Source organism: Microbacterium sp. bgisy189, assembly GCF_057707225.1.
In genome coordinates this window covers 113387-158391 of sequence record NZ_JBYIPT010000007.1, presented here as the reverse complement: position 1 = coordinate 158391, position 45005 = coordinate 113387, and the positions used below count along the sequence as shown (strand labels likewise).

General features: G+C 66.3%; 45 protein-coding genes, 1 tRNA gene and 3 rRNA genes (1 of these 49 cut by a window edge). 15 read left to right on the top strand and 34 right to left on the bottom strand.

Going from position 1 to position 45005, the window contains the following annotated elements; translation table 11 throughout:
- Both AC3ENX_RS10690 and AC3ENX_RS10685 read left to right on the top strand, forming a co-directional pair.
- A partial coding sequence (locus AC3ENX_RS10690) for an integrase core domain-containing protein (RefSeq protein WP_434811864.1) occupies positions 1-273 on the top strand: 273 nt, incomplete at its 5' end.
- Positions 274-686: 413 nt separating this feature from the next.
- The gene (locus AC3ENX_RS10685; protein ID WP_434811863.1) at positions 687-935 is read left to right on the top strand and encodes a hypothetical protein; all 249 of its coding nucleotides are present in this window, start codon (positions 687-689) and stop codon (positions 933-935) included.
- Here AC3ENX_RS10685 and AC3ENX_RS10680 read toward each other — a convergent pair.
- Positions 932-2386, bottom strand: coding sequence for a hypothetical protein (locus AC3ENX_RS10680; RefSeq protein WP_434811862.1), 1455 nt, complete (start codon positions 2384-2386; stop codon positions 932-934). The two genes, AC3ENX_RS10685 and AC3ENX_RS10680, sit on opposite strands and share 4 nt — an antisense overlap.
- Positions 2387-2626, bottom strand: coding sequence for a helix-turn-helix domain-containing protein (locus tag AC3ENX_RS10675; RefSeq protein WP_434811861.1), 240 nt, complete (start codon positions 2624-2626; stop codon positions 2387-2389).
- A 43-nt stretch (positions 2627-2669) separates the two neighbouring features.
- Between AC3ENX_RS10675 and AC3ENX_RS10670 the strand changes: the two genes are divergently transcribed.
- The 4 genes from AC3ENX_RS10670 to AC3ENX_RS10655 all read left to right on the top strand — a co-directional run bounded on the left by AC3ENX_RS10670 (position 2670) and on the right by AC3ENX_RS10655 (position 6780).
- Positions 2670-4424: a DNA methyltransferase gene (locus tag AC3ENX_RS10670; protein WP_434811860.1), complete on the top strand. Its 1755-nt coding sequence runs from the start codon at positions 2670-2672 to the stop codon at positions 4422-4424.
- Positions 4405-4908, top strand: a complete 504-nt coding sequence (locus tag AC3ENX_RS10665; protein ID WP_434811859.1) for a DUF1643 domain-containing protein — start codon at positions 4405-4407, stop codon at positions 4906-4908. The genes AC3ENX_RS10670 and AC3ENX_RS10665 overlap by 20 nt, the downstream gene beginning before the upstream one ends.
- Before the next feature lie 115 nt (positions 4909-5023).
- On the top strand, positions 5024-5575 hold the full coding sequence (locus AC3ENX_RS10660; protein ID WP_434811858.1) for a DUF4365 domain-containing protein: 552 nt from the start codon (positions 5024-5026) through the stop codon (positions 5573-5575).
- Positions 5572-6780 carry a hypothetical protein gene (locus AC3ENX_RS10655; protein ID WP_488184912.1) on the top strand — a complete coding sequence of 403 codons (1209 nt, stop codon included), beginning with the start codon at positions 5572-5574 and terminating at the stop codon, positions 6778-6780. The genes AC3ENX_RS10660 and AC3ENX_RS10655 overlap by 4 nt, the downstream gene beginning before the upstream one ends.
- A gap of 65 nt (positions 6781-6845) precedes the next feature.
- Here AC3ENX_RS10655 and AC3ENX_RS10650 read toward each other — a convergent pair whose 3' ends face one another.
- From AC3ENX_RS10650 to AC3ENX_RS10615, 8 genes are all read right to left on the bottom strand, one after another.
- The gene (locus AC3ENX_RS10650; RefSeq protein ID WP_434811856.1) at positions 6846-7508 is read right to left on the bottom strand and encodes a hypothetical protein; all 663 of its coding nucleotides are present in this window, start codon (positions 7506-7508) and stop codon (positions 6846-6848) included.
- Complete coding sequence (locus tag AC3ENX_RS10645; RefSeq protein WP_434811855.1) at positions 7505-7996, bottom strand: hypothetical protein; 492 nt, start codon at positions 7994-7996, stop codon at positions 7505-7507. Before AC3ENX_RS10645 ends, AC3ENX_RS10650 begins: the two co-directional genes overlap by 4 nt.
- Positions 7993-8271 carry a hypothetical protein gene (locus tag AC3ENX_RS10640; protein ID WP_434811854.1) on the bottom strand — a complete coding sequence of 93 codons (279 nt, stop codon included), beginning with the start codon at positions 8269-8271 and terminating at the stop codon, positions 7993-7995. The genes AC3ENX_RS10645 and AC3ENX_RS10640 overlap by 4 nt, the downstream gene beginning before the upstream one ends.
- Entirely contained in the window at positions 8264-8635 is a 372-nt protein-coding gene (locus AC3ENX_RS10635) for a hypothetical protein (RefSeq protein WP_434811853.1), read from the bottom strand. The genes AC3ENX_RS10640 and AC3ENX_RS10635 overlap by 8 nt, the downstream gene beginning before the upstream one ends.
- Positions 8632-8988 (bottom strand): helix-turn-helix domain-containing protein, encoded by a 357-nt coding sequence (locus tag AC3ENX_RS10630; protein WP_434811852.1) that lies wholly within the window; start codon positions 8986-8988, stop codon positions 8632-8634. Before AC3ENX_RS10630 ends, AC3ENX_RS10635 begins: the two co-directional genes overlap by 4 nt.
- A complete protein-coding gene (locus AC3ENX_RS10625; RefSeq protein WP_434811851.1) occupies positions 8985-9122 on the bottom strand; it encodes a hypothetical protein in 138 nt (45 codons plus the stop codon). Before AC3ENX_RS10625 ends, AC3ENX_RS10630 begins: the two co-directional genes overlap by 4 nt.
- A 106-nt stretch (positions 9123-9228) precedes the next feature.
- On the bottom strand, positions 9229-9987 hold the full coding sequence (locus tag AC3ENX_RS10620; protein WP_434811850.1) for a helix-turn-helix domain-containing protein: 759 nt from the start codon (positions 9985-9987) through the stop codon (positions 9229-9231).
- Between the two features lie 44 nt (positions 9988-10031).
- Positions 10032-10274: a helix-turn-helix domain-containing protein gene (locus AC3ENX_RS10615; RefSeq protein ID WP_434811849.1), complete on the bottom strand. Its 243-nt coding sequence runs from the start codon at positions 10272-10274 to the stop codon at positions 10032-10034.
- 61 nt (positions 10275-10335) lie between these two features.
- Here AC3ENX_RS10615 and AC3ENX_RS10610 point away from each other — a divergent pair, with 61 nt between their 5' ends.
- Complete coding sequence (locus tag AC3ENX_RS10610) at positions 10336-11049, top strand: hypothetical protein (protein WP_434811848.1); 714 nt, start codon at positions 10336-10338, stop codon at positions 11047-11049.
- Positions 11050-11077: 28 nt separating this feature from the next.
- A complete protein-coding gene (locus AC3ENX_RS10605; protein WP_434811847.1) occupies positions 11078-12382 on the top strand; it encodes a site-specific integrase in 1305 nt (434 codons plus the stop codon).
- A gap of 18 nt (positions 12383-12400) precedes the next feature.
- Here the strand turns inward: AC3ENX_RS10605 and AC3ENX_RS10600 are convergent.
- Positions 12401-12474 (bottom strand) — tRNA-Pro (locus tag AC3ENX_RS10600).
- A gap of 111 nt (positions 12475-12585) precedes the next feature.
- On the opposite strand from AC3ENX_RS10600, the gene AC3ENX_RS10595 reads away from it, so the two are divergent.
- The 6 genes from AC3ENX_RS10595 to AC3ENX_RS10570 all read left to right on the top strand — a co-directional run bounded on the left by AC3ENX_RS10595 (position 12586) and on the right by AC3ENX_RS10570 (position 17005).
- Positions 12586-13161: a GNAT family N-acetyltransferase gene (locus AC3ENX_RS10595; protein WP_434811846.1), complete on the top strand. Its 576-nt coding sequence runs from the start codon at positions 12586-12588 to the stop codon at positions 13159-13161.
- Positions 13158-13667, top strand: coding sequence for an O-acetyl-ADP-ribose deacetylase (locus AC3ENX_RS10590; RefSeq protein ID WP_434811845.1), 510 nt, complete (start codon positions 13158-13160; stop codon positions 13665-13667). Before AC3ENX_RS10595 ends, AC3ENX_RS10590 begins: the two co-directional genes overlap by 4 nt.
- Before the next feature lie 73 nt (positions 13668-13740).
- Positions 13741-14448 (top strand): lysoplasmalogenase, encoded by a 708-nt coding sequence (locus AC3ENX_RS10585; RefSeq protein ID WP_434811844.1) that lies wholly within the window; start codon positions 13741-13743, stop codon positions 14446-14448.
- Complete coding sequence (locus AC3ENX_RS10580) at positions 14445-14804, top strand: RNA-binding S4 domain-containing protein (protein WP_434811843.1); 360 nt, start codon at positions 14445-14447, stop codon at positions 14802-14804. Before AC3ENX_RS10585 ends, AC3ENX_RS10580 begins: the two co-directional genes overlap by 4 nt.
- A gap of 84 nt (positions 14805-14888) precedes the next feature.
- The gene (locus AC3ENX_RS10575) at positions 14889-16595 is read left to right on the top strand and encodes a hypothetical protein (RefSeq protein ID WP_434811842.1); all 1707 of its coding nucleotides are present in this window, start codon (positions 14889-14891) and stop codon (positions 16593-16595) included.
- Between the two features lie 17 nt (positions 16596-16612).
- Positions 16613-17005 carry a hypothetical protein gene (locus AC3ENX_RS10570; protein ID WP_434811841.1) on the top strand — a complete coding sequence of 131 codons (393 nt, stop codon included), beginning with the start codon at positions 16613-16615 and terminating at the stop codon, positions 17003-17005.
- Positions 17006-17115: 110 nt separating this feature from the next.
- On the opposite strand, the gene AC3ENX_RS10565 is transcribed toward AC3ENX_RS10570, so the two are convergent.
- The 17 genes from AC3ENX_RS10565 to AC3ENX_RS10485 all read right to left on the bottom strand — a co-directional run bounded on the left by AC3ENX_RS10565 (position 17116) and on the right by AC3ENX_RS10485 (position 34647).
- Positions 17116-17526 carry a ribosomal maturation YjgA family protein gene (locus AC3ENX_RS10565; protein ID WP_434811840.1) on the bottom strand — a complete coding sequence of 137 codons (411 nt, stop codon included), beginning with the start codon at positions 17524-17526 and terminating at the stop codon, positions 17116-17118.
- Entirely contained in the window at positions 17523-18419 is an 897-nt protein-coding gene (locus AC3ENX_RS10560) for an NUDIX domain-containing protein (protein WP_434811839.1), read from the bottom strand. Before AC3ENX_RS10560 ends, AC3ENX_RS10565 begins: the two co-directional genes overlap by 4 nt.
- A gap of 34 nt (positions 18420-18453) precedes the next feature.
- Entirely contained in the window at positions 18454-19980 is a 1527-nt protein-coding gene (gene der / locus AC3ENX_RS10555; protein WP_434811838.1) for a ribosome biogenesis GTPase Der, read from the bottom strand.
- Positions 19977-20648, bottom strand: a complete 672-nt coding sequence (cmk, locus tag AC3ENX_RS10550) for a (d)CMP kinase (RefSeq protein WP_434811837.1) — start codon at positions 20646-20648, stop codon at positions 19977-19979. Before cmk ends, der begins: the two co-directional genes overlap by 4 nt.
- Positions 20641-21762 carry a prephenate dehydrogenase gene (locus tag AC3ENX_RS10545; RefSeq protein ID WP_434811836.1) on the bottom strand — a complete coding sequence of 374 codons (1122 nt, stop codon included), beginning with the start codon at positions 21760-21762 and terminating at the stop codon, positions 20641-20643. The genes cmk and AC3ENX_RS10545 overlap by 8 nt, the downstream gene beginning before the upstream one ends.
- Positions 21759-22562, bottom strand: a complete 804-nt coding sequence (locus AC3ENX_RS10540) for a pseudouridine synthase (protein ID WP_434811835.1) — start codon at positions 22560-22562, stop codon at positions 21759-21761. The genes AC3ENX_RS10545 and AC3ENX_RS10540 overlap by 4 nt, the downstream gene beginning before the upstream one ends.
- On the bottom strand, positions 22559-23167 hold the full coding sequence (gene scpB / locus AC3ENX_RS10535) for an SMC-Scp complex subunit ScpB (protein ID WP_434811834.1): 609 nt from the start codon (positions 23165-23167) through the stop codon (positions 22559-22561). Before scpB ends, AC3ENX_RS10540 begins: the two co-directional genes overlap by 4 nt.
- Entirely contained in the window at positions 23157-24008 is an 852-nt protein-coding gene (locus AC3ENX_RS10530; protein ID WP_434811833.1) for a segregation and condensation protein A, read from the bottom strand. Before AC3ENX_RS10530 ends, scpB begins: the two co-directional genes overlap by 11 nt.
- Positions 23992-24876 (bottom strand): ParA family protein, encoded by an 885-nt coding sequence (locus tag AC3ENX_RS10525; RefSeq protein ID WP_434811832.1) that lies wholly within the window; start codon positions 24874-24876, stop codon positions 23992-23994. Before AC3ENX_RS10525 ends, AC3ENX_RS10530 begins: the two co-directional genes overlap by 17 nt.
- 82 nt (positions 24877-24958) lie before the next feature.
- Positions 24959-25882 carry a site-specific tyrosine recombinase XerD gene (xerD, locus tag AC3ENX_RS10520; RefSeq protein ID WP_434811831.1) on the bottom strand — a complete coding sequence of 308 codons (924 nt, stop codon included), beginning with the start codon at positions 25880-25882 and terminating at the stop codon, positions 24959-24961.
- Positions 25879-26523, bottom strand: coding sequence for an NUDIX domain-containing protein (locus AC3ENX_RS10515; RefSeq protein ID WP_434811830.1), 645 nt, complete (start codon positions 26521-26523; stop codon positions 25879-25881). Before AC3ENX_RS10515 ends, xerD begins: the two co-directional genes overlap by 4 nt.
- On the bottom strand, positions 26516-28213 hold the full coding sequence (pyrG, locus tag AC3ENX_RS10510) for a CTP synthase (RefSeq protein ID WP_434811829.1): 1698 nt from the start codon (positions 28211-28213) through the stop codon (positions 26516-26518). Before pyrG ends, AC3ENX_RS10515 begins: the two co-directional genes overlap by 8 nt.
- Positions 28214-28273: 60 nt before the next feature.
- Positions 28274-31066 (bottom strand): DUF2207 domain-containing protein, encoded by a 2793-nt coding sequence (locus tag AC3ENX_RS10505; RefSeq protein WP_434811828.1) that lies wholly within the window; start codon positions 31064-31066, stop codon positions 28274-28276.
- Positions 31063-32754 (bottom strand): DNA repair protein RecN, encoded by a 1692-nt coding sequence (gene recN, locus AC3ENX_RS10500; protein ID WP_434811827.1) that lies wholly within the window; start codon positions 32752-32754, stop codon positions 31063-31065. The genes AC3ENX_RS10505 and recN overlap by 4 nt, the downstream gene beginning before the upstream one ends.
- Positions 32751-33683: an NAD kinase gene (locus tag AC3ENX_RS10495; protein WP_434811826.1), complete on the bottom strand. Its 933-nt coding sequence runs from the start codon at positions 33681-33683 to the stop codon at positions 32751-32753. The genes recN and AC3ENX_RS10495 overlap by 4 nt, the downstream gene beginning before the upstream one ends.
- Positions 33683-34492 (bottom strand): TlyA family RNA methyltransferase, encoded by an 810-nt coding sequence (locus tag AC3ENX_RS10490; RefSeq protein ID WP_434811825.1) that lies wholly within the window; start codon positions 34490-34492, stop codon positions 33683-33685. The genes AC3ENX_RS10495 and AC3ENX_RS10490 overlap by 1 nt, the downstream gene beginning before the upstream one ends.
- Positions 34489-34647 carry a hypothetical protein gene (locus tag AC3ENX_RS10485; protein ID WP_434811824.1) on the bottom strand — a complete coding sequence of 53 codons (159 nt, stop codon included), beginning with the start codon at positions 34645-34647 and terminating at the stop codon, positions 34489-34491. The genes AC3ENX_RS10490 and AC3ENX_RS10485 overlap by 4 nt, the downstream gene beginning before the upstream one ends.
- 104 nt (positions 34648-34751) lie before the next feature.
- Here AC3ENX_RS10485 and AC3ENX_RS10480 point away from each other — a divergent pair, with 104 nt between their 5' ends.
- On the top strand, positions 34752-35765 hold the full coding sequence (locus tag AC3ENX_RS10480; protein WP_434811823.1) for a peptidoglycan-binding protein: 1014 nt from the start codon (positions 34752-34754) through the stop codon (positions 35763-35765).
- 62 nt (positions 35766-35827) lie between these two features.
- On the opposite strand, the gene AC3ENX_RS10475 is transcribed toward AC3ENX_RS10480, so the two are convergent.
- From AC3ENX_RS10475 to tyrS, 6 genes are all read right to left on the bottom strand, one after another.
- Positions 35828-36862 (bottom strand): HAD-IIA family hydrolase, encoded by a 1035-nt coding sequence (locus AC3ENX_RS10475; RefSeq protein WP_434811822.1) that lies wholly within the window; start codon positions 36860-36862, stop codon positions 35828-35830.
- On the bottom strand, positions 36862-38160 hold the full coding sequence (locus AC3ENX_RS10470; protein WP_434811821.1) for a primosomal protein: 1299 nt from the start codon (positions 38158-38160) through the stop codon (positions 36862-36864). The genes AC3ENX_RS10475 and AC3ENX_RS10470 overlap by 1 nt, the downstream gene beginning before the upstream one ends.
- Positions 38161-38230: 70 nt before the next feature.
- Positions 38231-38347, bottom strand: a 5S ribosomal RNA gene (gene rrf / locus AC3ENX_RS10465).
- A gap of 102 nt (positions 38348-38449) precedes the next feature.
- Positions 38450-41553, bottom strand: a 23S ribosomal RNA gene (locus AC3ENX_RS10460).
- Between the two features lie 382 nt (positions 41554-41935).
- Positions 41936-43459, bottom strand: a 16S ribosomal RNA gene (locus AC3ENX_RS10455).
- Together the 16S, 23S and 5S rRNA genes form the textbook arrangement of a ribosomal RNA operon.
- Before the next feature lie 763 nt (positions 43460-44222).
- Positions 44223-45005: the 3' portion of a tyrosine--tRNA ligase gene (gene tyrS, locus AC3ENX_RS10450; protein ID WP_434811820.1), read on the bottom strand. 522 nt of this gene lie beyond the right edge of the window; 783 of the gene's 1305 nt are visible here — the last part of the coding sequence; its start codon lies off the right edge, out of view; its stop codon occupies positions 44223-44225.

Below are 45005 nucleotides of genomic sequence, written 5' to 3'. Positions count from 1 at the left end.
TACCGCTCCTACGCCTGGCGAGATGCCTGCTCCGAGCTCAGCATCCGCCACAAACGCACCCGCCCTTACCGACCCCAGACCAACGGGAAGATCGAGCGCTTCCACCGCACCCTCGCCGACGGATGGGCCTACGCGAAGCTCTACACTTCCGAGACCGAGCGGCGCGACGCCCTACCGGGCTGGATCCACTTCTACAATCAGCACAGGCGACACTCCGCGATCGGCGGGACACCGATCAGCAGACTCAACAACCTGCCTGGACATCACACCTAGGCGGACGCGCGCGACGACGTCTCTGTCGTCCGGATTCTTGCGGATCGGCTACTGGTTCCCCCACGCCACCTATCTTGGCGGACAGCAGAGACATCCGTTGATAACCGGAGTCCTTTAGGAGTCCTCCGCTGATTTGGAACATGCAGAAGGCCCGGAACCTCTGTTGAGATTCCGGGCCTCGTCCGGTCGGGATGACAGGATTTGAACCTGCGACCCCTTGACCCCCAGACATCGAGACGACATCTCGTCTCGTGTCGTCGAGTGTCGGGACGTAGTCGGGAGTTGACGTCTCTCGGCTACGCCCGACACTCTCGTGACGTCTCGTCGCGGGCCGTGATGTGCAGTGTGCACAACACGCTGCACAACGCCGCGACGTTGCCTGACGTACCGTTGCCACGCCCGAAGGGAGCAGCATGCTGACGTTTGACGAGTGTCGCACGATCGTCGATCACGAGTTCGGTGAGCCTGTTGCTGTCGACGGCTTCGAAGACCACGACGCATGTCTCGTGACCTTGCAGCGCGTCGCTGACGACGAAGCGCTCGGCCTCATCGAGATCGGCCGACCTTGGCTGGTCGTGCAGCGCGCGACCGGAGAGATCGAGCAGTGGCCACATCTCGAATATCTCGGCCTCGTCTCGAACATGCGATTGATTCGCCGCTAGAGCACAAGCGACTGCTGCTCAAGAATCTCCAGTCCGCCGTCTGTATCGTCCGCCCGCAGCCAATCAACGTCTCGCACCCAGAGCGCCCATAGCGCTGACTTCGTCGTGTGATCTGCGCCACCAAGATAGGGATCGACGTCTGCTCGCTCCAGATCGCCCAGGGCTCGGATAATGAGTGCCTTGTTGTCCCCAGCCGCGGACTGGGCGTGTGTAACCAGCGTCTGAATCTCTCCCCGTCTGGCCAGCAGATGCGCCGCAGACGCGACTCGCCTGAGATCCGTGCTCGTCAGCCAGGATTCAAGTTCCGCCTTCAGCCAGTTCGTCAGCGGGTTAGGCACGACAGCGCCCGCATGAAGCGCGACGAGGTCATCGTGGTCGTCAAGAAATGCGATGAGGCGGTCCGGCTGTCCCGCAGCGCCGAGGCCCAAGCCCCATGTCGCAGCCGAACGCAACTCCGAGGCAAGCGTCACGTCCGCGGCGATCTGCTCCAATGCCTCTGCTGCATCATTCGAGGCGAGTTCGGTGAGGACGAACACCGCTTCCATTGGCGCGCCTTCCTTCGCCCCCGAAAGTGCGTGCTGAAGAAGGACATCAACCATTGAGGGCTCGTGCGGGCTCAGGCTCGCCGCGGCCTCGATGGCGACTCGCCAATCGGCACCCGACTGGAGAGCGAGGACGCGCAGTGCGTCGTCAGCGCTTCCCCGATTGAGCCAACGCGCCGCCTTCACAGCCGCGAATCGGTCATCGGTGTCCGGGGACGCAAGATCAGCCTCCCAGTCCCACACGTCACCCGCGCACGCTACGTCTGCTGGAGCGACGGAACTAACGACCATGTCGCCCGCAGCGAAGTGGGCCCCTTGAGGCAGGTAGGGGTGCTGACTCGGCCACTTCGCGTGGTTTCGGTAAGTCTGACGCCGACCATCGCTCTTCTCGATCACGATTTCTGTATCAGTCAGGACATCGATGATCCCCCCGCTCGTCGGAGTCCAGGATGGCCACGACACTGCGATCTCCGAGCCGTCAGCGACCGACTTCCGCTGACCGGCGACGAGCGCGTCCTTCGCTTCATGCAGCGCCTCGCGAGTCACGTAGACGACCTGACCGACGTCGACGCGGTTTGGCTGAACTGCGACTCGAACGAACCCGAACACGTCGTCCTGTCGCATCCCTCCCGCCCACCACTCACGCCCGGGCGTTGCGCTGTCAGAAAGTTTGAGTTCGAGCGCCGACTTACCCTTCGATTCGAACCGTCGGCCGCAGCGCAGACACATGAGATCGGGCAGGCGCATACGCTTCACCTTGACCTGCCAGATCTTGTTCGCGCGTGCGTAACGCTCGAGTTCGATGATGCGATGCCCGTGATTCTGCTCCAGGTCTCGCGATATGGCCGAGGCCGCGTGTGCCCCGATCGTGAGAAAGCGCGCGAAATCGTCCGGTTCCTTGAACCCCATTTAGTTGTGTTCTCCAAACAGCCGCGCAGCCGGCAAGCCCAGGGCCTCCGCGAGCGCGTAGATGTTGTCCAGCCCTACGTTGCGATGTCCGCGCTCCACGCTAGAAACGTAGGTACGGTGGAGTCCTGACTTCTCCGCGAGTGCTTCCTGCGACAGCCCAGCCGCGAGACGAAGATCGCGTAGCCGGTGCCCGAAGGCTTCGCGGTGTGTGGGCGAAGGCAACTCCGGAGCGCGAGACATCGCCCTCAACGCTACGAACCTGAAGACTATGAGGCTACAGACTATGAGTAACATCGACCTCGTGCCCGAGGAAATATTGGTCGGACGGGGCGACCCCGTCTACATGGCTCACGCTTACCTGACCAAGGTGCCGGTGCCCGCCATCGTCCCGTTCATCAGCGCGTACTCGAAGCCCGGTGACGTCGTCGTTGATCCGTTCGCAGGCTCGGGCATGACAGGCGTCGCTGCGGCGATCTGCGGGCGACGGGCCCTTCTGTCAGACATCTCGGTTCTGGGTCGCCACATCGGATCGAACTACGTCAACTTGGTGGACGCGACGACAGTCCGCAAAGCCGCGAGCGATGCATTGGGACGAGCGCAGGCACGGCTGGGCACCGTGTACTCAGTCACATGTGCATCGTGCGGTGAGGACGGCGAACTCGCGAAGACGGTGTGGAGCTATCTCGTCGAGTGCAACGAATGCCACGAACCTGTCAACTTCTATGACTCGCTGAAGCACGCCGAATGGTCGAAGGCTCGAATGACCTGCCCGCACTGCTCCGCAAGCCTGACGGGCCGCGCAGCCCGAGTTGGCGAAGCGCCGGTCGTCGACTATGTGAAGAGCGCATGTTCGAAGACTCAGGTCGAGCAGCCGTCGTCGCCCGACAGCACGGACGTCGACCTCAGCGGTGCACATTACCCCCGCGTTGAGATCACGCCGGATCGCGAGATGTACAAGGCTCAATCGCTCGGCAAGAGCGGGCTCACCACGGTCGCCTCGTTCTACTCCAAGCGGAACCTGCTCGCACTCTCCACACTTCGTGAAGAGATTGAGCGCGAGCCGAACACAGCGATTCGCTCGAAGTTGCTGTTCGCGTTCACTGCAACTCTCACTAGGGCATCGAAGCGCTATCAGTGGTCGCACAAGCGCCCACTCAATGCTGCCAATGCCAATTATTACGTGGCGGCGGTCTTCTACGAGTGGAACATCTTCGACCTCTTCGACCGCAAGGTCGACGCAGTCATCAAGTCGGACCAGTGGGTTCGCGCTGAGACGGCTCGACTCACCGGAACATCAGACGCAGTACCCGACGTCGTTTACAGCACTCAGAGCGCAGCCTCTCTCAACTATGCAGATGAGAGCGTCGACTACGTCTTCACCGATCCCCCGTTCGGCTCGAACCTCTTCTACGCGGACATGGCTCTGTTCCAAGAGGGCTGGTTGGGCGAGTTCACTGATGTCCATCAGGAGGCGGTGATCGATCGAAGCCGCGACAGCAAGCGCTCCGCAGGGCGATATGAGGATCTTCTGACTGACGCCTTGCGCGAGTGCCGTCGCATCGTCAAGCCTGGCGGGAAGATCAGCATGGTCTTCGGCAACTCTTCCGGCAAGGTCTGGGCTCTCGTGCAGCGAGCAGTTGCGAATGCAGGACTCAGGATTGATCCGGGCGCGATCGCCATCCTGAATAAAGGACAGCGCAGCGTAAAGGGCTTGGCCTCCGGGTTCGAGCACGTCGCGACTCTGGACCTCATCCTCACGATGACGGCGACGAACGACCCCGCACCTGGGCTGCACGCACCTTCCCGCTCAGAGATTCAGGACGTCACTCGACGCTTGGCTGAGGCCGATCACCCGTCGCCCAGCCACCTGTACCTCGAACTCCTTCGACACGCGCTGTTCGAGGACTGGAGCGTCGCCGATCTTGATCTCCGCGACGCTACGGCTGCGCTCATCGAGGCGGGGTGGACGATCGATGCGAAGTCCGGTCGACTCGTAAATGTGAACGAAGACGAGGTCAGTGAACCAGCGTTCGTCTGACCCGGACGGCTCACGACGACTCGTCGCGGTACTCTCCAACCCGCCCAGCGAAACAGACGGCAGTCGCACGCTCAGCCGCGTGCAGCAGGCGAGCGCCGCGCTCGGTACTTCGACTATCGATGTCGTCAATCTGTTCTCTCTGCCGACGTATCGCAGCGATGAGATCAGTCGCGCTGGAGTCGCGCCCGAGTCATGGCTCTCGGCAAGACCCACGATCGCGAAGGCAATTGAGCGCGCTGATGCGGTTCTGCTCGCTTATGGCATCAGCGAGCCGACCGGCATCGCCCGAGATCTCCATCGCGAGCAAGTCCGTTGGCTCACCGACCTTCTTCGTGAGTCCGGCCTGCCCGTCTACGTAGTTGGGGATGGCCCTCGACACCCGACCCGGTGGCAGCGATACACGACTCGTCACTTTCAGCACCTGTCGTTCGGTGATGCACTTCGTCAAGCACTTGTAGCCGTCAGCCGCCCGCCGGCTACTTGACAGCGCGTCAACGTCCCACGCTGCTGATCAGCAGTTTCCGGGATGATCGTGCAACGCGTGTGCACCTGTCACGCCGGATTGGGCAGCATCAGCGCGTCTCCCCTAGATTGCTCGTATGACGGCCTTCCCCTACGCGATCGAGCCGTCGACCGGGACACCGCTGCTTCGAGGCATGCCGACCCGCGCCACCGACCGCATGGAGTTGTTTCAGTTGGGCGTCGTCGAGTCGCTCGCTGCTGCCGCTGGCTGCAATGTCAGCGCCCCAATCATCGACAACGGCATCGACATCGATCTCACCCACGAATTGCCAGGGGACGAAGACGTGCCGTTGCGCGTACAACTCAAGGCCGTGACGAGCGGTTGGAATGCGAATCGTTCAGCGATAAGCGCAGACCTGTCTCTCAAGCGCTACGACAAGATGCGCCGCCCCGGAGTGATGATGCCCTCGATTGTCGTCATCATGGATCTCCCCAAGGACGTTGACGACTGGTTCGCCTCGGGCCATCCCCACACGACCATGCAGCACTGCTGCTACTGGGTGAGCCTGGAGGGCGCGCCCGCCCGCTCAGGAAAGACCGTCAGCGTGTCGGCGCCCGCTACTAACCTCTTCGACGACGTCGCGCTTTGCGCGATCATGGCTCGCATCAGGGCGGGGGGTAGGCCATGACGGACCCGTCCCCAGAATCGATTGTCCTCCGACGAGTGCTGCAACGCCTCGGTTGGCAGCGAACGGGTGGTTTCCGAAATGCGCTCGACTACTGGGAGGCCCGTACGCATTCACACGAGATGTCCGCACTTCGCGACACTCGCCTAGTCTTCCCACTGATTCCCGATGCTCCCGACTACGAAGATCTGCTAACCGATCTCGAACAGCGGCTGCGGATCTTGCACGGCGACGATCTGGCACGCGCGATCGACCTTGTAAGAGTGATGATCAGCCGACGTCTGGACGAAGTCGATGTGAAGCGCGAGACCGACAACGAAGCCGGTCTGATCGCGTGGCAGTCGGGAAACCAGATGATCGATAGCGCGCGGGGTCTTCTATCCACCGCCGCCAAGACCGCAAGCGGCCCACGCAAGCGATTCGCCCACGCGAGTTCTACGATCGCCGACGAATACCTACGACACTGCTACATGGGGCAGACCCGAGTTGGCAGCTATGTAGTTACAGCGCTCACTCCATCTGAAGAGTCGTTCGCGACCTCCAAGTCGGCATCCGCCAAGTCGAAGAAGCATCCCCGCATCCCGGGGCGGCAGATCACGGCCACGTTGGTAGGCGCTCTGGGAGCAGTGTCTGCGGCCATCGAGGAGAGTCGAGGCGCGAAGGATGCGCTTCAGGCATTCGATGAGAAGATCGGCAGCGGCGTCTCATACGAACTCCTTGCAGCACTGGAACCGATCACGACCGGCGATGAGTCAGCGATTGTGGTCGAGTTCAACGAGAACGACCAATTGGCGCTCGCCGAGATGCCCGTTCATCGCGCGGAGTTCGCCTTCACCCCCGAAGACGGCAAGGTCATCGCTCGGGCTCGCCAGCACTTCGAGCAGGCACCGGAGCCACGCCTTCTTACAGTGAGCGGCGAGGTGACGCTTCTACGCTCGTCGCAGGCAGACGCCGAGCGACAGATTCGCCTGCATACCCGCATCGACGGGCGCCCTCGCTCGATTTTGGTGAACCTGAGCGACGAACAGTATGACCAGGCCGTGCGCGCCCACGGGGCGAAAGTAATGCTCAGCGTCACCGGCGAGGTCGAGCAGCGAACTCGTGGCTCAGCGATCGATAGGGCTGAAGCGGTGCGTGTCGAAACCACGCCAGTGTCTGCCGAGGTGAAGTCAGAAGCCCGCGCGCCGCTGTTCGACATGGGCGAGTAGCAGTACCGGTGGAGGCAGTCGCGGTCGCGAACTGCCTCCACCCTCCAGCCTTCAGCCTTCAGCCTTCAGCCTTCAGTGGCATCCAGTCGGCGTAGCCACTCGTCGACCTGACCGTCGAACGAGTCGCGCACTGCGTTGTAGCCGTCAGCGTCGGCACGATGCACGTTCGCCCATGCACCGATCGACGCGTTGCCGTGCTCGGCCGCTTCGGTCATCGCAGCGTGCCATGCGATCGCAGGCGCGTTGCGCTGCGCCATGTCGCGCGACGTCGCAGCACGCTCGACGCCGAGATCAGCGAGACGGTCGAAGACGAGGCTGCGCGTCTCGTCGACGATCGCTGCGCCGTCGTTCGACTGCAGCACCTGCGGGAGCGTGTCGACGAGATCGGCGATCGCGAGCGCGGTCTGCTCGTCAGCGTCAGCGATGATGCGCGACAGCGGCTGACCGGCGTCGAGTCGAGCGCGCACCTTCGACTGTGCGTGCTGCAGACGAGCGATCTCGTCGGCGGTCGTCGCGGTCATCGACGCGAGCACGCTGTCGCGAGACTCGCCGCTCTGCGGGAGCAGCGGGCGCTTCGCGAGCAGATCGGCGCGTGCCTTCGAGACGATGTCGCGTCGACGCTGCGCGTTGCCCTGCTCGCTGAGGTTCGCGTCGTTGAAGCGCATCGCGGTCGCGAGCGCCGTGCGGTACTGCTGCACTGCTGCAGCGAAGGGGATCGTGTCGGTCACGGTGTTTCCTCTCTCTGGGTGATCTGCACGGGGTCGTCGGGCAGAGGTTCTTCGGGGTCGTCGAGATCGTCAGCGACGAGCGATCGACGCCATTGCACGAGCACGGCCTTGAACTCTTCGACGCCGCTGTCGGTCGTGTTCTCGTAGAGGCCGAACAGTCGCGCGCGTTGGTCGATGATCTTCAGCAACCGATCAACCGCGACGAGGTCGCCGCGCAGAACTCGCGGCATGATCGCGAGTTGCGCAGCGTCGAGCGTTTCGACTTCGAGCGTGCGCAGCGCGGTCGCGTTCTCACGCGGGATCGACTTCAGCGCCTTCTCGACGGCGCGATGCGCGCTGCCGGGGTTGGCGTAGCCGACGCGCTGCGCGATCTGCCGATACGACATGCGCGCGAGACGCAGTCGCAGCGCTTCGTTCTGCCGCTGGGCGGCGGCGTGACGGGCGCTCGTGCTGTGACGATCGCCCCCAACGTTGTTCGACTCGTTCAAGCCTTGTTCTCCGTTCTCGTGGCTCGCGCGATGATCTCGGCGAGCAGTTCGCGCAGTTCGCGAGCATCAGCCCGGTTCGCTGCAGCCTCAGCAGTCAGAGCAGCCACATACGCGCTGACCGCGAACTCGTGACGCGGCGGCATCTGATCGAGCGCTTGCCCGTACGCTTTGACAGCGCGAGCACGCCGGGTCTTCGCCTCGCGCAGCGACGGGCGCTTCATCTCGACGAGCACGCGAGCGCGCTGCAGCAGTTCAGAGAGCGTCAGATCACGCATCGTCGTTCTCCTTCCTCGCGAGACGACGTCGTCGCGCTCGCTCTTGCACGCGAGCGCACCCGCGACAGTGACCGTTCGGCTTCTTGCCCCAGACGACGCGCACGTGTCCGCGCGGGCACATCTCCCAGTCGCCGCCGTGATCGAGCAGCGCGTTATGGCTGTCGCACAGCGGCGCGTAGTCGTCGAGATCGGTCGACCAGCGCACGGCACGACTCGCGTGCTCGCCGTAGATCATCGCCTCGCCCACGAGCGCCCAGCCGGTAGCGAGACGATCGCACTCTGGCGCTGCGCACGGCTGCCCGACTGCCCGACCGCGTCGACGACGCAGTCGCGCGTGAACTGCTGCGTACGTTCTGCTGCTCACGACTCACCGCCAATCCGCCCGCAGTGCGAGCACGTGTCGCCGAGCAGACGCGCGAGCGGCTGCGTCAGCACGCGCACGGTGCGCCCGATGCGCAGCGTCTCGATCTCGCCGCTCTCGATGAACTGGCGCGCGTGCTGCTCGTCGATGCCGAGCACGAGCGCGGTCTGCGCGATCGTCAGCGTCGTCTGCTCGCGCAGCAGCCGGATCGTGCTGCTGATCTCGCTCGACGGGCCGTTCTGCTGCAGACGCTCGTACGCGTCGACGAGATCGTCGATCGCCTCGTCGCTCTCGAACCAGTACGACGTCGCGTGCTGCGCGTCTCGTGCTTCGATCTCTCGTCTGAGGTCGCTCACTGCTGCTCTCCCTTCTTGGCGGCTTCGGTCAGTCGTGTGATCGTCGCGGCGAGATCACGCAGCGCTGCAGCGATCTCAGTCGTGTGCTCGCGCCACGGCGCATTGATCCTGGGGGTCTTGATCGGTGCGCTCATGCAGTCGTCATCCTCTCTCGGGAGGGTTGACACTGAGTCAACGAGCCACGCGTCTGATCTGCGATTTCCTGGTCGTGTGTGCACGAGTAGTGCACCCGTTGCGCTGTCATGACGCGCTCCGTTCGCTGTTGTCGAGCAGCAGCCCGTGCTCGCGCACGTAGCGCTGAGATGCGGGCGAGAGATCGTCGAGTCGACCGTGCAGCGACTCGTCGCGGCTGCGTCGATGCTCGATCTGCTGCCAGTAGTCGCGGATCAGATCGTGAGCGTCGTCGATGCTGTCGACGATGACGTCGTCGTCGATGTCGAGCAGCGATCGTAGATCGTCGATGAACCGACGCTGAGACGCAGTCGCTGCTCTCGTCGACTTCGTCGCTTCGACGTCGTCATCGGCGCGCGACGCGAAGCGGTGCGCTTTGTCTCGTTCGTGAGTCTCGTTGCTAAGTCTCGTTAGGGGTGCTCTCTGCACCCACCCCTGGGTGCTGTCAGCACCCACCTGGGTGCTCTCTGCACCCACTTCGCTCGATCGCTCATCTGCAGGGTGGGTGCTGTGAGCACCTACCCGCGCGCGCTCGATGTGCAGCGTGTAGAGGTTCGGCAGGTTCTTCGTGCCGACACGACGTCGCTCGATCTCGATCAGCCCGCGCTCTTCGAGAGAGCGGAGCGCGCGCTTCACGCTGTCGCGCGAGATGCGCGCCTGAGCGGCGATCGTCGCGAAGCCCGGATGACACTGCCCGGTGCTGCGCGCGTGCTTCATCAGGACGATCAGCACGGCGTAGTCGTGCAGCGCGATCTCGCTGCTCTCGACGAACCAGTCAGGGATCATCGTGAAGCCGTCGCGCGTGCTGCGCGCTCGGGTCGTGGTCATGATGTGCGTCTCGCCCTCCGTCGAGTGATTCAGTCGCGTATCTGTCAGGACTCGCCCAGCCAGGCGAGCAGCGCGGGCACCGGCACGAGCAGGCGACGCCCGATGCGCTTCACGGGGAACGTGTCGCCCCGGCGAGCGCTCGCGTAGGCGTTCGAGCGCGATACGCCGAGCACCGATGCGGCCTCGTCGACCGAGATCGTCGCGCGCCCTCGCACGTCATCGAGCGTCAGCGTGCCGCGAGCGAGCGCGGGCGTCGCGGTGTCGTGCTTCGTGTCTGTGGTGGTCATGTTGTCCCCCTTTGGTCGGGTGTCTAGTCATGACGATACGTGCTCTGCTATCGTGGCGTGTATGCCTACTAACAAACGAGTAGTACAGCCGATTGACGAAGTGATCGGCGCCCGCATCAAGCACCTGCGCACGACCACGACGCCGAAGCCGATGACGATCGACGAGTTCGGAAGGCAGATGCGCGAACGGCTCGGGCAGGGCTGGCAGCCGCCCGCCGTCATGCGCGTCGAGCGCGGGCAGCAGCCGATGCGGTTCGCCGAACTCGTCGCAGCCGCCGATGTCTTCCATTGCACCGTCGCCGAGATCGTGGACACACCGACGCCCGTGCATCTCGGCGGTGACGGGGAGGGCTCGATCGTGGCGCGCCTCGACGCTGTGATGGGCGGCGCAGACTCGATTCCCGAGTCAGTGATCTTCGAGCGGTTCGAGCGCGCCGCCGAAGCGCTCAATGAGCAGCGGCATGCGGAAGCGCGCTACCGGAACGAGATCGACGCTGTGCGGCGCGCTCTGGCGCGGGGCGACGAAGTCAGCGAGTCGCTGCGCGCTCGCATCCTCGCGCGAGGGCGGGGCGCGGTTGAGTCGCTTCGCGTCGAACTCGAAGCGATGCACGCTGAGGACATCGAGCATGCTCGGGTTGTCGGCGCCGAGCCGCCGCCGATGTGGGCGCCCGTCGTTCCCCTGACGGTCGCGGCGAAGGATGCGCTCAGCGATGCGCCGCTCCCGGCAGAGATCTGGGCGCAGGGTCGCGCGCCCCGTAATCGTCCGTCCAACTGAGACGGCCAACCGAAAGAGAGGAAGACAGATGATCTACAGCAGATGCGCGTGCAAGCGCGCAGACGGGAAGCCGTACGGCAATCTGCCCGAGCACGCGACAGCAGAGCAGATCGCGAGAGCGTGCCCAGCGCTCGTCAGCGCTCGCGAGAGCGGCGCGAAGCACGGGAAGTGGGGCTACTACCTCTCGCGCGGATTCGACGCGGCAGGCAAGCGTCTGCAGACGCGCGTCGCGACATTCGACACGAAGCGCGCAGCGCAGTCAGCGCTCGCGAAGGCGAAGACGCAGCACGATGCGGGCGACTTCGTCGAGACGAGCCGCGTGCGCTTCGCTGACTGGCTCGACGAATGGCTGACTGGTCGCGAGCAGCGCGGCGACATCAAGCCGTCGACGCTCGACAACTACCGCCGCTACGTCACGAACGACATCAAGCCGTCAGCGCTCGGGAGACTGCGTCTGACCGACATCAAGCGTCTGCACGTGCGCGCGTTCATCGACTCGCTCATCGCAGACGGGCGCGGTGCTGTCACGGTACGTCGCATCGTCGCCGTCGTGCAGGGTGCGCTCACCGCAGCGCTGCGCGACGACATCATCGCGACGAACCCGGCGCGCGGCGTGCGTCTGCCGAACGTCGACGCGCACGAGTTCGAGCCGTGGACGCCGCAGCAGGTCGGCGCGTTCCTCGATCACGCATCGCAGCATCGTCTCGGCGCGCTCTTCGAGGTCGCTGTGCTGACGGGTCTGCGTCGCGCTGAACTCGTCGGCCTGCGCTGGGTCGACGTCGATCTCGCGCGTCGCGAACTGAGCGTCCGATCGACTCGTGTCGAGACGTCGACGGGCGTCGTCGAGAACGCGCCGAAGACGAGCGCGGGTCGACGCGTCGTGCAACTCGACGACGCTGCTGTCGGTGCTCTCGTCGCATGGCAGATCGCTCAGAGCGGCGAGCGCGCACAGTGGGACGCCGCGTGGCCGGGCGGCGGCTACGTCTTCACGTACGAGAACGGCGAGCCGCTGCGACCGCAGTACGTGACGCGACTGTTCGACTCACTGCGCGCTGCTGCCGATCTACCCGAGATGACGCTGCACGGTCTGCGCCACATGCACGCGTCGCTGCTGCTCGCGTCTGGTGCCGACATCGCGCTCGTCTCGAAGCGGCTCGGGCACTCGTCGATCTCGATCACGTCGGACATCTACACGCACCTGATCGGTGACGCTGCTCGACGTGCTGCGGAGAGCGCTTCAGCGCTCGTTCCGCGCGCTACTGCACAACGAGTGCACAACTCGGGTGCTGCTGCAGAAACGACAGAGGCTCGGAATCTCGCGATTTCTGCGTGATTCCGAGCCTCTTCCCGGTCGGGATGACAGGATTTGAACCTGCGACCCCTTGACCCCCAGTCAAGTGCGCTACCAAGCTGCGCCACATCCCGGATGTCGTCTTGCGGACAACTCCCCTATCCTAGCCGCTCTCGAGCGGTGCCGCGAACCATCGTGCGACGACCGGCCTTCCGAATGTCGGGCGTCGCCGCTACGGTCACGACATGGCTGAGATCACGATCCGTCCCGCCACGACCGAACGCTTCGCCGATGCGGAGCACGCCCTGACCGGTGGCGGCGACGGCGGCTCTTGCTGGTGCCAGTGGTTCATGCTCACCGGTCGCGAGTTCGACGACACGTCGCGCGATGAGAAGCGCGAACGGCTTCGCGGCGATCTCGCCACCGCGCCGACCTCGGCGCTCATCGCCTACGTCGACGACGAACCCGCCGGGTGGGTGAAGGTCTCGCCCAGGCCCGCACAGCCACGGCTCGCACGCACCCGCAACGTCGCGTCCTCACCCGAACCGCTCGACGCCCCCGATGTCTGGGCGATCACCTGCTTCGTGGTGCGCCGCGAGCACCGCAAGCAGGGCCTGAACGCGCGTCCGCTCGATGCCGCCGTGCGACACGCGCGCGAGCACGGTGCACGCGTCGTCGAGGGCTACCCGATCGACACGGATGCGAAGAAGACGAGCACGAACGAACTGTTCCACGGCGCGCTCTCGACGTTCCTCGACGCCGGATTCACCGAGGTCGCGCGCCCCGGCGCCGCGCGACCGATCGTGAGCCTCACGCTGTGAACCGCCCCACGCTCACCGCCGTGCTCGGCGACATCACTGCACAGCGCGTCGACGCGATCGTCAATGCCGCCAACACCGCGATGCGCGGCGGAGGCGGCGTCGACGGCGCCATCCACCGCGCCGGCGGACCCGAGGTGCTCGCCGACTGCATCCGCCGGTTTCCCGACGGCCTCGCAACCGGGGATGCCGGGTGGACGACCGCCGGTGCCCTCCCCGCGACATGGGTCATCCACACGGTCGGCCCCAACCACAGCGCGGGCGAACGTGATCGTGGGCTGCTGGTCTCGTGCTATCGGCGCGCACTTTCCGTCGCCGACGAACTGGGTGCCGCCTCGATCGCGTTCCCGCTCATCAGCGCCGGCGTCTACGGCTGGCCGAAAGATGACGCGGTCGACGCTGCCGTCGCCACGATCCTCGCTACCGAGACCGCCGTGGACGAGGTGCGCATCGTCTCGTTCGACGCCGCCATGCACGAGCGCGTGCAACGGCGGATCGCCGCAGGCTGAGCACTAGTCTGGTCGAGCGCGGCGACACCGGCCCATGGCCGCCGTGCACCGCCCGTCCGCGCGAAGGAGCCACGTGACCGCCGCCGTCGAGACCCGACCCACCACGATCGCCTGGGGATTCACGCCGTACGCTCTGGTCTCGCTCGCCCACGTCGTGCTCCTCGGGCTCGATCACGCGTGGAGCTACCCGACCAAGCTGCTCCTCATGCCGACACTCGTCTTCGCTGTGCTGTGGGGCCTGCGCGGCATCCGCCTCGGCGCGGCTTCGACGCGATCCGATCTCGCGCCCGCCGGCGGGCTCCTGTTGGCCGCGATCGTGCTGTCGTGGCTCGGCGACGGCGCCGCATTCTTCTTCCCCGGGCTCGACGACGAACTCCCGGCGATGCTCCTCGCCTTCGGCCTGGCACACGTCGCCTACGTCGTCCTGTTCGCCCGGCACCTCGCCGTCCGCCGGCCGCCGCTGTGGACCCTCGTCTATGCCGTGTGGTGGATCGTGCTCGTCGCGGTGCTGTGGCCCCTGCTCGGCGCCCTCGCAGTCGCCGTGGCCGTGTACGGACTGGTGCTGGGCGGCACGGCGGTCATGTCTGCGCGGTGCTCCCCCGCCGTCGCCCTCGGCGGGGCGTTCTTCCTCGCGAGCGACACGATCCTCGCCTTCCGGATCTTCGTGCCGCAGACGCCCGAGTGGTTGGGCGTCACCGTCATGGTCACCTACACGCTCGGCCAGGGACTCATCGCGTGGGGTGCCGTGCGACAGTTGCGGGCACCGAAGGCCGAGGCATGACGGATTCGGTCCGCGCAGACGCCTGGCTGTGGGCGGTGCGCGTCTACAAGACCCGCTCAGCCGCGACGACTGCGTGTCGCGCGGGCCATGTACGCCTCAACGGCGAGAAGGCGAAAGCCGCCCAACCGGTGCGGATCGGCGACGAACTGCGTGTGCGGATCGCCGGCTTCGACCGCATCCTCGTGGTCCGCCAGCTGCTGACCAAGCGCGTCGGCGCCCCCGTCGCAGCCCTCGCGGTCGACGATCGCACGCCACCGCGTGAACCGGTCGCGCAGCTGGCCGTCCGCGATCGCGGCGCCGGACGACCCACCAAGCGCGAGCGCCGCGAGATCGACCGGTTGCGCGGCCGCGACTGAAGCGATCGCGTATCACGGCGCGGCGCTCGCCCTCCTCTTTGCAAGGGGGTGGACGACGTGGTCTGTCGCGAAGTGTCGAAGTGGGTGACCGAGAACGTCCTTGTGCCCGTCAACCGCTTCATCACGGAGGCGCGCGAAGCGTGCGAGACGATGAAGCGGAAGATCGAGGAGCAGGTCAGCAAGCCGATCGAGGACTGGGTCGAGAAGACCGAGGAGCGCTGCAAGAAGAACAAGTGCAAGTGGTGGTGCGCCTGCTGCAACAAGTGGTTCTGCTGGCTGGTCACCATCGTGGTCCGCGTCGTGACCTGGGTCGTCGTCACGATCGTCAAATGGGTGTCATACCTGGTCTGCAAGATCGTGACCGTCGTCGTGGGCGTCGTGGTCGACCTCGTGCTGAAGGTGATCACGCGGGTGGTGACCTTCCTGGTCTGCCTGTTCACCGATCCCCTGCGCGCGCTGTCGGCACTATGGGATCTCGTCAACGACGTGTTCGACGCCGTCGGGGGCCTGCTCGATCTCGTTGTCGATCTCATCGGCGACATCGCGAGCATCCTCCGCGAAGCCGGCGCGTTCCTGGCGGGCATCGGTATGTCGTTCTGCATCTACGGCAAGGCGATGTGCAGCGTGTTCGGCGCAATCTTCGGCGCATTCAAGGGGCTTCTCGACTGGGCCGCCGACGTCGTGGACTGGATACAGGACACCGTGCAAGGCGTCGTAGACCTCGTGATGGGCATCTTGAGTCTGGACTGGTGCCGCATCCAGAAGGGCCTTGGCATCTTCAACGTGCTGCGGGTGATCACGAGTGTCACCCGGGTGCTGGGCTCCGTGTTCTATGTCGGTCCCGCCGAGCAGTTGGCCAGGGATGACCTGGCCCGACTCATCGACGGCTACCTCGGCAACACGTTCGGCGACGACCCGGAGCGACGCGAACGCTCCCGCGCGCGCATCGGGCTCGACGGCGAACTGCGTGGCGTCCCGATGGCGATCGAGCCTCATCGCCTCGCGATTCGATCCGGCGACTTCCTGCACAGATTGCACCGCGAAGGCGCGATCGACCTGTACGCAGTGGCGGGGCGGTTCACATCGTGCCAAGGCAAGTGGACCGGCAACCAGTTCGAGGGCGAGGTGGTCTACACCGGCACGACGAGCAGGGTCACCAAGACCGACCTCGACACGTTCCTGTCCGACGGCGCAGACGCCGTCGCGTCGTTCACGGTGTACGCCCTGAAGACCCAGACCTTCCGCCGCCGGCTCGAGCTGACCGCCCGAAAGGGCACGCAGGTGGGCGTGCGGTTCACGTTCGGCGACGTCGCCGATCTCCTGGTCACCGAGCCCCGATACGTGCCGCTGGATGCCGGTATCGACGACGGATCGGTACAGACCGACCTGCTCCGTGAGGTCGGGCGCGCCGGCGAGGACGACCTGTCGCGCGTCCCGCTGATCGCCGTCTTCGGCTACGTCGACACCGGGCTGCACGGACTGGCCACCTGGTACCGTCCAGACCTCGACGCCGTCGGACCCTCGGGCGTCACCTTCCGCGACCGCTTCCCGGAGACCGTCTTCCAGTACGTGCCACCCCACGAGGTCGGGCACTACGTCGGGTTGGATCACGACGGGCACACGCATCCGGGCGAGATCATGTGGAAGCCGAACCTTGGCACCGAGTGGGGTCCCACGCTCGTGAACTATCTGCTGACGACCGGCGAGGCGAACTTCACCGCTGACGACGCCGATGCGGTGTGGCGCTGGATCACGGCGACGCCGCGCGCCCGCGACGACATCCTGCCCTGACCCGCGAAGGAGGAATCATGCGCTACATCGTGCACGACCACACAAGCCTGGAATCGCTCGCGCAGCGCCGGCTGCCTGCTGGCACCGACGCAATCGAACTCGGCGGTATCCTGTCGGACCGCCGGATCGAACGCGACCTCAATCGGCACTACGCGGCCTGCGGGTGCACGCAGGGATCGGCAGCAGTCATGGCAACTCTGGCGATCAGCGTCGTCGGTGCGATCGCAACCGGCTTCTCGGCGCCGTTCGCGTGGTGGCAAGTGCTCCTCTACCTGGCCGGTGCGGCACTGGTCGGAAAGGGGGCCGGGTTGGTCTGGTCGCGCAGCCGGATGCGCGTGCTCGTCCGATCCCTGCGCCGCAGGCTTGCGGCTGCCTCTCCGTCCGAGGTCGCCGTATCCGCCCTGGGGTGACGTCGAACCCCACTCGATTCGTTCGCGCCGAGGTGCGAGGAGTGCCAGCAGGACCGACCGTTCGGCGCGAACGAATCCGCCGCCTCGCGGGGCGCACGCCGCGACTGACCTCAGCGGCGACGGCGCCAGATGATCGTGTCGAGCACCGTGACGAAGACGATCGTCAGGCCGTACATCAGCAGGTCGCGCCAGTCGAAGACCGTGCCGAGCACGAGCATGATCGGCGGGAAGTCCGCCGCCCATTGCACGGGCAGTCCCGTCCCCTGAAAGAGCTCGACCGCGAGGCACCAGACGGCGGCCACGAACCCGACCTGCGGCGGCACCCAGTGCGGCGCGACGATCATCAGCGCGAGGGAGACCGCTGCCGCGTACAGCACGTCGCCGAAGATGTCGGTCGCCGCGTTGTCGGGCAGCGCGAAGTGCACGAGCAGCCCCGCGGTCACCGCGAGCAGCAGCAGCACGGCGCCGACGATGCGTCGGGCACGCGGCGCCGGCCCGACAGGTGCGTCATTCGCGCTCACAGTTGCTCTCGCAGCCACGACACCGAGCGCACCGAGGCACCGCCGGCGCGGACGCGATCGGCGAGCCCGTGATCGCTCGTCACAACCGTGACCGAACGCCCCGACCGAGCGAGGTCGGCGGCGGTCTCGACGATCGTGTCGTCGCCCTCGCCTGCGGCGCGCACGACACGGAGCCCGTCGATATCGGATGCCGTCCGCGCCGCGCCTTCGAGCACGACGTGCACGTCAGGGAACCAGCGATGCTCCGGCAGGTCGAGGCCACCGGCATCCACGCCCTCGCGCGCCCACGCGGCGATCGTGTCGAGCAACCGCGCCGCAGCACCGGCGCGATCACGCCACCACCCGTCGGGCACCGATCCGACGACGTTCGCGGCGTCGATGACGACGGCGGGTCGCACCGGCAGCAGGGCGCGCAAGTGGTTCCACGACGCGGCGAACCCGGGATGCAGCGGGTACGTGTCGACCTCGGCGACAGGCACCCACGCGAGTTGATGACTTTCGGGGTCGCTGATGACGGGCTCGAACGGCGTGGTCACGTCGGCGACGAGGGTGCTGTACGACCAGACGCCGACGTCGTAGACGCTCATGAAGCGTGGTCGCACCGCGCCGACCGGCACCCCGGCTTCCTCCGCCGACTCGCGCAGTGCGCCATCGACGGCGGACTCGCCCTCGTGACGCGCGCCGCCGGGTAGCCCCCACGTGTCGCCGTGATGACTCCACGACACCCGATGCTGCAGCAGCACACCGCGCTCGGCATCCACCGCGAGCAGTCCGGCAGCACCGAATCGTCCCCAGAAGCGTGTGCCGTCGTCGGCGACGACCCAGGCATCACCCGGGTCACGCGGCCCGTGCGGGCGTCGCGGCTCACCGGGTGAAGGCGGCACGATCGTCACCGCTCCAGCCTGTCACACCTGCACAGCACCGACGTCAGCGCTGGCGGCGCTCACGCACCCGCATGTTGGTGACGATGGGGGTGCCCTCGAAGCCGAAAATCTCGCGCAGGCGCCGCTGGATGAACCGGCGGTAGCCCGGATCGAGGAAGCCGGTCGTGAACAGCACGAATGTCGGCGGCCGGGTCGAGGCCTGCGTGCCGAACAGGATGCGAGGCTGCTTGCCGCCGCGCAGCGGATGCGGGTGCTCGGCGACGAGTTCTGCGAGGAACGCGTTGAACTTGCCGGTCGGGATGCGCTGATCCCACGATTCCAGGGCCGTCTCGAGCGCCGGCACGAGCTTGTCGAGGTGACGCCCGGTGCGCGCCGAGATGTTCACGCGCGGCGCCCACGCGACATGCGCGAGGTCCTGTTCGATCTCGCGCTCCAGGTACCGGCGGCGGTCCTGGTTCTCGAGTTCGGGGGTGTTCAGCAGGTCCCACTTGTTGAAGGCGAGCACGAGCGCACGACCGGACTCGAGCACGAGGTCGATGATGCGCACGTCCTGCTCGCTCAACGACTGCGAGACGTCGAGCACGACGACGGCGACTTCGGCCTTCTCGAGCGCGGCCGAGGTGCGCAGCGACGCATAGAAGTCGGCACCCTGCTGCAGGTGCACGCGGCGACGGATGCCGGCGGTGTCGACGAGCCGCCAGATCTTACCGCCGAGCTCGACGATCTCGTCGACCGGGTCACGGGTCGTGCCCGCGAGCTCGTTGACGACGACGCGCTCTTCACCGGCGGCCTTGTTCAGCAGCGACGACTTGCCGACGTTCGGACGGCCGAGGATCGCGACCCGGCGCGGGCCGCCGATCTCGTTCTTGGCGACCGCCGAGACTTCGGGCAGCACCTTGACGACCTCGTCGAGCAGGTCAGCGACACCACGACCGTGGATCGCCGAGACGGGGTGCGGCTCTCCGAGTCCGAGGTTCCACAGCGCGGCGGCTTCGGGCTCCTGTCGCGCATCGTCGATCTTGTTCGCGACGAGGAAGACGGGCTTGTTCGCCTTGCGCAGCAGGCGCACGACCTGCTCGTCGGTCGACGTGGCGCCGACGATCGCGTCCACGACGAACAGCACGACGTCGGAAAGGTCGATCGCGACCTCCGCCTGCGCGGCGACGGAGCGGTCGATGCCCTTGGCATCCGGCTCCCACCCGCCGGTGTCGACGAGAGTGAAGCGGCGCTCCATCCACTCGGCTTTGTACATGACGCGGTCGCGCGTGACCCCGGGAGTGTCTTCGACGACGGCCTCGCGGCGGCCGAGGATGCGGTTGACGAGGGCCGACTTGCCGACGTTGGGGCGCCCCACGATCGCGACGACCGGCAGCGCCGGCAGCACCTCGACGGGCTCTCCTCCGGCGGTGAGACCGGCGAGCAGGTCGGCGTCTTCATCGTCGAGTTCGTAGTCGGCAAGCGACGCGCGCAGGGCTTCGGCGCGCTGGTCGGCGAGCTCGTCGTCGATCTCAGCGAGCTTCTCGGCGAGCTGGTCGGGGCCGCCCTCGTACTCTTCTTCTGCCGGGCTCATCCCTGCACTCCTGTCCGGACGACGCCCAAGACGGCATCCACGGTCTGGTCGAAATCAAGATCCGACGAGTCGACGACGCTCACGCCTTCAGCGGCGGTAAGGAAGTCGACGACCTTGCTGTCGGAAGCGTCGCGCTGGTGCAGCGCGGCTGCCACCTGCTGCGCGTCGTGACCGACGAGCTCGGCGCTGCGTCGCGCCGCGCGCACCTCGGGTGCGGCGGTGAGCAGGATGCGCACCGGCGCGTCGGGGGCGACGACGGTGGTGATGTCGCGACCTTCGACGATGACGCCGGGGCGGCCGGATTCGGCCACGAGGCGACGGAACAGCGCGTTGACCGTCTCGCGGACGGCCGGCACACGGGCGACCCCGCTGACCGCGTCCGAGACGCGGGGCTCGCGGATCGCGGCGGTGACGTCGTCGCTGCCGACACGCACCCAGTAGTCATCGGGGTCGAGCGAGATGGCGTAGTCGAAGTCATCGGCTGCGGCGAGCACCGCGCTTTCGTCAGCGGTGTCGGTGCCGCGGGCCAGCACGTGCCAGGCGAGCGCCCGGTACGCGGCCCCGGTGTCGAGGTAACCATACGAGAGCGCACGCGCGGCCTGCTTCGACACGCTCGACTTTCCGCTGCCCGCTGGCCCGTCGATCGCGATGATGAGGGTGTCAGTCATTGGTCGTGCTCGCAATCTTCCAGCCGCGCTCGGTGAGCCCGTCGACGGCCTGGCGGACGATGGTGGGGACGACACTGATCTCGGCGAGACCGAACTGTGCACCCGGAGAGTGTTCGAGGCGCAGGTCTTCGACGTTCACGCCGAGGTCGCCGAGGTCGCCGAACAGGCGCCCCAATTGGCCCGGGGTGTCGTCGACCATGACGATGAGCGGCTCGAAGCGCCGACTCTGGCCGTGTTTGCCCGGCAGGCGTTCGACGCCGTCGTTTCCGCGGCGGATCGTGTCGGCGACGGCGCGGCGGGCGCCGGGGCCGTCGGGGTCACGCAGCGCGTCGGCGACCGAACCGAGGTCGGCGGCGAGCGCGTCGAGGATGTCGACGACCGGCTGCGCATTCGCGCCGAGGATCTGCACCCACAGTTCGGGTGCGGATGCCGCGATGCGGGTGGTGTCGCGCACCCCCTGGCCTGCGAGGCGCATCGCATCACCGGGGGCGTCGACGAAGCGACCGGCGAGCAGGCTCGCGACGAGCTGCGGCACGTGCGAGACGAGCGCGACGGAGCGGTCATGCTCCTCGGGGGTCATCTCGATCGGGGTGGCACCCAGGTCGAGCGCGAGCCCTTCGACGAGTGCGAGGTCGCGGGCGGGGGTCTCCTCGTCACGGCAGACGACCCACGGCCGACCGACGAAGATGTCGGCACGCGCAGAGATCGCGCCGCCGCGCTCACGACCGGCCATCGGGTGCGACCCGATGTAGTGGGTGAGGTCGACGCCGCGCTCGCGCAACGTACGGAGCGGTTCGAGCTTGACGCTCGCGACATCGGTGACGACGGCACCCGGATAGTCGGCCAGTTCTCGTTCGACGACGTCGGCGATGACATCCGGCGGCACGGCGACCACGATCAGGCCGGGCGCATCGCCGTCGGCAGCCGCGCGCCCTGCCCCGTAGTCGATCGCGAGCTTGAGCTGCGCGGGCGACGCATCGGCGAGCACGACATCGACCCCGAGGCCCCGCAGCGCATGGCCGACGCTCGAACCGAGCAGGCCGGCGCCGACGATGCGTACGGTGCCACCGGTGCGCGCAGCGCGCGCACGCGCGGGGGCGGAAGCAATGGTCACGGTGACTCCGGGCGAGACGGTTCCGCCGAAGCGGGTGCGGATGCGCCCTCGGACGGGGCGGCCTGGCGCGCGAGGGTGAGCAGCGCGCCGCGTTCCACTGTAGTCAATTCACGGGCCTTGCCCGCTGGGAGCGTCCCCAGGTGGAGCGGCCCGAACTGGCGGCGCACCAGATCGATCACGGGGTGGCCGACCTCTGCCATCATCCGCCGCACGATCCGGTTACGGCCGGAGTGCAGGGTCAGCTCGACCAGGCTCGTCCCACCCGACGCATCGAGCAACCGCGCCTTGTCTGCCGCGATCGGACCGTCTTCGAGCTCGACGCCCTTGCGGAGCCGCTGGATCGTCTGCGGCGTGACGGTGCCGCGCACCTTCGCGATGTACACCTTCGTGACCCCGAACGAGGGGTGCGCGAGCACGTGCGCGAGCTCGCCGTCGTTGGTGAGCACGAGCAGGCCGCTCGTCTCGGCATCCAGCCTGCCGACGTTGTACAGCCGCTCTTCCCAGTCCTTCGTGAAGCGGCGAAGATCGGGGCGCCCCTGCTCGTCCTTCATGGAACTGACGACACCGGTCGGCTTGTTCAGCACGACGTACCGCTTCGTGGCGTCCAGCTGCACGGCAGTGCCGTCGACGTCGACGAGGTCGTGCTCGGGGTCGATGCGGGTGCCGAGCTCGGTGACCACCTCGCCGTTCACGCGAACGCGTCCCTCAGCGATGTACTGCTCGCACACGCGGCGCGAGGCGACGCCGGCGTTCGCGAGCACCTTCTGCAGGCGCACGCCGGTCGGCTCTTCGAAGCTCATCGCAGCACCTCACCCTCGAAGCCGTCGGCACCGTCGTCGAGCAGCGGCGAGATGTGCGGCAGCTCGTCGAGCGAGTTGATGCCGAGGTTCACGAGCAGCGCGTCGGTCGTGCCGTAGTTGATGGCCCCGGTCTCGGGGTCGGTGAACTGTTCGGTGATGAGCCCGCGGGCCACGAGCGTCCGCACGACGGAGTCGACGTTCACGGCCCGGATCGCGGCGACCTGACTGCGGGTGACGGGCTGCTTGTACGCGATGACGGCGAGTGTTTCGAGCGCCGCCTGCGACAGGCGCGACGGTGCCTGTGCGTTGACGAACTCGCTCACCAGGTCGTCGTGCTCCTCGCGCACGTACAGTCGCCAGCCACCGCCCACTTCGCGCAATTCGAATCCTCGGCGCGGTCCCCCGCTCTCGCCGTCGTAGTCGGCGACGAGCGTCTCGACGGCCTGACGGACGGCGGGCACCGGCGCGCCGACGGCGGTCGCCAGGTGGACGAGGCTCTGCGGCTCGTCGATGACCAGCAGGATCGCCTCCAGGCGTCGCGCCACGTCGGCAGACGTGCGCACGACAGGCGCCTCGTCCGGCTCGGTCACGGTCTCATCGGTCATAGTCGGCTCCCAACGAAGCGAGGTTCTCTTCGGACCAGCGCTCGGCGGTCCAGCGCAGGGTGAGCTCGCCGAGCGGCTCGAACTGCTCGAACGAGATGGCGGCGTGGCGGTACAGCTCCAGCACCGCGATGAAACGGGCGACCACGATCCCCGGCTGCGCATCACCGGCGACCAGCTCGCGGAAGGTCAGCTGCCGTTTGTCGCGCAGCAGCGTGACGACGACCGCGGCCTGTTCGCGGATCGAGATGAGCGGCGCGTGCAGGTGGTCGAGGCCCACATGCGGGATCTCCTTCGGCGCGAAGGCGAGCATCGCGATCGCCGCGAAGTCCTCCTTCGAAAGGGTCCACACGAGCTCCGGCACGGCGCGGCGGTACTTCTCGTCGAGGCGCACGGCGCGCACGTGACGGCGGTCCTCGCGCACCATGCACCGGCCGAACCACGCGGAGACCTCCTTGAACGCGCGGTACTGCAGCAGCCGTGCGAACAACAGATCGCGCGCCTCGAGCAGGGCGACGGATTCGGCATCCACCAGTTCGCCCTGGGGCAGCAGGCCCGCGACCTTCATGTCGAGCAGGGTCGCGGCGACGACCAGGAACTCACTGGCCTGCTCGAGTTCTTCCTCGTCTTCGAGACCGCGCAGATACGAGATGAACTCGTCGGTCACCTTGCTGAGTGAGATCTCAGTGATGTCGAGCTCATGCTTGCTGAGCAGTGTGAGCAGCAGGTCGAACGGGCCGTCGAAGACCCCGAGCGAGACGCGGAAGCCGGACTCGTCGGGTGCGGCCTCGGTGGTGGGCTCGTCGCCGTCGCTCTCGACGGGCTCGTCAGGCGACGGCGCCACGGGCCACGAGCTCCCGCGCCAGCCGCAGGTAGGCCTGGGCGGCCGGGTGCTCGGGCGCGAACTTGGTGATCGGGATGCCGGCGACCGACGCGTCGGGGAACTTCACGGTGCGGCCGATGACCGTTTCGAGGACGTCATCGCCGAAGGCCTCGACGACCCGTTCCAGCACCTCACGGGAGTGCAGCGTGCGCGGGTCGTACATCGTGGCGAGCACACCGTCGAGTTCGATCGACGGGTTGAGGCGATCGCGCACCTTGTCGATCGTCTCGATCAGCAGCGCGACACCGCGCAGCGCGAAGAACTCGCACTCGAGCGGGATGAGCACGCCGTGGCTGGCCGTCAGCGCGTTGACGGTCAGGAGGCCGAGCGAGGGCTGGCAGTCGATCAGGATGACGTCGTAGTCGCCCGACACCTTGCGCAGCACGCGCGCGAGGATGGTCTCGCGGGCGACCTCGTTGACGAGGTGCACCTCGGCCGCCGACAGGTCGATGTTGGCAGGGATGACGTCGAGGCCCTCGACCTCGCTGGCCACGATCACGTCACGCGGGTCGCGCTTCGTGTCGAGCAACAGATCGTAAATGGTCGGGCCGTCGTGCGTATGGATGCCGAGACCTGCCGAGAGGGCACCCTGCGGGTCGAAGTCGACGGCCAGCACGCGGCGGCCGTATGAGGCGAGGCCTGCGGCCAGGTTGATGGTGGTCGTCGTCTTGCCGACGCCACCCTTCTGGTTGCACAGCGCGATGATGCGCGCAGGGCCGTGCCCGTCGAGTTTGGGAGGGGTCGCGAAGCCCTGGTACGGGCGACCGGTGGGCCCGATGGGGGTGTCATCCGTGGGGGCCTGCTTCGTCCCCCGCGTCTTCTGCGTCACCAACACTCCTGCTTTCTCGGTTTCGTGCCCCTGATTCTGTCACAGACCGCCTCGCAAGCCCGGATCCGCGCCGACGTTGACATCAGCGGGCGCGCGGGTGCGACGTGAGGTAGACGTCGCGCAGCGCGTCGACCGTGACGTGCGTGTAGATCTGCGTCGTCGCGACCGAGGCGTGGCCGAGCAGTTCCTGCACGACCCTTACATCGGCGCCCCCCTGCAACAGGTGCGTCGCGAACGAATGGCGTAGCGTGTGCGGCGACACGTGCGCCGAGAGCTTCGCGCGCTCGGCAGCCTGTTGGATCACCAGCCACGCGCTCTGGCGTGACAGCGGCGCCCCGCGCGCACCCAGGAACAGTCGCGGTGTCGCGGCTCCCCGCCGCGACAGTTCGGGTCTGCCTCGGGCCAGGTACGCCTCGATCGCCGCCCGGGCATAGGAACCGACCGGCACGATCCGCTCCTTCGAGCCCTTGCCCCGCAGCCGCAGCACGTCACCGTGCGCGAGGTCGTCGACGTCGAGGGTGACGGCCTCGGACACGCGCGCACCCGTCGCGTAGAGCAGCTCAAGCAGGGCGCGGTCGCGCAGGCGCACGACGTCGGTCTCGGTGACTGCGCCGGGCTCGGGACCCGCGGCATCCAGCAGCGCCGTGACCTGATCGATCGTGAGGGCCTTCGGCAGCCGTTGCGGCGTCTTGGGCGGGCGGAGGCGACCGGTCGGGTCCTCGGTCGTGACCCCCTCGCGCACCAGAAAGCGGTGCAGCCCGCGCACCGATGACTGCAGGCGGGCGAGCGACGTCGCGGCGGGCGGCGGGTCGGCCGACGCCCGCTCGGCGGCGAAGCGCGAGACCAGCTGCGCGGTCACGGCGGCGGGCTCGTCGATGCCCTCGGCGGCAAGCCACTGGACGTAGCCGGCGAGATCGCGGCGATAGGCGGCGACGGTGTGGTCCGACAGCCCGCGCTCGATCGTGATGTGCCGCAGATAGGCGTCGACGGCACGGTCGAGCTTCACGCCTGGCCCGCTCCGATCGCGCGCGAGCGGCGCGGCCACGGTGCGTCCCCCGGGGCGAGCGAGGCCCACCCGCGGGAACGGGAGGTGTGCGCGGCGAGCGCGCCGACCACGAGCGACGGGTTCTGCAGCCGCCGGTCGAGGATCGCGTCGACGACCTCGTCGAGGGGCACCCACCGCTTCTCGATGTCGGCTTCTTCGTCGGTGCGCGCGAACGTTTCGTCGGCGTCGCGCAGGTCGCGGGCGAGGTAGATGCGGATCGCCTCATCCGACCCACCGGGGGTGGTGTAGAACTCCCCCAGCACGTCCCACCGGTCCGCGACCAGGTCGGCCTCCTCGGCCAGTTCGCGCTGCGCGGCGGCGAGCGCGTCCTCTTCGGCGACGTCGAGCAGCCCGGCCGGGATCTCCCAGTCGCGCACCCGCACCGGATGCCGGTATTGCTTGATCAGCAGCACACGGCCCTCGTCATCGAGCGCGAGCACTGCGACGGCGCCGGTGTGGTCCATGTATTCGCGCACCATGGTGCCGCCGCCGTAGCGCACCTCGTCGCGCCGGATGTTCCACACCCGGCCCCGATAGACGGTCTCGGTCGCGATGACCTCGGCATCCGCCGGGTCGTCGGTGAGGATGCCGGAATCAGTCATCCTCGACCTCGAACAGCTCCGACGCGCGGTGACGGTCGAGGGCCGCGGCAACCAGTCCGCGGAACAGCGGGTTGGCCTCGGTCGGGCGCGAGCGCAGTTCAGGGTGCGCCTGCGTCGCGATGTAGTACGGGTGCACCTCGCGCGGCAGTTCGACGTACTCGACGAGGCCGCGCTCGGGCGAAATGCCCGAGAAGACGAGCCCGGCTTCGGCGATCTGGTCGCGGTAGCGGTTGTTGACCTCGTAGCGGTGACGGTGGCGCTCCGAGGCGGTCGTCGAGCCGTACACCTCGGCGGCAAGAGACCCCTCGGCGAGGTCGGCCGCCATGAGTCCGAGCCGCATCGTGCCACCCATGTCGCCGTGGTCGATGATGTCGACCTGCTCGGCCATCGTCGCGATGACGGGGTACTGCGTGTCGGGGTCGAACTCTGTCGAGGAGGCGCCTTCGAGACCTGCCATGTTGCGGGCGTACTCGATGACCATGCACTGCAGGCCGAGGCAGATGCCGAGCGTCGGAATACCCTGTTCACGCGCGAATCGCAGCGCGCCGAGCTTGCCCTCGATGCCGCGGATACCGAAGCCTCCGGGCACGACGATCCCGTCGACGCCGCCCAGTGCCTTCGCGGCACCCTCGGGCGTCTCGCACAGGTCGGAGGGGATCCAGGTGACCTGCACCTTCGTCTCCTGCGCGAACCCGCCCGCCTTGAGCGCCTCAGTCACCGAGAGGTACGCGTCGGGCAGGTCGATGTACTTGCCGACGAGACCGATCGTCACCTCGTGCTTGGGGTTGTGCACGGCGTTGAGCACAGTGTTCCAGCGCGTCCAGTCGACGTCGCCGGCCTTCGCCGACAGGCCGAGACGTCGCACGATGTACGCGTCGAGGCCCTGCTCGTTGAGCGTCGAGGGGATGTCGTAGATGCTCGGCAGGTCGACCGTGTTGATCACGCCGTCGACGTCGACATCGCACATGAGCGCGATCTTGTTGCGGTTGCTCTCGCTCACCGGCCGGTCGCTGCGCAGCACGAGCGCATCGGGCTGGATGCCGACCTGGCGGAGCGCTGCGACCGAGTGCTGGGTGGGCTTGGTCTTCTGCTCGCCGGACGCGCCCATGAAGGGAACGAGTGAGACGTGCACGAAGAAGACGGTGTCGCGGCCGAGCTCGTGACGCAGCTGACGCGCGGCCTCGAGGAAGGGCTGCGATTCGATGTCGCCGACCGTGCCGCCGACCTCGGTGATGATGACGTCGGGCTTCGGGGTCTCGTCTGCCTGCAGACGCATGCGGCGCTTGATCTCGTCGGAGATGTGCGGAATGACCTGCACCGTGTCACCGAGGTACTCGCCGCGGCGCTCCTTGGCGATGACCTGCGAGTAGATCTGCCCGGTGGTGACGTTGGCGGCCTGGCTCAGCTCGATGTCGAGGAACCGCTCGTAGTGGCCGATGTCGAGGTCGGTCTCGGCGCCGTCGTCGGTGACGAAGACCTCGCCGTGCTGAAACGGGTTCATCGTCCCCGGGTCGACGTTGAGGTAGGGGTCGAGCTTCTGCATGACGACGCGCAGTCCGCGCGCGGTCAGCAGATTGCCGAGGCTCGCGGCCGTGAGACCCTTGCCCAACGACGAAACGACACCTCCGGTCACGAAGATGTGCCTGGTGGTGTCGTTCGAAATGATGCCCGCGTCAGAAGTGTCCGTCACGGGCTTTCATCCTATCAGCGAGTTCGCCCCCTCGGCTGTGAGGATGCCCCGGGCGCGTCGTCACCGGCCGCGGCGGCGCGTCTTGATCAGCACCACGACGGCTGCCGCGACGGTGAGCCCTGCCGACAGGAGCGCGACCGGCAGCACCGGGTCGTCGTCGTACATGTCGCCGGTCGTCCACCCGAGCAACGGGAACTGCGCGACCGCGAGCAGCGGCGGCAGCCACCGCACGAGGTCGCGGGCGACGCCACGAAGTCGCCTGCCCGCAGTCCACGCCGCGAGCGCACACAGCAGCGAGATCACGGCCGCTCCGACCGGCAGCACGATCGGCAGCGACGCCACCGCCGCGGCGCCGAGCCACTCCTGCTGCGAAGGCCCGGCGAACGTGCCCGCAGCGAACTGCAACTGCGTGCCGACGTACGCCGATGCCGACGGCCAGTCCTCATCGTCCGGGACGGCATCGAGGGTGGGATGCTGCGGGTCCTCGAACGGCACGACCGGCCGTTCCGGTCGATGCGGCAGATCGTCGATCCACCCGCTCGCTCCGATGAGCTGCTGGTCGAGGCCGTCTTCGACGGCGAGCGCGACGCGCAGGTGCTCCGGTTCGTGATCGACGCCCTCCCACGTCGTCGTCCACCACGGCAGCAGGGCCGTCCACCGCACCTGGTCGCGCCACTGGCCGTCGACCTGGGCGGCGGCGGCCGCGTCGGCGAGCGTGTACGACACCGTGAGGGTGTGCTCCCCCGGCCATTCGTCGAAGACGCGTGATTGTGCGAACGCGTATCCCTTGAGCCGATCCTGATCGAACGGAACCTCGGCGCCGTCCACGGTCATGCCCGTGACCGTCAGCTGCATGTCGTGGCCGTCGACGCGGTCGCGCCACACCCGGGTGATCTGCGGTATCGCTCGCAGGTTCGAGTCGACGTCCGCCGTCAGCGTCTCGACGACGTCGAGCTGGGCCCGCCCGTCGGCGGCGGTCCGCAGCGTCGCGTCGATGTCGACGTCCGACACGTAGACGCCGTAGTCTCCTTCGACGTCATCGAGGATCTCGAAGTGATCGGGGTCATGGCGCGTCGATGCCGGCACCGTGAAGGCGACGACGATGAGTGCGGCGGCGAGCAGCACCGCCCCGACACGGACCGCGAGGCGTCCGCCGGTCACGAAGTCGGGGTCGGCGAACACCTTCTCGGTGACCCCGGCCTGATCGAGCAGCCGCAGCATGAGCCTGCGCGCCTGGCGCGGCGGCTGGAACATGAGCACGTACGGCAGGTCGCGGTCCTTCGCCGTGATCCGTTCCGCGGCGAGGGTTTGCGACAGATGGAGCCGCTGACCGCGCAGGTGCTCGGCGGCGAGCGCCCCGGCGCGGGTCAGGGGCCTCGCCGACAGCGTCACCGCCAAGACGGCGACAGCGAGCAGCGTCGTCACCGCGACGACGGCGAGCGGCCACCAGTATTCCGAGAGCACCACCTGATGCGACAGCTGGCGCACGAGCCCCCACTGCACGAGGGTCCACGCGATCGTGCCGCCGAGGAACGCGTCGCGGACGAACCCCTTGGGGACGCGGCGCAGACCGAGCGCGAACTGCTCACGCCACGCCGGCGCACCGAGGTATCGGCTCCACGCCGCGGGGAGGTCGCCGAGGCGGCCGGTCCGCCGCGCGGCGCGCACGAGGGCGCGGGTACGGCGGGCGTCTCGATGCGTTCGATACGCGGTGAGGGCATCGACGAGGGGTGCGACGCGCACGGCGCGTGCCAGGCGCGCATCCAGCGGTGGGGTGCCCTCTTCTCTCGGTGCACTCTCGGGCACGAACCACTCACGACCGCGGGCGTCCGCCCACGCCACACGACGCGCCGCCACCGAGAGCAGCAGCGAGATCGCGAGCAGGGCCAGCGGCACGAACGGACCGATCACCTGCACCCAGAACACGAACGACGGCGGCGGCATCGTGAACGTGTCGGGTGCGAAGCGGAAGGTGAACCAGAAGGAGGCGTGCGGCGGCAGGTTCTGGTCGTTGTCGAGGGTGTAGACGACCGCGTCGTCGGTGGCCTCGTCGACGGTCAGCGTCGTCGAATCACTCAGCAGCAGCCACGCGACCCCGCCGCTCGGCTGCCGGTCGTACGAGGCCGCCAGCTCTTGCGGCACCGTGATGCGCACGGCCGTCTCTGCCACCGCGTGCGACCAGTCCGGCCCGAACACGTCCCATTGCAGGATCTGCTGCGGACGCTGCGATGAGCGATCCGCGCCGACGTAGGCGACGTCGTGCAGCGTGTACCGCAGCGAAACCCGGTGGTCGCCAGTGAGTTGCTCCCCCGCATCGATGACGATCGTCGTCTGCGTCGGCCCGCGCCGCACGTCGGCTTCGACCTGCTCACCGTCGAGGCTCGCCGCGGTCAGCTCGAGCGCGAGGTCGTGCCCCTCGTACTGGGTGGCGATGACGCGCTCCACCGTCGACTCCGACGTCTCGTCGGTGAACAGCACCTCGATGGTTTCGACGACCGTCGCCTCGAGACGCCCGTCCGCGTTTCGCTCCAGGGTGTAGTCGGCGTCGAAGGATCGGGCGATCCACGTCTCGGTCGCGTCGTCTGCCGACGAGGTGATGTCCTCGAAGCTGAGCGGCTCGTTGATGACGGGGCCGACCAGCAGCAGCACGCCGATCCCTGCGAGCACGGCCCAGAACACCTGGATCGTACGCCGAAGGCCCGTCCCGCCGCGCGAGCGCAACCACATCTCGAGCCTGCGCAGCATCGCCGACAACCACCGGTACACCGGCGTCTGCCTCGTCGGCGGCATCGGCACCGAACCGGCCGGGCGGTCGAGGGATGCCGCCCCGTCAGGCGTACCGCCGCCAGTCACGCCTTCTCGCCCAGCTCGATCAGTTCGCGGGCGTGGACGAGCGCCGCCTCCGAATCCGTCATGCCCGACAGCAGCCTGGCCATCTCCGCCTCGCGGTCGGCACCCTCGAGGGACCGAACGCTGGATGCCGTGACCGATCCGTCGCTCGACTTGACGACGGTCAAGTGGTTGTTCGCGAACGCCGCGACCTGCGCGAGATGGGTGACGGCGATGACCTGGCTGCGATCGGCGAGGCGCGCCAGCCTCCGACCGACCTCGATGGCCGCTGCTCCCCCGATCCCGGCATCCACTTCGTCGAAGACGAACGTCGGCACCGGGTCGACGCCGGCGATGACGACCTCGATCGCCAGCATCACGCGACTGAGTTCACCACCCGATGCACCCTTGGCCACCGAACGCGGCTGGGCTCCGGGGTGGGGAGCAAGGAGCAGCGTCACCTCGTCGCGGCCTGCGGTCGTCTGCGGGGCAGGCTCCACGGCGACGACGAGGCGGGCATCGGGAAGGGCGAGCTCGTGCAGTTCGGCGGTCACGGCTTCGGCGAGCCGCCCGGCAGCTTCGGACCGAGTCGCCGTGAGCGTCGCGGCCGCGGCATCCAGTGCGCGCGCGGCGGTATCGACTTCGACGCGGAGCCGCTCGAGGCGGTCTCCGTCGTCGTCGAGTTCGACCAGCCGCGCCGAACCCGTCTGCAGCATGTCGATCGCGGCGTCGACGCTCCCATGCGCGCGCACGAGCCCGTTCAGCTGCGCGCGCCGATCCTCGACGGCCGCCAGTTCGTGCGGCCCGCCCTCATCGAGGTCTGCGAGATATCCGCTGAGCTCGGCGGCGACGTCTGCGACGCGGTACCCGATCTCTTCGAGCACCGTGGCGAACGCGGCGAGCTGCTCGTCGCTCGCCGTCCGCTCCAGCGCACGGCGCGCCTCCGCCAGGAGCGCCGTGACATCGGTGCGGTCGTCCTCGCCGGAGAGGGCTTCGTGCGCGGTGGCTGCAGCGATCCGCAGCTCCTCCGCGTTGGCCAGCCGTTCGGCGCGGCGCGTCAACTCGGCGTCTTCGCCGGGTTGCGGATCGACCTGCTCGATCGCCGCCAACGCCTCTCGCAGGCGTTCCGCCTCCTGCGCGCGTTCGTCGCGTTCGGCGACGAGTGTCTCGAGTTCGCCGGCGACGCGCCGCCAGGTCTCGAACGCCTCCACGTAGACGGCGCGCGCCTCAGCCACTGCGGTGCCGCCGAACCGGTCGAGCGCGTCGCGCTGCGCAGCCGCCGACCGCAGGCGCAACTGATCGGCTTGCCCGTGCACGACGACGAGTTGGTCGGCGAGATCCGCGAGCACCCCGGCGGGCGCCGTCCGCCCGCCAACCGTGGCTCGGCTGCGGCCTTCCGCCGACAGGGACCGGCCGAGGTAGAGCTCCGCGCGGCCGCCGCCGATCGGCTCGACCTCGCCACCGGCGTCGCGAACCCGTTCGGCGACCGCGCCGTCGTCATCGACGAGCCAGACGCCCGAGACCGACGCCTGCTCGGCCCCGGAGCGCACGGCGCCCGAGTCCGCGCGCTGTCCTAGCAGCAGCCCGAGACCGGTCACGACCATCGTCTTTCCGGCGCCGGTCTCGCCGGTGATGGCGGTGAATCCGGGGCCGATCGGCAGGGTCGCCTGCGAGATGACCCCCAGATCGCGCAGGTCGATCTGTTCGATCATGCCGCTCCCGGCCCGCTCGGCGCCGCGGGTCCGCGCCACCCGTCGACCGGCAGACGGAACTTCGCGACGAGCCGGTCGGTGAACACGGCGGGATGCAGGCGCGCCAGCCGCACCGGCGCTTCGGAGCGTCGCACGACGACACGCGCACCGCGCGGCAGGTCGTGTGAGCGGCGCCCGTCGCACCACAGGATGCCGGAGCCGTCGGTGCGGGTGAGCACCTCGATCGCGACGGATGCGTCGGGGCCGATCACGAGCGGGCGGGCGAACAGTGCGTGTGCTGCGAGCGGGACGACCGCGATCGCCTCGACGCTCGGCCAGATCACGGGGCCCCCGCCTGAGAAACTGTAGGCGGTCGACCCGGTCGGGGTCGACACGACCACGCCGTCGCAGCCGAAGCTCGACAGCGGGCGGCCGTCGATCTCCATGACGACTTCGAGCATGCGCTCGCGCGACGCCTTCTCGACGGTGGCTTCGTTCAGCGCCCACGTCTCGTACACGACGTCGCCCGCGGCATCCTTCACGCGCACCGACAGTGCCATGCGCTCTTCGACGTCGTACTCGTGCGCGATCACCCGCCGGATCGCCTCGTCGAGCACGTCCGCTTCGATTTCGGCGAGAAAGCCGACATGCCCCATGTTGATGCCGAGCACCGGTGCGCGCCCGTCTCGGACGAGTTCCGCCGCGCGAAGGATCGTGCCGTCGCCTCCCAAGACGATGGCCAGGTCGATCTCGTCGACCTGGGCGTCGTCGCCGAGTCTGCCGACACCACGCAATTCACTCAGCGCCGCCGCGAGGTCGGCATCGTCGCCGGGCAGCACGGCACGTGCGTCGGCAGCCTGCAGCGCGGCGATCACGCGACGGGCGGCCGCGACGGTGTCCTCGCGCTGCGCGTGCGCGACCACCAGGACGGTGTGAGGGACGTTCGTCATCAGGCTCCCGCCAGTTCGTTCGCGATGCTCAACCATTGTGTCGGATTGCCCTCGGCGACATCGGCGCCCCGGGGGCGCAGATGCACCAGGTACTCCGCGTTGCCGTGGGTGCCGACGATCGGCGACGCGATGAGTCCGTGCACCCCGAGGCCGGCATCCCACGCCGCCCACAGCACGCCGGCGACCGCATCGGCCCGGCGCACAGGGTCGGTCACGAGCCCTTCGCGCACACCGGTACGACCGACCTCGAACTGGGGCTTGATGAGCAGCACGATGTCGGCACCGTGCGCCGCCACGTCGGCGACGGCCGGCAGCACGTGGGTGAGCGAGATGAACGAGAGGTCGCCGGTGATCACCGTGAAGTCCGCTTCGACACCTGATGCCGTCCGCAGTGACTGCGACGTCATGTTGCGCACGTTGAAGCCTTCGACGGCGCGCACACCGGCATCCGCCGCCACGGATTCGGCGAGTTGACCGTGACCGACGTCGACGGCGACGACGACCGGGGCACCGCGTTCGCGGAGCACCTGCGTGAAGCCGCCGGTCGATGCACCCATATCGAGCGCGGGCCGCCCCGTCGGGTCGACGGCGAACGCGTCGAGCGCGGCGATGAGCTTGTGGGCGGCACGGCTGACGTAGTGATCGGGCAGCGTGACCTCGATCTGCGCGTCATCTGCGACGCGCGCCGATGGCTTGACGACACCGACCCCGTCGACCCGGACGTGACCGTCCTGTACGAGCTGTGCGGCATGGGTACGCGAACGGGCCAGCCCGCGCGCGGCGATGACCGCGTCAAGTCGCCCGGTCATGCGGCGGGGTCGCGAGGCCCCGACTCGAGGCGTCGGGCGAGGTCGTCGTGCAGATTCGCGTACGCCGCGGCGCGCTCCGCGAGCGGCTGCTCCTCGATCACTTCGAGCGCTGAGAGCAGATCCTCGCGACGCGCATCGGCCTCATCCATCGCCATGGCTCCCACGATACGCGGGCGGTGGGCAGTTCTGCCCATTCACGCGGGCTCGGCGCCGTGCGTACGGTGAGGGCGCCCACGATCAGAATCGGAGGACTCCCCCCATGAAGACACGTACCCCCGTCCGAAAGATGCTCGCCGTCGCGGCGGCCGTCACCCTCGCCGTCACGCTGACACCGTCGTCGGCGACCGCGGCGAACTACGCGAAGAGCGACTACCCCGCAGCGGTCATGACGTACCGCGCGCACCCCGCCGGCTTCAACGACGCCGCCGAGGTCACCAAGCCCGGCCCCCGCTGCAACGTGGCGACCACGACCATGGAGGCGGGCGGCGTTCGCGTCACGGTGCGCACCGAACTCGCCGCGCTCGTGAAGGAGCTGCTCAAGCGCACGAAGCAGATGGGCTACACGATGCACGCCGCGAGCACAGGCGGATACAACTGCCGCTACATCTCGGGCACGACGACCCCCTCGAACCACGCGTACGGCCGCGCCGTCGACATCAACTGGAACGAGAACCCGCACAGCTACACGTTCCGCAGCACGATCCCGCCCAAGGTCGTGAAGATGTGGATGAACGCGGGCTTCTACTGGGGCGGCCACTACTCCAAGCCCGACACGATGCACTTCGAGTACGTGGGCGCCAAGAGCGCGATCGGCACGTACTACCAGAAGCTCACCGGCTCGCCGGTGCCGACGACCCCGACGCCGACCGAGACCGCGTTCCCGACGGTGAAGGCGGGAAGCGGCAACAGCGCGGCCGTCAAGACGCTGCAGTACGGCCTGCAGGCACGCGGATACAGCCTGACCGTCGATGGTGCGTTCGGCGCGAAGACGAAGGCGGCACTGGTCGCCTTCCAGAAGTCGCGCGGACTGACCGCTGACGGCATCGCCGGCGCGAAGACGTGGCCGGCGCTGCTGCCGACCGTGCGTTCGGGTTCGCATGGCGCAGCGGTGCGCGCCCTGCAGGTGGAACTGCGCGCGGCAGGACACTCGGTGGCGGTCGACGGCGTGTTCGGCGCCGGCACGAAGGCGGCTGTCGTCGCCTACCAGAAGGCGAAGGGCCTCACCGCAGACGGCATCGTCGGCGCGAAGACCTGGGGATCGCTCGTCGACTGACGATGCAAAACGCGAAGGGCCACGGGCGGTGATCGCTCGTGGCCCTTCGCCATGTCGTTTCGTCAGGGACGGTGGAACGGATCCGCGTAGAGCCGCTCGGGCACACGGAACCCGTAGATCGCCCGACCCGTCGACCAGATCGCTGCGGCACCCGCACGGACGAGGTCGATGGGGCGTGCCCCTTCCGAGACGATGCGCACATCCGCGCCGTCGATTCGGACGGCGGCGGATCCGACGGTCGTTGTGTCGCCGGCCGTGACGACCTCTGGATAGGGCTCGTGCAGTTCGCGCAGATCGCCGAGGATGTAGGTCGGTCGCGACGTCGGCGGAGCGGCAAGCACGTGTTTGGGTCGATCGATGCCGGTGAGGACGAGTGCGGAGTCGATGCCGGCTGCCTGCGCACCTGCGATGTCGGTGTCGAGCCGGTCACCGAGGAACAGTGGACGCTGCGCGCCGAACCGGGCGACCGCTTCGGCGAAGATCGGTGTCTCGGGCTTGCCTGCGACCGTCGCGAGACGCCCGACCGCCGTGTGCACGGCGGAGACGAGCGTGCCGTTGCCGGGTGCGATGCCGCGCGCCTGCGGGATCGTCCAGTCGGTGTTGGTTGCGATCCAGGGGATGCCGCCCTCTTCTTCCGGCAGGGCGAGGGCGTAGGCGGCTTCAGCGAGTTCCGCCCACCCGATCTCGGGGGCGAAGCCCTGCACGACGGCGGCAGGCGCGTCCTCGGCACTGCGGGTGACGCGATATCCGGCCTTCTCCGCCTCGAACACGAGTCCGTCCCCGCCGACGATCAGTACCGTCACTCCCGGCGCGACCCGCTCGGCAAGAAGCCGCATCGCCGCTTGCGGGCTCGTGACGACATCCTCCGGACGGGTGGCAGTCAGCCCGAGGTCGCGCAGATGCTCGGCGACGACGGCGTCACGACGGGATGCGTTATTGGTGATGTAGCCGAGACGACGCGTCCGGCCGGCATCGTTCAGGCTGTCGATCGCGTACGGCAGCGGTCCGGGTCCTGCGTACACGACACCGTCGAGGTCCGCCAGGACGGCGTCGACCCCATCGAGCGGCGTCGGGCGCCGCTTGCCGAACAGCGGCATCAGGCCTCTTCCCCTTCGCGAGGTTGCGACGCCACCGCGTCGGCTGCCGCCTCGACTGCGTCGGCCGACTCCGCGTCTGTGGCTTCGAATTCCGAGTCGTCTTCGAGCTCGAGTTCTTCGATCTCTTCGATCTCGAGCAGTTCGCGGTCGGCTTCCGTGCTGCCGATCGCTTCGTCTGCGATCTCGGCGCGACGGCGCCACTGTGCAGCTTCGTCGTCACGGCCGAGCTCTTCGAGCACCGCGGCGCGTGCTGCGAACAGGGCAGAACTCCACGAGAAGGCACGGTCGGGGTCGAGTTCGGGGATGTCGAGCTCACCGAGCGCGCGATCGGGCTGGCCGAGATCGAGGCGAGCGCCCGACATGGCGATCGCGAGCTCGACGCGGACCTGCACCGGCAAGGCGCTGCGATCGACACCACGCCCTTCTTCGAGCGCGCGGTCCGCGCGGCCGACGCCGCGTTCGCTGTCGACGATGAGGGCGATCTGTTCGTCGCTGCCCGAGATGCGCCGGTAGGTGCGCAGCTCACGGAGCGCGAGCGCATAGTCACCGGTCGCGTATGCCGTGATGCCGACGGTCTCGCGCACGACAGCAACGCGGCCGGCCCGACGCGAGGCCGCAAGCGCGTGCTGGTGCGCGAGGTCGGGATCGTCGTCGATGAGGCGCGCGGCCATTGCGAGATGCCGAGCGACCTGCTCCGCGTTCTCCTTGGACAGCGTCTTCAGCTCGTTACGGGCAGCACCCGGAAGATCACGAGCGGTGATCTCCTCGGGAATCTCCGGCCCCTGCGCGGCGCGCCGTTCAGCCGACTGCGGCGGACGCGAGTTGCGGCGATCCCCGTCGCGGGCACCATATCGCTTCCGATCGCGGTCGCCGTAGGGCTTCCGATCGCGGTCGCCGTAGGGCTTCCGATCGCGGTCGCCGTAGGGCTTCCGATCGCGGTCGCGGTAGGGCTTCGCGTCACGACGCTCGAACGGCTTCTTCTCACGGTCGCCGTAGGGCTTCCGGTCCCGATCACCGGAAGGCTTGCGTTCCCGGTCCCCGTACGGCTTCCGGTCGCGATCCCGGTTGGGCTTCCGCTCGCCGGTCGATCGATCGTCACGGCGCTCGAACGGCCGCTTCTCGCGATCTCCGTACGGCTTTCGGTCGCGATCGCCGAAGGAACGGCGCTGCGCACCGCTGTCGGAGCCGCGCGCGCCCCCGCGGGATGCGCCGGCACCTCGTGTGTCTCGGCGGGATCCGGAATCGGCCGCGCTGAAGCGCGGCTTGCGGCCCTTCTCGGGGCGCTCTTCTTCGGTCATCGCGTCTTCCTTTCAGGGCGCGTTAACGAGAAATGGCCACCCAGCACTGGGCGGCCATTTCACGAAAGAAGTCCGGCGGTGTCCTACTCTCCCACAGGGTCCCCCCTGCAGTACCATCGGCGCTGTGAGGCTTAGCTTCCGGGTTCGGAATGTAACCGGGCGTTTCCCTCACGCTATGGCCGCCGAAACACTATTGATGTTTCAGTCTGCATAACTCATCGAGTCATGCGGTTCTCGACCGTACATCGAGAACCACTCAGTGGACGCAAGCATCGTTCAAAACGAAGGTGTTATCAAGTCATCGGCTTATTAGTACCGGTCAGCTTCACGCGTTACCGCGCTTCCACATCCGGCCTATCAACCCAGTAGTCTGGCTGGGAGCCTCTCGCCCGAAGGCATGGAAATCTCATCTTGAGGCCGGCTTCCCGCTTAGATGCTTTCAGCGGTTATCCATCCCGAACGTAGCTAACCAGCGGTGCTCTTGGCAGAACAACTGGCACACCAGAGGTTCGTCCAACCCGGTCCTCTCGTACTAGGGTCAGATCCTCTCAAATTTCCTACGCGCGCAGCGGATAGGGACCGAACTGTCTCACGACGTTCTAAACCCAGCTCGCGTACCGCTTTAATGGGCGAACAGCCCAACCCTTGGGACCTACTCCAGCCCCAGGATGCGACGAGCCGACATCGAGGTGCCAAACCATGCCGTCGATATGGACTCTTGGGCAAGATCAGCCTGTTATCCCCGAGGTACCTTTTATCCGTTGAGCGACAGCGCTTCCACAAGCCACTGCCGGATCACTAGTCCCGACTTTCGTCCCTGCTCGACCTGTCAGTCTCACAGTCAAGCTCCCTTGTGCACTTACACTCGCCACCTGATTGCCAACCAGGTTGAGGGAACCTTTGGGCGCCTCCGTTACTTTTTGGGAGGCAACCGCCCCAGTTAAACTACCCACCAGGCACTGTCCCTGAACCGGATTACGGTTCGAAGTTAGATATCCAGAGTGACCAGAGTGGTATTTCAACAATGACTCCACGGTAACTGGCGTCACCGCTTCAAAGTCTCCCACCTATCCTACACAAGCCACACCGAACACCAATACCAAGCTGTAGTAAAGGTCACGGGGTCTTTCCGTCCTGCTGCGCGTAACGAGCATCTTTACTCGTAGTGCAATTTCGCCGAGTTCGCGGTTGAGACAGTTGGGAAGTCGTTACGCCATTCGTGCAGGTCGGAACTTACCCGACAAGGAATTTCGCTACCTTAGGATGGTTATAGTTACCACCGCCGTTTACTGGGGCTTAAATTCTGAGCTTCGCTTGCGCTAACCCGTCCTCTTAACCTTCCAGCACCGGGCAGGCGTCAGTCCGTATACATCGTCTTGCGACTTGGCACGGACCTGTGTTTTTAATAAACAGTCGCTACCCACTAGTCTCTGCGGCCTCCAAACGCTTTCGGAGCAAGTCCTAATACGTCGAAGGCCCCCCTTCTCCCGAAGTTACGGGGGCATTTTGCCGAGTTCCTTAACCACGATTCTCTCGATCTCCTTGGTATTCTCTACCTGACCACCTGAGTCGGTTTGGGGTACGGGCAGCTAGAACCTCGCGTCGATGCTTTTCTCGGCAGCATAGGATCACCCACTTTTTATCCGCATCGTGTCTCAGCCATAAGAGCGACGGATTTGCCTATCGCTCGGCCTACGCACTTGCCCCGGGACAACCATCGCCCGGGTTGGGCTACCTTCCTGCGTCACACCTGTTAATACGCTAGCCGCACCAGCATGGGGTCGAGCGTTCACACGGACGTCATCACCCCGAAGGGATCCGTACATTCCGAGCTAGGACTCTTAGCACCACTGGATTAGCTTGGGCGGTTCTTCGCCGGTACGGGAATATCAACCCGTTGTCCATCGACTACGCCTGTCGGCCTCGCCTTAGGTCCCGACTTACCCAGGGAAGATTAGCTTGACCCTGGAACCCTTGGTCTTTCGGAGGACGTGTTTCTCACACGTCTTTCGCTACTCATGCCTGCATTCTCACTCGTGTAGCGTCCACGGCTGGTTTACACCGCCGCTTCACTCGCCACACGACGCTCTCCTACCCATCAACACGGCTGGACCACGAAGGCCTACCAATAATGTCAATGCCACAACTTCGGTGGCGTGCTTGAGCCCCGTTACATTGTCGGCGCGGAATCACTTGACCAGTGAGCTATTACGCACTCTTTCAAGGGTGGCTGCTTCTAAGCCAACCTCCTGGTTGTCACAGCAACTCCACATCCTTTCCCACTTAGCACGCGCTTTGGGACCTTAGTTGGTGGTCTGGGTTGTTTCCCTCTCGACTATGAAGCTTATCCCCCACAGTCTCACTGCTGCGCTCTCACTTACCGGCATTCGGAGTTTGGCTGACGTCAGTAACCTGGTGAGGCCCATCGGCCATCCAGTAGCTCTACCTCCGGCAAGAAACACGCAACGCTGCACCTAAATGCATTTCGGAGAGAACCAGCTATCACGAAGTTTGATTGGCCTTTCACCCCTATCCACAGCTCATCCCCTCAGTTTTCAACCTAAGTGGGTTCGGCCCTCCACGACGTCTTACCGTCGCTTCAGCCTGGCCATGGATAGATCACTTCGCTTCGGGTCTAGGACACGCGACTGAATCGCCCTATTCAGACTCGCTTTCGCTACGGCTACCCCTCTCGGGTTAACCTCGCCACGTATCGCTAACTCGCAGGCTCATTCTTCAAAAGGCACGCTGTCACAGCTGCTAGGGCTGCTCCAACGGTTTGTAAGCAAACGGTTTCAGGTACTATTTCACTCCCCTCCCGGGGTACTTTTCACCTTTCCCTCACGGTACTTGTCCGCTATCGGTCATCTGGGAGTATTTAGGCTTATCAGGTGGTCCTGACAGATTCACACGGGATTTCTCGGGCCCCGTGCTACTTGGGATACTCTTCGCGCCAAGGGAGGCATTTCGACTACGGGGTTGGCACCCTCTATGACCCGCCTTTCAATGCGGTTCGTCTATACCTTCTTGTAACGCCGGCTGTTCGGCAGAACAGCCTGAAAAGTCCCACAACCCCGAATACGCAACTCCTGCCGGATATCACACGTACTCGGTTTAGCCTGTTCCGGTTTCGCTCGCCACTACTAACGGAATCGCGGTTGCTTTCTCTTCCTGTGGGTACTGAGATGTTTCACTTCCCCACGTTCCCTCTACCCGCCCTATATATTCAGGCGGGAGTCACTGGGTCGGCACGCCGCCCAGCGGGGTTTCCCCATTCGGAGATCCTCGGATCAAAGTGTGCTTATCCACTCCCCGAGGCTTATCGCAGATTGCTACGTCCTTCTTCGGCTCCAGATGCCAAGGCATCCACCGTTTGCTCTTAAAGACTTGAAATCACATGAGTTTGAATCGTCAATTGAAATTGACTAATGATCTTTAAGATCATCTATACGAGACGACCGAAGTCGTCTCGAAGATGCTCGCGTCCACTGTGTAGTTCTCAAAGTACGGGCGGTACCTTCTCCGCTGCCGGCGCTGCCGGCGTCAGAAAAGGTCCTGAGGTTGGTTGGCTCCGAAGAGCTCATCCGGTCCCTCAGGACCCAACAGCGTGCATGTGCCGGTCGGCTCGCTCCGAACTGTTCCAGCTGCAAGCAGCGTACTGAGTTCGAGGTTCACCCTCCGGCACCTCGTCAAATGTTCCACCCATGAGCTAACCGGCGAGAACGTTCGTCTCGATCCGGCGCCTGGACACCCGTGGGTGCCAGATGCTCCTTAGAAAGGAGGTGATCCAGCCGCACCTTCCGGTACGGCTACCTTGTTACGACTTAGTCCTAATTACCGATCCCACCTTCGACGGCTCCCTCCACAAGGGTTGGGCCACCGGCTTCAGGTGTTACCGACTTTCATGACTTGACGGGCGGTGTGTACAAGACCCGGGAACGTATTCACCGCAGCGTTGCTGATCTGCGATTACTAGCGACTCCGACTTCATGAGGTCGAGTTGCAGACCTCAATCCGAACTGGGACCGGCTTTTTGGGATTCGCTCCACCTTGCGGTATTGCAGCCCTTTGTACCGGCCATTGTAGCATGCGTGAAGCCCAAGACATAAGGGGCATGATGATTTGACGTCATCCCCACCTTCCTCCGAGTTGACCCCGGCAGTATCCCATGAGTTCCCACCATTACGTGCTGGCAACATAGAACGAGGGTTGCGCTCGTTGCGGGACTTAACCCAACATCTCACGACACGAGCTGACGACAACCATGCACCACCTGTTTACGAGTGTCCAAAGAGTTGACCATTTCTGGCCCGTTCTCGTATATGTCAAGCCTTGGTAAGGTTCTTCGCGTTGCATCGAATTAATCCGCATGCTCCGCCGCTTGTGCGGGTCCCCGTCAATTCCTTTGAGTTTTAGCCTTGCGGCCGTACTCCCCAGGCGGGGAACTTAATGCGTTAGCTACGTCACGGAATCCGTGGAATGGACCCCACAACTAGTTCCCAACGTTTACGGGGTGGACTACCAGGGTATCTAAGCCTGTTTGCTCCCCACCCTTTCGCTCCTCAGCGTCAGTTACGGCCCAGAGATCTGCCTTCGCCATCGGTGTTCCTCCTGATATCTGCGCATTCCACCGCTACACCAGGAATTCCAATCTCCCCTACCGCACTCTAGTCTGCCCGTACCCACTGCAGGCCCGAGGTTGAGCCTCGGGTTTTCACAGCAGACGCGACAGACCGCCTACGAGCTCTTTACGCCCAATAATTCCGGATAACGCTTGCGCCCTACGTATTACCGCGGCTGCTGGCACGTAGTTAGCCGGCGCTTTTTCTGCAGGTACCGTCACTTTCGCTTCTTCCCTGCTAAAAGAGGTTTACAACCCGAAGGCCGTCATCCCTCACGCGGCGTTGCTGCATCAGGCTTTCGCCCATTGTGCAATATTCCCCACTGCTGCCTCCCGTAGGAGTCTGGGCCGTGTCTCAGTCCCAGTGTGGCCGGTCACCCTCTCAGGCCGGCTACCCGTCGACGCCTTGGTGAGCCGTTACCTCACCAACTAGCTGATAGGCCGCGAGCCCATCCCAGACCGAAGTTCTTTCCAGCTGCTGAAGATGCCTTCGCAGCTCGTATCCGGTATTAGACGCCGTTTCCAGCGCTTATCCCAGAGTCCGGGGCAGGTTGCTCACGTGTTACTCACCCGTTCGCCACTGATCCACAGGAGCAAGCTCCTGCTTCACCGTTCGACTTGCATGTGTTAAGCACGCCGCCAGCGTTCATCCTGAGCCAGGATCAAACTCTCCGTAAAGAAATGTTGTCGACAGCGACCGGAATAGGGTCACTGCGACGAGTTTGATCTGACCAAAGGGATGTCATTGCTGACTATCCGTTGCCGGCACCGAAGTGCCGGTCTTTGATCCAAAGGAATCTCATTCAGCCGAAGCTGAATCGAGGTTTTTTGGCATTTGACAAGTGCACGCTGTTGAGTTCTCAAGGATCGGATGCTCCTGCCGTTCAGCCTCTCGGCCTCCCCTGCAGGGCAACTTCTCTATCTTATTCTTCGTGTCCGGCTTGTCAAATCGGCGTTTTCCGTGATGGAAGCGGCTGGTTCGACGGCCTGAGGCACAAAGATCGAGATGCTGTCCGGAGCGTTCGGATCTCAGTGGATCTCGCTGCTCTCGGGCAACTTCTCTATCTTATCCCTCCCGCTCAGCTTGTCAAATCGGCTGTCCGTGACTGTTTTCGCGTCTCCGGCAGCACTCATCGACAAGACTCGAGGAGTGGGATCCCCCATGCTAGGCCTTCGACACGCAGACACACAAGGAATCTTTGTTTTGAAGGAGGGGGTTGGTTCTCCGCTTGAGGGGGCGAGGCCTTTCGGCCTTCTCGCTCTTCCCTGTGGGGCGAACAGGTAATAACTTACGTGCGTTGCGGGGGTCCGGCAAATCAGGCTCGCATCCCGGGCGTGTCGCGTCCGAGATCGTTGATTTTCCGCGGTTTCGCCGCGCACGCGGCAAAACGACGCCGCCCGGTCCACAAGGAACCGGGCGGCGTCGTTCGCGATGTCATGGTCAGGATGCCAAGAAGACTCCCGCGAGCGTCTTCTTGCCACGGCGCAGCACGGACACTCCCCCGGGGAGCGAGCCGGCGATCGAAGTCGCGTCGTCATCGACCTTCGCACCGTCGAGCACGACGCCCCCCTGCGCGATCGCGCGCCGCGCCTCGCCGAGGCTCGTGACCAACCCCGTATCGACGAGCGCCTGCACGACGGAGGTGCCGGCCGTGACCGTCGCGTTCGGCAGTTCCTCGAGTGCGGCGCGCAGCGTCTGCGCATCGAGCGACGCGAGTTCGCCACGACCGAAGAGCGCATCTGACGCCGCAGCTGCCGCGCCGGTCGCTTCCCTTCCATGGACGAGGGTCGTCACTTCGAGGGCCAACCGCTTCTGTGCGGCACGTCGGAACGGCTCATCGGCGACTGCGCGCTCGTACTCCTCGATCTCGGCACGCGTGAGGAAGGTGAACACCTTCAGACGTGCGATCACGTCGGCGTCGTCGGTGTTCAGCCAGAACTGGTACATGCGGTACGGGCTGCACATGGCGGCATCCAGCCAGATCGCGTTGCCCTCGCTCTTGCCGAACTTGGTGCCGTCGGTGTTCGTGATCAGCGGCGTGCCGATGGCGTGCGCCGAGACGCCCTCGACCCGGTGGATGAGGTCCGTGCCGCTGGTGAGGTTGCCCCACTGGTCGCTGCCGCCCGTCTGCAGCACACAGTCGTACTGGCGGTGCAGCTCGAGGAAGTCCATGCCCTGCAGGATCTGGTAGCTGAACTCCGTGTAGCTGATGCCGGCATCGGA

Excerpts from the sequence above, each read along its gene's own strand:
- AC3ENX_RS10480 (WP_434811823.1), top strand. The coding sequence starts at position 34,752 with ATGAAGACACGTACCCCCGTCCGAAAGATGCTCGCCGTCGCGGCGGCC.
- scpB (WP_434811834.1), bottom strand. The coding sequence starts at position 23,167 with ATGACCGATGAGACCGTGACCGAGCCGGACGAGGCGCCTGTCGTGCGC.
- AC3ENX_RS10570 (WP_434811841.1), top strand. The coding sequence starts at position 16,613 with ATGCGCTACATCGTGCACGACCACACAAGCCTGGAATCGCTCGCGCAG.
- AC3ENX_RS10605 (WP_434811847.1), top strand. The coding sequence starts at position 11,078 with ATGATCTACAGCAGATGCGCGTGCAAGCGCGCAGACGGGAAGCCGTAC.
- AC3ENX_RS10625 (WP_434811851.1), bottom strand. The coding sequence starts at position 9,122 with ATGAGCGCACCGATCAAGACCCCCAGGATCAATGCGCCGTGGCGCGAG.
- AC3ENX_RS10660 (WP_434811858.1), top strand. The coding sequence starts at position 5,024 with ATGACGGCCTTCCCCTACGCGATCGAGCCGTCGACCGGGACACCGCTG.
- AC3ENX_RS10680 (WP_434811862.1), bottom strand. The coding sequence starts at position 2,386 with ATGGGGTTCAAGGAACCGGACGATTTCGCGCGCTTTCTCACGATCGGG.
- cmk (WP_434811837.1), bottom strand. The coding sequence starts at position 20,648 with ATGACTGACACCCTCATCATCGCGATCGACGGGCCAGCGGGCAGCGGA.
- AC3ENX_RS10610 (WP_434811848.1), top strand. The coding sequence starts at position 10,336 with ATGCCTACTAACAAACGAGTAGTACAGCCGATTGACGAAGTGATCGGC.
- recN (WP_434811827.1), bottom strand. The coding sequence starts at position 32,754 with ATGATCGAACAGATCGACCTGCGCGATCTGGGGGTCATCTCGCAGGCG.
- AC3ENX_RS10640 (WP_434811854.1), bottom strand. The coding sequence starts at position 8,271 with ATGCGTGATCTGACGCTCTCTGAACTGCTGCAGCGCGCTCGCGTGCTC.
- AC3ENX_RS10595 (WP_434811846.1), top strand. The coding sequence starts at position 12,586 with ATGGCTGAGATCACGATCCGTCCCGCCACGACCGAACGCTTCGCCGAT.
- AC3ENX_RS10675 (WP_434811861.1), bottom strand. The coding sequence starts at position 2,626 with ATGTCTCGCGCTCCGGAGTTGCCTTCGCCCACACACCGCGAAGCCTTC.
- AC3ENX_RS10540 (WP_434811835.1), bottom strand. The coding sequence starts at position 22,562 with ATGAGCTTCGAAGAGCCGACCGGCGTGCGCCTGCAGAAGGTGCTCGCG.
- AC3ENX_RS10685 (WP_434811863.1), top strand. The coding sequence starts at position 687 with ATGCTGACGTTTGACGAGTGTCGCACGATCGTCGATCACGAGTTCGGT.
- AC3ENX_RS10515 (WP_434811830.1), bottom strand. The coding sequence starts at position 26,523 with ATGACTGATTCCGGCATCCTCACCGACGACCCGGCGGATGCCGAGGTC.
- AC3ENX_RS10475 (WP_434811822.1), bottom strand. The coding sequence starts at position 36,862 with ATGCCGCTGTTCGGCAAGCGGCGCCCGACGCCGCTCGATGGGGTCGAC.
- der (WP_434811838.1), bottom strand. The coding sequence starts at position 19,980 with ATGAGCCCGGCAGAAGAAGAGTACGAGGGCGGCCCCGACCAGCTCGCC.
- AC3ENX_RS10470 (WP_434811821.1), bottom strand. The coding sequence starts at position 38,160 with ATGACCGAAGAAGAGCGCCCCGAGAAGGGCCGCAAGCCGCGCTTCAGC.
- AC3ENX_RS10615 (WP_434811849.1), bottom strand. The coding sequence starts at position 10,274 with ATGACCACCACAGACACGAAGCACGACACCGCGACGCCCGCGCTCGCT.
- AC3ENX_RS10620 (WP_434811850.1), bottom strand. The coding sequence starts at position 9,987 with ATGACCACGACCCGAGCGCGCAGCACGCGCGACGGCTTCACGATGATC.
- AC3ENX_RS10655 (WP_488184912.1), top strand. The coding sequence starts at position 5,572 with ATGACGGACCCGTCCCCAGAATCGATTGTCCTCCGACGAGTGCTGCAA.
- AC3ENX_RS10670 (WP_434811860.1), top strand. The coding sequence starts at position 2,670 with ATGAGTAACATCGACCTCGTGCCCGAGGAAATATTGGTCGGACGGGGC.
- AC3ENX_RS10485 (WP_434811824.1), bottom strand. The coding sequence starts at position 34,647 with ATGGCGATGGATGAGGCCGATGCGCGTCGCGAGGATCTGCTCTCAGCG.
- AC3ENX_RS10580 (WP_434811843.1), top strand. The coding sequence starts at position 14,445 with ATGACGGATTCGGTCCGCGCAGACGCCTGGCTGTGGGCGGTGCGCGTC.
- AC3ENX_RS10490 (WP_434811825.1), bottom strand. The coding sequence starts at position 34,492 with ATGACCGGGCGACTTGACGCGGTCATCGCCGCGCGCGGGCTGGCCCGT.
- AC3ENX_RS10495 (WP_434811826.1), bottom strand. The coding sequence starts at position 33,683 with ATGACGAACGTCCCTCACACCGTCCTGGTGGTCGCGCACGCGCAGCGC.